Source organism: Shewanella sp. HL-SH5 (assembly GCF_051163755.1).
GTDB lineage: Bacteria > Pseudomonadota > Gammaproteobacteria > Enterobacterales > Shewanellaceae > Shewanella > Shewanella glacialimarina.
This window is the reverse complement of record NZ_CP195038.1, coordinates 3,221,764-3,279,434: the sequence shown is the minus strand read 5'-3', so window position 1 is coordinate 3,279,434 and position 57,671 is coordinate 3,221,764. Positions and strand designations below refer to the sequence as shown.

At 41.4% G+C, this 57,671-nt stretch carries 42 protein-coding genes, 2 tRNA genes and 3 rRNA genes (2 of these 47 only partly in view); 32 read left to right on the top strand and 15 right to left on the bottom strand.

Annotated elements, in window-relative coordinates:
* Nucleotides 1–97 carry the 3' portion of an ABCB family ABC transporter ATP-binding protein/permease gene (locus tag ACRWQM_RS14305; RefSeq protein ID WP_434930417.1) on the top strand. The gene continues 1,688 nt to the left of window position 1, outside the view, so only the last 97 of its 1,785 coding nucleotides appear in the window; the start codon falls outside the window, past its left edge; the stop codon is at nt 95–97.
* 399 nt (nt 98–496) lie between these two features.
* Complete coding sequence (locus tag ACRWQM_RS14300) at nt 497–742, top strand: hypothetical protein (protein ID WP_226410952.1); 246 nt, start codon at nt 497–499, stop codon at nt 740–742.
* A 96-nt stretch (nt 743–838) separates the two neighbouring features.
* Here the strand turns inward: ACRWQM_RS14300 and ACRWQM_RS14295 are convergent, their stop codons facing one another.
* Both ACRWQM_RS14295 and ACRWQM_RS14290 read right to left on the bottom strand, forming a co-directional pair.
* Nucleotides 839–1,030: a hypothetical protein gene (locus tag ACRWQM_RS14295; protein WP_434930416.1), complete on the bottom strand. Its 192-nt coding sequence runs from the start codon at nt 1,028–1,030 to the stop codon at nt 839–841.
* A 168-nt stretch (nt 1,031–1,198) separates the two neighbouring features.
* A complete protein-coding gene (locus tag ACRWQM_RS14290) occupies nt 1,199–2,689 on the bottom strand; it encodes an FMN-binding glutamate synthase family protein (RefSeq protein ID WP_434930415.1) in 1,491 nt (496 codons plus the stop codon).
* A gap of 336 nt (nt 2,690–3,025) precedes the next feature.
* Here ACRWQM_RS14290 and ACRWQM_RS14285 point away from each other — a divergent pair, with 336 nt between their 5' ends.
* The 6 genes from ACRWQM_RS14285 to ACRWQM_RS14260 all read left to right on the top strand — a co-directional run bounded on the left by ACRWQM_RS14285 (nt 3,026) and on the right by ACRWQM_RS14260 (nt 9,388).
* On the top strand, nt 3,026–3,637 hold the full coding sequence (locus tag ACRWQM_RS14285) for a DUF5610 domain-containing protein (RefSeq protein ID WP_434930414.1): 612 nt from the start codon (nt 3,026–3,028) through the stop codon (nt 3,635–3,637).
* A 9-nt stretch (nt 3,638–3,646) separates the two neighbouring features.
* Nucleotides 3,647–4,396, top strand: a complete 750-nt coding sequence (locus ACRWQM_RS14280) for a ferredoxin--NADP reductase (RefSeq protein WP_434930413.1) — start codon at nt 3,647–3,649, stop codon at nt 4,394–4,396.
* A gap of 175 nt (nt 4,397–4,571) precedes the next feature.
* On the top strand, nt 4,572–5,579 hold the full coding sequence (locus ACRWQM_RS14275; RefSeq protein ID WP_434930412.1) for a Fe(3+) ABC transporter substrate-binding protein: 1,008 nt from the start codon (nt 4,572–4,574) through the stop codon (nt 5,577–5,579).
* 88 nt (nt 5,580–5,667) lie between these two features.
* A complete protein-coding gene (locus tag ACRWQM_RS14270) occupies nt 5,668–7,299 on the top strand; it encodes an ABC transporter permease (protein ID WP_434930411.1) in 1,632 nt (543 codons plus the stop codon).
* Between the two features lies 1 nt (nt 7,300).
* A complete protein-coding gene (locus tag ACRWQM_RS14265) occupies nt 7,301–8,329 on the top strand; it encodes an ABC transporter ATP-binding protein (protein ID WP_434930410.1) in 1,029 nt (342 codons plus the stop codon).
* A gap of 120 nt (nt 8,330–8,449) precedes the next feature.
* Nucleotides 8,450–9,388: a Dyp-type peroxidase gene (locus ACRWQM_RS14260; protein WP_434930409.1), complete on the top strand. Its 939-nt coding sequence runs from the start codon at nt 8,450–8,452 to the stop codon at nt 9,386–9,388.
* Between the two features lie 181 nt (nt 9,389–9,569).
* Here the strand turns inward: ACRWQM_RS14260 and argR are convergent, their stop codons facing one another.
* Together argR and ACRWQM_RS14250 are read right to left on the bottom strand one after the other, a co-directional pair.
* Nucleotides 9,570–10,040 (bottom strand): transcriptional regulator ArgR, encoded by a 471-nt coding sequence (gene argR / locus ACRWQM_RS14255; RefSeq protein ID WP_226410943.1) that lies wholly within the window; start codon nt 10,038–10,040, stop codon nt 9,570–9,572.
* Nucleotides 10,041–10,204: 164 nt separating this feature from the next.
* Nucleotides 10,205–10,621, bottom strand: coding sequence for an META domain-containing protein (locus ACRWQM_RS14250; protein WP_434928385.1), 417 nt, complete (start codon nt 10,619–10,621; stop codon nt 10,205–10,207).
* Nucleotides 10,622–10,719: 98 nt separating this feature from the next.
* Here ACRWQM_RS14250 and ACRWQM_RS14245 point away from each other — a divergent pair, with 98 nt between their 5' ends.
* From ACRWQM_RS14245 to ACRWQM_RS14235, 3 genes are read left to right on the top strand one after another with little or no spacing between them, the layout of a single operon-like run.
* Nucleotides 10,720–11,010 (top strand): hypothetical protein, encoded by a 291-nt coding sequence (locus tag ACRWQM_RS14245; RefSeq protein ID WP_434930408.1) that lies wholly within the window; start codon nt 10,720–10,722, stop codon nt 11,008–11,010.
* Complete coding sequence (locus tag ACRWQM_RS14240; protein ID WP_434928387.1) at nt 11,007–11,561, top strand: GNAT family N-acetyltransferase; 555 nt, start codon at nt 11,007–11,009, stop codon at nt 11,559–11,561. The genes ACRWQM_RS14245 and ACRWQM_RS14240 overlap by 4 nt, the downstream gene beginning before the upstream one ends.
* A gap of 7 nt (nt 11,562–11,568) precedes the next feature.
* Nucleotides 11,569–11,994: a hypothetical protein gene (locus tag ACRWQM_RS14235; protein WP_434930407.1), complete on the top strand. Its 426-nt coding sequence runs from the start codon at nt 11,569–11,571 to the stop codon at nt 11,992–11,994.
* Nucleotides 11,995–12,111: 117 nt separating this feature from the next.
* On the opposite strand, the gene metK is transcribed toward ACRWQM_RS14235, so the two are convergent.
* The gene (gene metK / locus ACRWQM_RS14230) at nt 12,112–13,263 is read right to left on the bottom strand and encodes a methionine adenosyltransferase (protein ID WP_434930406.1); all 1,152 of its coding nucleotides are present in this window, start codon (nt 13,261–13,263) and stop codon (nt 12,112–12,114) included.
* A gap of 486 nt (nt 13,264–13,749) precedes the next feature.
* On the opposite strand from metK, the gene tkt reads away from it, so the two are divergent.
* From tkt to ACRWQM_RS14195, 7 genes are all read left to right on the top strand, one after another.
* Nucleotides 13,750–15,744, top strand: coding sequence for a transketolase (gene tkt, locus ACRWQM_RS14225; protein WP_434930405.1), 1,995 nt, complete (start codon nt 13,750–13,752; stop codon nt 15,742–15,744).
* Nucleotides 15,745–15,884: 140 nt separating this feature from the next.
* Nucleotides 15,885–16,907 (top strand): erythrose-4-phosphate dehydrogenase, encoded by a 1,023-nt coding sequence (gene epd / locus ACRWQM_RS14220; RefSeq protein ID WP_434928391.1) that lies wholly within the window; start codon nt 15,885–15,887, stop codon nt 16,905–16,907.
* A 135-nt stretch (nt 16,908–17,042) separates the two neighbouring features.
* Nucleotides 17,043–18,221 carry a phosphoglycerate kinase gene (locus ACRWQM_RS14215; protein WP_434928392.1) on the top strand — a complete coding sequence of 393 codons (1,179 nt, stop codon included), beginning with the start codon at nt 17,043–17,045 and terminating at the stop codon, nt 18,219–18,221.
* 144 nt (nt 18,222–18,365) lie between these two features.
* Nucleotides 18,366–19,430, top strand: a complete 1,065-nt coding sequence (gene fba / locus ACRWQM_RS14210; protein ID WP_226410935.1) for a class II fructose-bisphosphate aldolase — start codon at nt 18,366–18,368, stop codon at nt 19,428–19,430.
* 189 nt (nt 19,431–19,619) lie between these two features.
* Nucleotides 19,620–20,969, top strand: a complete 1,350-nt coding sequence (locus tag ACRWQM_RS14205; RefSeq protein ID WP_434930404.1) for an MATE family efflux transporter — start codon at nt 19,620–19,622, stop codon at nt 20,967–20,969.
* A 109-nt stretch (nt 20,970–21,078) separates the two neighbouring features.
* Nucleotides 21,079–21,819: a DUF481 domain-containing protein gene (locus tag ACRWQM_RS14200; protein WP_434928394.1), complete on the top strand. Its 741-nt coding sequence runs from the start codon at nt 21,079–21,081 to the stop codon at nt 21,817–21,819.
* Between the two features lie 958 nt (nt 21,820–22,777).
* Entirely contained in the window at nt 22,778–24,178 is a 1,401-nt protein-coding gene (locus ACRWQM_RS14195; RefSeq protein ID WP_434930403.1) for a hypothetical protein, read from the top strand.
* A gap of 5 nt (nt 24,179–24,183) precedes the next feature.
* Here the strand turns inward: ACRWQM_RS14195 and ACRWQM_RS14190 are convergent, their stop codons facing one another.
* From ACRWQM_RS14190 to ACRWQM_RS14165, 6 genes are all read right to left on the bottom strand, one after another.
* Nucleotides 24,184–26,433, bottom strand: a complete 2,250-nt coding sequence (locus tag ACRWQM_RS14190) for a PAS domain-containing protein (protein WP_434930402.1) — start codon at nt 26,431–26,433, stop codon at nt 24,184–24,186.
* A gap of 87 nt (nt 26,434–26,520) precedes the next feature.
* Entirely contained in the window at nt 26,521–27,153 is a 633-nt protein-coding gene (locus ACRWQM_RS14185) for a TatD family nuclease-associated radical SAM protein (RefSeq protein ID WP_434932039.1), read from the bottom strand.
* A gap of 154 nt (nt 27,154–27,307) precedes the next feature.
* Nucleotides 27,308–30,439 (bottom strand): efflux RND transporter permease subunit, encoded by a 3,132-nt coding sequence (locus tag ACRWQM_RS14180; RefSeq protein WP_434930401.1) that lies wholly within the window; start codon nt 30,437–30,439, stop codon nt 27,308–27,310.
* On the bottom strand, nt 30,439–31,641 hold the full coding sequence (locus tag ACRWQM_RS14175) for an efflux RND transporter periplasmic adaptor subunit (RefSeq protein ID WP_434930400.1): 1,203 nt from the start codon (nt 31,639–31,641) through the stop codon (nt 30,439–30,441). Before ACRWQM_RS14175 ends, ACRWQM_RS14180 begins: the two co-directional genes overlap by 1 nt.
* A gap of 341 nt (nt 31,642–31,982) precedes the next feature.
* Nucleotides 31,983–33,206: an ATP-dependent RNA helicase SrmB gene (gene srmB, locus ACRWQM_RS14170; RefSeq protein WP_226410928.1), complete on the bottom strand. Its 1,224-nt coding sequence runs from the start codon at nt 33,204–33,206 to the stop codon at nt 31,983–31,985.
* Nucleotides 33,207–33,261: 55 nt separating this feature from the next.
* Nucleotides 33,262–33,996, bottom strand: a complete 735-nt coding sequence (locus ACRWQM_RS14165; protein ID WP_434930399.1) for a tRNA1(Val) (adenine(37)-N6)-methyltransferase — start codon at nt 33,994–33,996, stop codon at nt 33,262–33,264.
* Between the two features lie 545 nt (nt 33,997–34,541).
* Here ACRWQM_RS14165 and brnQ point away from each other — a divergent pair.
* From brnQ to recJ, 4 genes are all read left to right on the top strand, one after another.
* Complete coding sequence (brnQ, locus tag ACRWQM_RS14160; RefSeq protein ID WP_226410926.1) at nt 34,542–35,873, top strand: branched-chain amino acid transport system II carrier protein; 1,332 nt, start codon at nt 34,542–34,544, stop codon at nt 35,871–35,873.
* A gap of 102 nt (nt 35,874–35,975) precedes the next feature.
* The gene (gene xerD, locus ACRWQM_RS14155) at nt 35,976–36,881 is read left to right on the top strand and encodes a site-specific tyrosine recombinase XerD (protein ID WP_434930398.1); all 906 of its coding nucleotides are present in this window, start codon (nt 35,976–35,978) and stop codon (nt 36,879–36,881) included.
* Between the two features lie 126 nt (nt 36,882–37,007).
* Nucleotides 37,008–37,730 (top strand): bifunctional protein-disulfide isomerase/oxidoreductase DsbC, encoded by a 723-nt coding sequence (gene dsbC / locus ACRWQM_RS14150; RefSeq protein ID WP_226410924.1) that lies wholly within the window; start codon nt 37,008–37,010, stop codon nt 37,728–37,730.
* A 76-nt stretch (nt 37,731–37,806) separates the two neighbouring features.
* On the top strand, nt 37,807–39,531 hold the full coding sequence (gene recJ / locus ACRWQM_RS14145) for a single-stranded-DNA-specific exonuclease RecJ (RefSeq protein WP_434930397.1): 1,725 nt from the start codon (nt 37,807–37,809) through the stop codon (nt 39,529–39,531).
* Between the two features lie 148 nt (nt 39,532–39,679).
* Here the strand turns inward: recJ and ACRWQM_RS14140 are convergent.
* Nucleotides 39,680–39,755, bottom strand: a tRNA-Phe gene (locus tag ACRWQM_RS14140).
* A gap of 256 nt (nt 39,756–40,011) precedes the next feature.
* Nucleotides 40,012–40,770 (bottom strand): outer membrane protein assembly factor BamD, encoded by a 759-nt coding sequence (locus tag ACRWQM_RS14135; protein WP_434928403.1) that lies wholly within the window; start codon nt 40,768–40,770, stop codon nt 40,012–40,014.
* Between the two features lie 124 nt (nt 40,771–40,894).
* On the opposite strand from ACRWQM_RS14135, the gene rluD reads away from it, so the two are divergent.
* The 3 genes from rluD to clpB all read left to right on the top strand — a co-directional run bounded on the left by rluD (nt 40,895) and on the right by clpB (nt 45,381).
* Nucleotides 40,895–41,869, top strand: a complete 975-nt coding sequence (rluD, locus tag ACRWQM_RS14130) for a 23S rRNA pseudouridine(1911/1915/1917) synthase RluD (protein WP_226410921.1) — start codon at nt 40,895–40,897, stop codon at nt 41,867–41,869.
* Between the two features lie 14 nt (nt 41,870–41,883).
* Nucleotides 41,884–42,651: a peptidoglycan editing factor PgeF gene (gene pgeF, locus ACRWQM_RS14125; protein ID WP_434930396.1), complete on the top strand. Its 768-nt coding sequence runs from the start codon at nt 41,884–41,886 to the stop codon at nt 42,649–42,651.
* A 156-nt stretch (nt 42,652–42,807) separates the two neighbouring features.
* Nucleotides 42,808–45,381, top strand: a complete 2,574-nt coding sequence (gene clpB, locus ACRWQM_RS14120) for an ATP-dependent chaperone ClpB (RefSeq protein ID WP_434928405.1) — start codon at nt 42,808–42,810, stop codon at nt 45,379–45,381.
* An 84-nt stretch (nt 45,382–45,465) separates the two neighbouring features.
* Here clpB and ACRWQM_RS14115 read toward each other — a convergent pair whose 3' ends face one another.
* A complete protein-coding gene (locus tag ACRWQM_RS14115; RefSeq protein ID WP_434930395.1) occupies nt 45,466–45,900 on the bottom strand; it encodes a DUF4124 domain-containing protein in 435 nt (144 codons plus the stop codon).
* Between the two features lie 900 nt (nt 45,901–46,800).
* Here ACRWQM_RS14115 and ACRWQM_RS14110 point away from each other — a divergent pair.
* The 5 genes from ACRWQM_RS14110 to ACRWQM_RS14090 all read left to right on the top strand — a co-directional run bounded on the left by ACRWQM_RS14110 (nt 46,801) and on the right by ACRWQM_RS14090 (nt 53,618).
* Nucleotides 46,801–48,345, top strand: a 16S ribosomal RNA gene (locus ACRWQM_RS14110).
* Nucleotides 48,346–48,742: 397 nt separating this feature from the next.
* Nucleotides 48,743–51,645 (top strand): 23S ribosomal RNA (locus tag ACRWQM_RS14105).
* Nucleotides 51,646–51,793: 148 nt separating this feature from the next.
* A 5S ribosomal RNA gene (gene rrf / locus ACRWQM_RS14100) occupies nt 51,794–51,909 on the top strand.
* The 16S, 23S and 5S rRNA genes sit together here, the layout of an rRNA operon.
* Nucleotides 51,910–52,481: 572 nt before the next feature.
* On the top strand, nt 52,482–53,423 hold the full coding sequence (dmeF, locus tag ACRWQM_RS14095; protein WP_434930394.1) for a CDF family Co(II)/Ni(II) efflux transporter DmeF: 942 nt from the start codon (nt 52,482–52,484) through the stop codon (nt 53,421–53,423).
* Nucleotides 53,424–53,541: 118 nt separating this feature from the next.
* A tRNA-Trp gene (locus tag ACRWQM_RS14090) sits at nt 53,542–53,618 on the top strand.
* Between the two features lie 148 nt (nt 53,619–53,766).
* Here ACRWQM_RS14090 and ACRWQM_RS14085 read toward each other — a convergent pair.
* A complete protein-coding gene (locus ACRWQM_RS14085; RefSeq protein WP_434930393.1) occupies nt 53,767–54,003 on the bottom strand; it encodes a hypothetical protein in 237 nt (78 codons plus the stop codon).
* 459 nt (nt 54,004–54,462) lie between these two features.
* Here ACRWQM_RS14085 and ACRWQM_RS14080 point away from each other — a divergent pair, with 459 nt between their 5' ends.
* Together ACRWQM_RS14080 and ACRWQM_RS14075 are read left to right on the top strand one after the other, a co-directional pair.
* Nucleotides 54,463–55,386: a CLCA_X family protein gene (locus ACRWQM_RS14080; RefSeq protein ID WP_434930392.1), complete on the top strand. Its 924-nt coding sequence runs from the start codon at nt 54,463–54,465 to the stop codon at nt 55,384–55,386.
* Nucleotides 55,387–55,852: 466 nt separating this feature from the next.
* On the top strand, nt 55,853–57,671 hold the 5' portion of the coding sequence (locus ACRWQM_RS14075) for a sensor domain-containing protein (RefSeq protein WP_434930391.1). 269 nt of this gene lie beyond the right edge of the window; the window shows 1,819 of its 2,088 coding nt (coding positions 1–1,819); its start codon is at nt 55,853–55,855; its stop codon lies off the right edge, out of view.

Here is a 57,671-nt window from a genome sequence, read left to right as displayed (position 1 = left end):
CAAAGGGCAAATAGTTGAAACAGGCACCCACGCGGAATTGATCAATAACAAAGGCTTGTATGCACACTTATGGACTATTCAGAATGAACAAACTTAAACAACCTCTTTCCGTGATGTAAACCTTATTAAACATTGGCTTATATTTGTTTTGTGTTGCATTAACTTACGGCAGACCAGCTATTTAGGTGATAATGTGCTTTGTGTTCAAAACAATTAACAAGTTTGCTATGAAATAGGTTAAACGTGTTAGATTTAGCAAATTGAACGTATTTCATAACTCGAGTGAGGTTAAGTTGAATTGTTAACCTGTTGCAAGAAACAAGGTATAACTAGTGTTTATTAATAGTGTTTGAGTATAATTTACTCAACTATTTAACAGGATTATGGGTTGTTTATTAAAAAGCCGCACACTAGATTTGGATGGTTTGACAGCATGTCTCAAGTGCTAATTTTTAAATGCTAGTGTTAAAATGCTTATAACATATGGAGGTGGCTGATGCAGAATATTCTTTTAATCGCAGCCCTAGAAGGTACTCAACACCAGGTGAGTACAGATTGGTTTGCTATTGTTGCTATGTTAAAAGCGCGTGAATTATCAGATGATGAAATTAACCGTGTTTATAATGAATTGTGTGCAGGATTAAGAGTGACAACACGTGGGGTAACATTAGCGAAGCAGTCTATTAATGAAATGGACAAGAAAATTATTAAGCAATCTGAAAATAAGGATTTGCTGATATAGGTTTGTAGGTGAGAAGCTCGATTTATGGCTTCGGTTGGACAATAGGTGCATAACTATTCAGGGGTTATCAATAGTGCTTAGAAGTTACCAATAGAGCTATTTTTTTTGCCAACCAATACAAACCAGCTTTATTAATGTATCGGGTTCTGTTAATGGAACAAGCCTAATAATTTTACCTTGTTCAAAACACACCATCTCGCCTTCAATTTCAGTCAGACGATCGCAATTTTTACAGCTGTAACTTGCTGTTTTTCCTTTCGTTGCAGTTTGAACGTTCTTTAAATTCAAGATTGTATCCTTTAAAGCATTTTTATCGACTTTTAGTCGCTATCAGCTAATCACTATAGGTGATACATCTTACACTTTACCTCTGTAATGTGATCTATGCATCACCTTCTAGTCTAACTGATAATCAAAAAGCTTTAAAGTAATACTTTGGGACTGTATTCGAATAGCTTAATTAATCAGATGCTTATAATGTTTATCTAGAGAAACGGAAACACCACTAGAAATTACAATGTGTGCATGTTTTCGCGTCAATTGTCTCGCATCGTTAACACCGCAGGAGTGAGCTATCATTGTTAAATCATAATGTAAGAAATGATTGTAGTTGGCTACACGAGTCGATTTATCTTTGGGGTCGAGTCCTCGCTGTAATCGCTTATCGTGGGTGGTGATACCTGTCGGACAAGTATCTTTATTGCATTGTAGTGATTGAATACAGCCCAACGCAAACATGTTACCTCTGGCTGATGCGATAAAATCTGCACCTGTAGCGAGTGCCCATGCAGCATAAGATGGCATGACTAACTTTCCAGTCGCAATAATTTTTATCCGCTGACGTAGCCCTTTTTGAATAAGTAAGTCGACTAACCTTGGCAGGCTTTCTCGCAGTGGTAAGCCAACATTGTCCATTAGAGCTTGAGGCGCGGCACCTGTTCCACCATCTGCGCTGTCTAAGGTGAAAAAGTCTGGTGCATGCTCAAATCCCCTTAGAGCAATTTCTTCACACATATCTTCAATCCAGGTGATATCGCCTATAACCGCTTTTATACCAGTTGGTTTTCCTGTTGCATTTCTCACTTGGGCAACCATGTCTAAAATATCTGCTACACAGGTAATTTCAATATGACCGTTAGGGCTGATAGAGTCCTCTCCAATGGGAATCCCCCTAATATTAGCTATTTCTTCAGTGACTTTTAGGCCTGGAAGTATACCGCCTTTACCTGGTTTAGCACCTTGGCTGAGTTTAATTTCAAACATTTTAACTTGTGGGTTAGCTGCTACTTGTTTCAATTTTTCGTTATCAAGGTGACCTTCTGCATTACGTACGCCATATTTTGCGGTGCCAATTTGAAATACTAAGTCACAATTACCTTTAAGATGATGTGGGCTTAATCCCCCTTCACCAGTATTTAACCAGCAGCCTGCTTTTGCTGCACCGTGGGATAATGCGGTTATTGCAGGTCTTGATAATGCACCAAAGCTCATGGCTGAAATGTGGCAAATTTTGTCTGTGGTATAGGGCAAATCACATTGCTCGCCAACCGTTACTGTGGCTGGTGCAACATGAATGTGATCACTGATAGGAAATGCTGAGTTGAGAAATAAAATACTGCCCTGCTTGTCTAAGGGCTGAGTTGAGCCAAAAGCAATGGTGCGCTCTACGTTTTTTGCTGCTCGATATACCCAGCTGCGTTCAGCGCGATTAAAAGGTAACTCTTCGCGGTCGTTAGCAAAAAAGTATTGTCTAAAAAACTCACCTTGTTTCTCAAATAAATAACGAAATCGACCAATAACCGGATAATTATGCCTAATAGCTTGTTTTGTCTGAAGCTTATCAGCGATGTACATATACATTACACCAATGATAACGGCCCAAAATAGCATTAGAAACAGGCCTGCAAACAGATCTATCCCCCATAAAATCCACGGTTGCAATTGCATGTATTATCCTTAAATTAAGCGAGTTAAATTTATCTCAACAGATTGATTAGTCAATATAGTTGAAGATTACCTACTACCGTTGAAACTTATACTGAGTATCAAGAATAAGATCAATCTAGCTGAAATAACGAGTTTATGACTAGTCAAAACAACTAAATGAATAGTTTAAAGCTTAACAATATTCATTCGATGCAGTAATCGAAACGTTAATCTATGCCGTTCAATAAAGTATCTGATGCTGATGTTGAGTGTAAGGGTGTTTTTTAAAAATATCACTTTAGGTTAATTTTTATTCGTCGATAAAGAGATATAGATTTCAAAAATGGAGCAGGCTTCATGGAAATTAAACCCAATAGAAATATGACCCAGTTTACATCATTGTCAAAAAATACAGAGAAAGATAAACAGGCTGTTGATAACGTCAGTAATCAGGGTGTGCAGTCAGAGGTTAAGCAAGCCAATATGTCTGTTAGTCAAATTACTAAGCGATTAATGAATGGACAAATTCTGGCGGCACAGGAGAAAGTGACGTTATCTTCCGGAGATCAATCACTGGCATTGTTATATCGCAGTGCCATTGATGCCATAGATGCTGAGCTTGATTTAGTCTTGGGTGAAAATAAACCCTCCAAATCAATGGAGGTTGAAGTTGATTACTCGCCTACAGCCACAGCAGATCGGATAGTACAATTTGCCACAGGTTTTTTTGGCTTATATCAGCAACAAAACCCCGAAGATGATTTCGAGACTCAGCTTAATAGCTTTATGGATAAGATATCTAAGGCGATAGATGAAGGCTTTGGACAAGCCAAAGCCATATTGTCAGGTTTGAAAGTGCTTCAAGGCGATATTGTCGCTGGTGTGGATAGCACCTATGAGCATATTCAAAGTGGATTAGCTAAGTTTAAGTTAGACATGTTACCTTCTACTAAAGACGCAAAAGAATAAGGGTGTGTTATGTGGGTAACTGGTGAAGTAATTGAGCGAATTGATTGGAATGAAAAGCTTTTTTCCTTAAAGATTAAAGCGCCTGTTGAACCTTATATCGCAGGGCAGTTTATTAAGTTAAGCCAAATCCGAGATGAAAAACGTATTGCTCGGGCTTATTCAGTGGTTAACCCACCAGGCAGCGATTATGTCGAAATATTAGCTGTAGCTGTTGAAAATGGTCAATTGTCACCCGATCTGCAATCACTTAACCCCGGTGACACAATTGAAGTGACACCCAAGGCGACCGGATTCATGATCCTAGATGAAATTCCCCATGGCGCACTGCAAGGTAAGCATTTGTGGTTGATTTCTACTGGCACCGCTGTTGGCCCCTTTATTTCAATGTTGTTAACTGACGAGCCTTGGCAGCGATTTGAAAAAGTTGTTTTGGTCTATGGTGTCCGCTTAGCCTCGGACTTAGCGTATTTAGAATCTATTAAGCAGCTACAGGCAAAATATTCCCAACAATTTCACTTTATTCCTATTGTTACCCGTGAATCCTACGAAGATGCGTTAATGTGCCGCATTCCCGATGCGATTAATAATGGTCTGTTACAACAAAAAGCGTCATTAACGATTAATGCAGAAGACTCTCAAGTGATGATTTGTGGTAATCCTGGGATGATTTCTGATGCACAAACCGCACTATTAGAATTAGGGTTAACTAAAAACCTAAGAAGGGCTCCTGGGCAAATAACAGTAGAGAAGTACTGGTAATAAGCCACAGTGTTATATGCTTGCAGTACTGAGCGAGATCTAAGTCAACATCAATACAAATTTAATAAAATGCGCTTGCTCCTTTTGTGCTGATCATTTACCCTTGTCGCGATTGATAACTATTATCATTGTTAGTTGCTTTTGGCAGTTTAAGTCAACCAAGGAGAATGTGGAAATGAAAATGGTACAAGGCACTGCGATTTTAGGGTTAGCATGTTTAGCCAGTTCTGTAATGGCGGATGAGGCGTTAACTGTATATTCATATCGACAAGCCTTTTTGGTTGAACCTATCCTAGAGCAGTTTACTCAAAGTACTGGTATTCAGGTCAATGTTGTATTTGCTAAAGATGGTATTGCAGAACGGATTGAACGTGAAGGCCGTTTGTCTCCAGTTGATGTTGTATTAACCTCTGACTTTTCTCGTTTAATGGAATTAGTTGAAAAAGATCTTGTCTCTCCAGTTAATAATGATGTGATTAATAGCAATATTCCTGAGGTTTATCGTTCACCTAAGAATGATTGGTATGCACTAACTATGCGCGTACGTAATGTGTACTCTTCAAAAGAGCGCACAGGCAAGATTGATATCGATTATGAAGACCTAGCTAAACCGGAATACAAAGGTAAAATTTGTACTCGTAGTGGTAAGCACCCATACAATGTAGCTTTGGTTGCCTCTATGATCGCACATCATGGCGAAGCAGAAACTAAAACCTGGCTTACAGGCGTTAAAGCTAACTTAGCCCGCAAACCCCAGGGTAATGATCGCGACCAAGTGTTAGCGGTTAAAGAGGGGATGTGTGATGTTGCTATTGGTAATAGTTATTACTATGGCAATATGATGATGGACGAGAATCAAAAAAGCTGGGCTGAAGCCGTTGAGATAAACTTCCCTAACCAGGCTAACAGAGGTGCACACATCAACGTATCTGGTATGGCGCTAGCTAAGTTTGCGCCAAGCAAAGGTAATGCAATAAAATTAATGGAGTTTTTAACCTCTAATGTTGCTCAGCAAGCCTATGCAGAGGTTAACATGGAATATCCGGTTAAAGCTGATGTAAAGCCATCAAAACTTGTGGCATCATGGGGCGACTTTAAAGCAGATTCACTTCCTATTTATAAATTGGCTGAAAATCATCAAGCGGCAGTGAAGCTACTAGATGAAGTAAAATTCGACCTTTAATATCAATATTGATATTACGCCAGTTTTTGCATTGTCACTCAATACGGTGTCGAGGATTGCACCGTATTGATTTAACTGGATAGTTGTTATGATTTTAGGTTTATCCAGAAGCTGGTCGCTTACTGGTTACTTAATAGCGGCGGTGATCACACTGCCGCTTATTGCATTAATAGTGCAAGCCACATTTCCCGATGAAGCCGTTTTTAAGCACCTGTTTGATACCGTACTTCCAACCTATATTGCTAATAGCTTATTGCTTATGCTGCTGGTGGGTATTGGCTCGTTAGTCATTGCCGTACCTGCAGCATGGTTTGTCGCCCGTTGTGAGTTTCCTGGGCGTCGATATTTTCAATGGTTATTGCTATTACCATTGGCTATGCCAGCCTATATAGTCGCCTATGTTTATACTGATATGCTGGACTATGCAGGTCCTGTACAACGTGTCTTAAGAGATTTGTTTCAGTGGAGTTCTCCACACGATTATTATTTTCCTGCTATTCGTAGTCTAGGTGGTGCAGCGATCATGTTATCGTTAGTGCTGTTCCCTTATATCTATTTATTGGCTCGTACTGCTTTTATGGAGCAGTCTTCTAGTTTATTACATGCATCGCGCATTATGGGGTCTAGCCCTTGGCGTAGCTTTTGGCGGGTAGCTTTACCTATGTCACGTCCAGCGTTGGCGGTAGGTGTGGCACTGGTTGCAATGGAAACCGCTGCCGACTACGCCACCGTAAGCTATTTTGCTGTGCCAACATTAACCACGGCGGTATATGACACTTGGCTGGGCTATGGCAGTTTAACTGCGGCAGCCAAATTGTCAGCGATTATGCTGTTAGTGATTTTTACTATGGTCGGTGTTGAGCGGTTTGCCCGGCGCAAGCAAGAATTATTTCAAAAGCAATCAGCACTTAGCGATAGTGATAGGTATCAACTAAAAGGAATTAAATCTTTTGCAGCTTGGGCGTACTGCAGTGGATTATTACTGTTTGCATTTTTATTACCCTTTATAATTTTGAGCGCTTATGCCATCGATTATTTTGACCAAAGTTGGGATGCTCGTTTTTGGCAATATAGCTGGAATAGTTTGTATATAGCGGTACTCGTTAGCTTAATATGTTTATTATTAGCTTTAATATTGATGTTCGTACGTCGAGTGAGTCCTAGGCAATCAGACTCTCTACCATCACGCTTAAGTAGCACTGGTTACGCCTTACCTGGCACAGTTTTAGCTATTGGTGTGCTAGTACCTTTGACCTATTTAGATTTTGCGGTTAATGATATTTATGACTGGTTTGGCGCTCGCGGCCCTGGTTTGTTTTTTACGGGTAGTGTTTTTGCGATTGTATTTGCATTCACGGTGCGTTTTTTAGCGATAGCAATTGGTAGCCTTGAGAGCAGTTATAAGCGCATATCACCATCGTTAGATATGGCCAGTATTACTATGGGCCAAAAGCCTATACAGCTACTAATGCGTGTTCATTTGCCATTATTGCGCAAGGGCTTATTGGCTGGTGCGCTACTGGTGTTCATTGAAAGTATGAAAGAGTTGCCTGCAGCGCTATTATTAAGGCCAATTGGCTTTGAAAATCTAGCGACCTATGTATTCCAATTTGTGTCTGATGAAAAGCTCGAGCATGGCGCTCTGGCAGCTATTGTAATTGTATTTGTTGGACTTATCCCGTTGATTTATCTTAACCGTTCATTGGAGCATACTCGCTAATATGTCGACTCTCACCATCGAAAATGTCTTCAGTGATTACCAAGGACAAGTGATTTTAAACGGGCTTAATCTTACCCTACAACAAGGTGAAATAGTCGCCTTGCTGGGTCCCAGTGGCTGTGGGAAAACCACCTTACTTCGCGCTATTGCAGGTTTGCAGCCGATTAGTCAGGGCACAATTCAAATCAATGGCAATACCCTTACCGGTGATGGAATATTTATACCTAGTGAGCTGCGCGGGGTAGGAATGATTTTTCAAGATTATGCTTTGTTTCCTCACCTCAATGTGGCCGATAACATTCTTTTCGGCGTCAAAGGTTTGAATAAAATTGAGCGTCAAGCGCGTTTAGATGAAATGCTAGAACTAGTTAAGCTAAACGGCTTAGGCCAACGTTACCCCCATGAGTTGTCTGGTGGGCAGCAACAACGTGTATCTATTGCACGCGCACTGGCCTATGAACCCCAGTTACTCTTGCTTGATGAACCTTTTTCTAACATTGATGCTCAAGTGCGTAATGAGATGATGCTTGAAATAAGAAGCATTTTGAAACTGCGTAATGTTAGCGCTGTATTTGTCACCCATAGCAAAGATGAAGCATTTGTATTTGCTGATAAATTAGCCTTATTTAAGCAGGGTGCTATTATTCAACACGGCTTGGCTGAAGATCTTTATGCGTACCCTACTGACCGTTACGTTGCTGAGTTTTTAGGTGCTGGTAATTATTTACCAATAACGGTGACAAATAGTCAGCAAGTATCATCACCCATTGGTTTACTGCAAAGTAGTGCCGCTATAAATTATCCTGTAGATTATCAAGGGCACTTATTACTTAGACCGCAACAAGTTGAACTGGTTGCTGATGATAATGGCGTCGCCACTATCATAGATAGAAGGTTTTTAGGAACGGTTTGTCATTATTGGGTCAAAGTTGAAGAGCATTGTTTGGAAGTAAAAAGCCAAATGTTACAGTTATCGCCAGGGCAAAAAGTTAATTTATTTGCACCAACGCACCCCTTGGTTATTTTTTGATTTGTGTTATTGAAAAATTATTTTATGATGATTATAAGAGTTTCAATTGATTGAACACTGAATTAAATCGTTCAGTTTAAGTCTTTCTTTCCGATAACAATCTAGGTGGTTTGTTTCAATATGGATAATCAGGTTATGCCGCGCGAGCAATTAGGGATATGTGCTGAAGGTAATTTACATAGTATTTATTTGATGTTTAATGCCAACGACGGCGTTGAAGATAAACTGCGTCCTTCGATTGCTAGTGTAGCGCAATATATCTATGAGCTAACAGATCAATATGCTGATAGTGCCTTTAATGGCTTTGTTGGTATTGGGGCTAATTTTTGGGATACATATTATCCGCAGGCCCGCCCCGCACTGTTAAAACCTTTCCCAGCAATGAATGAGGGGAATCGTGATGCACCGGCTATCGAATATGATTTATTTGTTCATATTCGCTGTGATCGTTTCGATATTTTGCACCTGGTAGCCAATGAAATTAACCAAATGTTTGAAGATTTGGTTGAGCTGGTTGATGAGGAGCGCGGTTTCCGTTTTATGGATAGCCGAGATTTAACTGGCTTTGTTGATGGTACTGAAAATCCTAAAGGTCGTCATCGTCAACAGGTTGCTTTGGTGGCAGAGGAAGATCCTGAATTTAAGTCAGGTAGCTATATCCATGTTCAGAAATTTGCTCACAATTTAAGAAAGTGGCAACGTTTGCCTGTTAAGAAGCAAGAAGATATTTTCGGCCGGACTAAACAAGATGATATTGAATATGAATCAGCCGATAAGCCGTTAACCAGCCATACCAAACGGGTTAATTTAAAAGATGCTGATGGCAATACTATGGAAATTTTACGTCAAAGTATGCCTTATGGCTCAGTTAAAGAGCAGGGACTTATGTTTATCTCTAGCTGTAAGACACCTGATAACTTTGAGCAAATGCTACGTAGCATGATTTATGGTGATGGACATGGCAACCATGACCATTTAATGCTGTTTACTAAAGCATTAACCGGGTCATCTTTTTTTGCACCTTCACTGGATTTCCTCACCCAGTGGGAAGAAGAGTAATGTCTACGGTAGATGAGTAGCAGCTGTCATTAATAGTGATTATTAGCCGTCACTGTTAACAAAAATACCCAATAAAAAAGCAATGCCAAAGCATTGCTTTTTTATTGGGTATTTAGTGGCAAGCATCGATATTTCGGGATTCAGTGATCGCCAATAGCTGCTTCTTAGTGTAACTAAGCAGTTACTCAGTGAAGTTAAACAGAGACTTAACCGTTTCAAGCGTATCATCAATTGTTTTGATGCTTGAAGGGCTAATAAAGATAGTATCGTCACCGGCAATAGTGCCTAGAATACCCTCAGGCTTGCCTATCGAGTCTAATAATCGGGCAATTAGCTGAGCAGCACCAGGGCTGGTACGTACCACTATCATTGCTTGGTTATGGTCAACATCAAGTACCAAATTCTTCAGCGGGCTGCCTGCTGTTGGCACGCCTAATTCAGCAGGTAAGCAATAAACCATTTCTTGTTTGGCATTACGGGTTCTTACTGCGCCAAATTTGCTCAGCATTCGCGATACTTTAGATTGGTTAATATTGCCAAATCCTTCAGCCTGAAGCGCATTAACGATTTCACTTTGGCTGCCAAAGCGTTCTTCTTTTAAGATTGCTTTAAATGTTCTGACCAGATCATCCTGATTTTTATTGGTTGGCATATTGTATTTTCTTCTTATAGTTGTTATTCAAAAAAACGCTACATTTTGAATAGAAATGAATCTTGAGTCAAGAAAAATCCATTTTTTGTGAATATAAATTCAATTTAAAGCACTGTGTGAAGTGTAGTAAATAGTTTACTTAGTCACAAGTTGGGAAGGTTAAGCTATTTGTTTAATTTGCTTAGCACCATAATGGTTTGGCCGCTTTTATTGACTAAACGTAACTTATTTTGATTAAGCTTGGCGCTATAAACTAAAGGTAGTGCTTGCATCACTCTTTGTTCTTGTACCATAAGTGCTTCGATACAAGCTTTGCGGGTTGAGCCCGCGGGTGAAAGCGTCAGCAAATCATTTTTAAGTGAATATTGGCCCATAAATGGATTACAACTAGTGTTGCCTGTTAACTGACCGTTGTCAGAAAAAACTAATTTTGCAGGACTGTAATCAATAGTTGGTTCTGACAGCACGGATTCAATATGCCACTGGCCAACAAGTGTTGTGGTGTTATCAATATCTGAATAACTTTGGCATGCGCTTAATGAAAAAATAACTGCTGCGGCGCCTAAAAAATGCTTTATCATGTTTACTGTATTTGCCTGGATTGCTTCAATTGAAGCTATTCTACTTGATACTGTGTCAAAGTGATAACACGTCATCGGCCTATTAGTGAGAAATCGATATGATTAAATGGTTAAAAGGGCTTCATTACTTAGGGTCATTACTGTTATTTGCGGGCAGCTATTTACTGATTTTTACCGAATCTAGCCAGCGTGCTCAGGGAATGTTGATGGTGGCGAGCCTTATTGGCCTAGGTTTAACAATGATGACGCCCTATCCTGTAGCATTAGTCATCGAATGGGCTAAAAAACAAGATACTGCTTTAGCTAAGCCTCCGTCAGTTGAAAGTGATAAAGCTGAAGCACCTAAATCTGAAAGTTCCCCATCTGACAAGCCGCAGGAAAAAGAGTGATTCTATATCGCAAAGCCAATCTCGCGGATGTCTCGCAGTTAGTCGAGCTAGAACGCACCCATGTTAATGCTGAGCTAGGCCAGTTTGATCCCAGTCTTCAAGGGCAGGCTTTAACGGCTGCGCAAGTGACTTTATTAATCAATCAACATTGGATCATGCTGGCGCTAGATAACCAGCAGATTGTCGGTTACGTTATTGCTGCTAAATGGGACTTCTTTGCTAAACAAGCACTGTACCAAAAAATAATTCAAAAGCTGCCGCAATTAGATATTGAACGTGATGGTGTTAAATTAGCGCTTACTCAAACCAATAGTTGTCAATATGGACCAATATGGATAGCTGAACAGTATCGTGGCCAAGGCATTTTTGCTCACTTAGTTAATCATATTGCCGAGGCGGTGAGCAGCAAGGTTAGATATTTAGTTGCCTATATTGCTGAAGATAATAGCCGTTCCTTCAGTGCCCATACTCAATATGCCGATATGCAAGTTGTCGATTTCTTTAGTTTTCAACAGCGTGATTTTTACTTGTTAGTTCGAGTGATTTATTGAGATAAAAATGCTGAATATACCGCCTAAATTTGATGAGTTGTTTGCGCCTTATCTTGGATTGCGTTTGAGTGCATTCGATAACGCCAAATTAGTTGTCGCTGTGCTAGCGCAACATCAATATAAATATCATGCCGCTGAGATAATATTAATCACCAATAACACGGTTCACTCGACACCGCGTTATGCCATTAAGTGGTTAGGGTTAAGTGATAATCAAGAAAGTGATGGCTGTGATAATGAATGTCATGAGATAGATTATTGCTGGATAGATTGTGGCAAGATAAATCAATATGAAGTGGGATTTAGCCTAATTGATCCCATAGATGTACAAAGCAGCAATATTCAAGTCGTGAACACAATCACTGTACCGATTATGACCATGCAGCAAATCGGGTTTATGTGCGTCGAAAGCGCTCATTTTGATCACTGCTGATTGCCGATTACATTAGCGCTCCATTTTTGCGACGTTTAGATTTAACGGCTCTTGGAATGCAGACAATAAAAAACCGCCTGAATGGCGGTTTTTTAATTCACACTAGTCAGTCTTTAGTTAGAAGCCTGCATCAGCACGTAAAATATCTGCTTTATCAGTTGCTTCCCACGGGAACTCACTGCGGCCAAAGTGGCCATAAGCCGCAGTCTTTTGGTAGATAGGGCGAGCCAAATCTAACATTGCAGTTAAGCCATATGGACGTAACTCGAAATGTTGACGCACTAACTTGATCAGTAGCTCTTCTGATACTTTACCTGTGCCAAATGTTTCAATGCTAATTGAAGTCGGCTCTGCAACACCAATTGCATAAGACACTTGTAACTCACAGCGATCAGCTAACCCAGCAGCGACGATGTTTTTAGCCACATAACGCGCAGCATAAGCCGCACTACGGTCAACTTTTGAAGGATCTTTACCCGAAAAAGCGCCGCCACCATGACGAGCCATACCGCCATAGGTATCTACGATGATTTTACGACCGGTTAAACCACAATCGCCAACAGGGCCACCAATAACAAAACGGCCAGTAGGGTTAATAAAGTATTTAGTATCTTTAGTTAACCAGTGTGAAGGCAATACTGGTTTGATGATGGTTTCCATCACAGCTTCAATTAAATCAGCCTGTTTCACTTCTTCTTTATGTTGGGTTGATAACACAACTGCATCAATACCGACAATTTTGCCATCGTTATAAGCAAAGGTAATTTGACTTTTTGCATCAGGACGTAACCAAGGTAAGGTGCCATCTTTACGCACTTCTGATTGACGTTTAACTAATTTGTGCGCGTAAGTAATAGGTGCAGGCATTAACACATCAGTTTCGTTACTCGCATAACCAAACATTAATCCTTGGTCGCCAGCACCTTGCTCAGCAGGATCGCTTCGGTCAACACCTTGGTTAATATCAGGAGATTGCTTACCAATTGCATTCAAAACTGCACAGGAATCAGCGTCAAAACCCATATCAGAATGAGTATAACCAATGTCACGCACGGTTTTACGAGCAATTTCTTCGATATCAACCCAAGCAGAAGTGGTCACTTCGCCACCCACTAATACCATGCCTGTTTTGACATAGGTTTCACACGCAACACGAGCTTTTGGGTCTTGCTCAAGTATTGCGTCTAATACCGCATCAGAAATCTGATCGGCGATTTTATCTGGATGACCTTCTGAAACTGATTCAGAAGTGAACAAGTGCTTTGCCATAGTCGGAAATCTCATCGTTTGCTGATAAAAAATATAAATTTATATACGTCTAGACGTCTATTCTAGTCGAAATTGATTTTGATAACACCCCACTATACGAATTAAAGCGTAGAATTGTGCAATGTTTCATGAAAATGTTAAACAGCAAGATAAGCTGTTTGCTATTCTGTGTAATTAACGTGATGAAATTTAAGGTTTAAGTGACATTTTAATCGTGAGGTTTTAACGTAACTGTATACATAATTAGACAATATAAACCCAATAAATAAATTACCTGAACCAATAATGTCCGCTTTGATGGAAGCTTAATGCCACTATTTAAGCTGCTATATTAAGCCAATTTATGGCAATTATTGCGCTTTATTAGCCAATCTGATGTTTGAATTGATACACACGAAAAATATTAATTTGCGTCGCGCCGCCTAGTAGGGGAAAATATGTCTCCACAATTGCCCGCTAGACCTCATTAAACAAGCAGGAGAGAGCATGTCATCTCGTAAAGAACTCGCAAACGCAATTCGTGCGTTAAGTATGGATGCCGTTCAAAAAGCCAATTCTGGACACCCAGGCGCACCAATGGGTATGGCAGATATTGCTGAAGTATTATGGAATGATTTCCTAAAGCATAATCCAACCAACCCTAACTGGGCTGACCGGGACCGCTTTATTTTATCTAATGGCCATGGCTCAATGCTTATTTACTCTCTATTACATCTTTCGGGTTATGAGCTTCCAATTGAAGAGCTTAAAAATTTCCGTCAGTTGCACTCTAAAACGCCTGGTCACCCTGAATATGGTTATACCCCTGGTGTTGAAACCACCACGGGTCCATTAGGTGCAGGTATCAGTAATGCCGTTGGTATGGCGATTGCTGAAAAAACCTTAGCAGCACAGTTTAACCGTGATGGCCACGATATCGTTGATCACTTCACTTACTGTTTCTTAGGCGACGGTTGTTTAATGGAAGGCATTTCACATGAAGCCTGTTCATTAGCTGGCACATTAGGTTTAGGTAAACTAATTACATTCTGGGATGACAACGGTATTTCTATCGATGGTCACGTTGAAGGTTGGTTTACTGACGATACGCCTAAGCGTTTTGAAGCATACGGTTGGCATGTTATTGCTGATGTTGACGGTCATAATCCTGATGCAATCCGCGCCGCAATTGAACAAGCTAAGTCTGTAACAGATAAGCCTACAATGATCTGTTGTAAAACAATTATTGGTTTTGGTTCACCGAATAAATCGGGTAGCCATGATTGTCACGGCGCACCATTAGGTGATGCAGAAATTGCAGCGGCTCGCGAATTCTTAAACTGGCCACATGCTCCTTTTGACATTCCATCAGATGTTTATGCTGGTTGGGATGCTAAGCATAAAGGTGTGGCTAATGAGTCATTATGGAATGACAAATTTGCTGAATACAAAGTGGCTCACCCAGCATTAGCGGCAGAGTTTGAACGTCGTGTCTTAAACGGTGATTTACCGGCAGACTTTGAAGCAAAAGCACAAGCATTTATTCAAGAATGCCAAGATAAAGCTGAAGGCATTGCAAGTCGTAAAGCATCACAAAATGCTATTGGTTTCTTTGGTGCTATGTTACCTGAGTTACTTGGTGGTAGCGCAGACTTAGCTGGTTCAAACCTTACGCTATGGTCAGGTTCAAAAGGTATTCAAGACGATGCAGCCGGTAACTACATTTATTACGGTGTACGTGAGTTTGGTATGAGTGGCATTATGAATGGCGCCTCATTACACGGCGGTTTCATCAATTACGGCGCAACATTCATGATGTTTATGGAATACGCACGTAATGCGGTACGTATGTCTGCATTAATGGGTATCCAGAACATTTTCGTTTATACCCATGACTCAATCGGTCAGGGTGAAGATGGTCCTACACACCAACCTGTTGAGCAATTAGCTAACTTACGTATGACACCTAACATGACTGTATGGCGTCCATGTGATGCTGCTGAAACAGCAGTATCTTGGAAGTCTGCAATTGAAACTCGCAAATCGCCAACGTCTTTAATCTTTAGCCGTCAAGGTCTTAAGGCTCAAGCGCGTAGCGCTGAGCAATTAGCCAATGTCGCTAAAGGTGGTTATGTGCTGCTTGATTGTGAAGGCGCTGCGGACGTTATCTTAATTGCTACCGGTTCAGAAGTGCAGTTAGCGGTTGATTCTGCTGCAGCATTAACTGTCGATGGCATCAAAGTACGCGTAGTGTCTATGCCGTCGACCAATGTGTTTGACAAGCAAGATGCAGCTTACAAAGAGTCTGTATTACCTCGATCTGTGACTAAACGCGTAGCAATTGAAGCGGCTCATGTTGATTTCTGGCATAAGTATGTTGGCTTTGATGGCGATGTTGTCGGCATGACAACCTTCGGCGAGTCAGCACCGGGTGGCGACTTATTGAAGCACTTTGGCTTCACCGTTGATAATGTGGTTAGCAAAGTCAAAGCACTGGCTTAAAAACATGATCCACGATTGACTCAAATTAGCGCTTATATGTTAAGTGCTTAATTGTGTATAATATGGCGGCCGACACTTTATGTGTTGGCCGTTTTTTATTTTTCTGCCTTAATAATCTCTCTCTTTATGCTGGGAATGGAATGATTCGAGTTGCAATAAATGGTTATGGTCGTATTGGTCGCTCCATTCTGAGGGCGTTATATGAATCAGGGAAGCGTGACCAAATTCAAATAGTTGCGATTAACGAACTCGCAAAACCCGACGCTATTCGTCATCTTACCCAATACGATACAACCCATGGTCGTTTTAAACATCAGGTCAGCTTAAAAGACAATCATCTTATTATTGGTGATGATGCCATTCTATTGCTTAATCAGTCTGACCCAAGTCAACTACCTTGGGCTGAACTGGATATCGATATTGTTTATGAAGCGACGGGTAGCTTAAATGATCGTCAAGAATGTGAAGTGCATATTCAAGCAGGTGCTAAACAAGTCCTTATTTCTCATCCTTCTTCTCCCGATGTTGATGGCACTATAGTCTATGGGGTGAATCATGATTTACTGCGCCCTGAGCATACAGTCGTGTCCAATGCATCCTGTACAACCAATTGTATTGTGCCGGTTATCGATGTGTTAGATAGGCATTTTACGGTTAAAAGTGGCGCAATTACCACGATCCATTCGGCGATGAATGACCAGCAAGTGATTGATGCATATCATGATGATTTACGTCGCACCCGCGCCGCCAGTCAGTCAATTATTCCAGTGGATACCAAGTTAGCACGCGGTATTGAGCGTATATTGCCCCACATGAAAGATATGTTTGAGGCCATTTCAGTGCGCGTGCCAACAATCAATGTTACAGCGATTGATTTGTCCGTTACCCTTGAGAAAAAAGTCGATATAGCCCAAATTAATCAGGTGTTAGCCTTGGCCTCAAATGGCAGTTTTAATGGTATTTTGGGATATACAGAAGAGCCATTAGTGTCATGTGATTTTAACCATGACCCGCGGTCGAGTATTGTTGATGGCACCCAAACCCGTGTCAGCGCCGGGCATTTGGTAAAATTACTCTTATGGTGTGACAACGAGTGGGGTTTTGCTAATCGCATGCTCGACACAAGCTTGGCGATGATCCAAGCTAGGCAGTCAAAAAAATAATCCTGATGATTTATGTTAAAAATAACTAAATAACTAAATCAAAGTACTTAAATGATTTTTTAACCGTGGATCATGCATCGGCGGTGAACAACAGATTTGTTTTTTAATTTTTACATTTATAAGGAAAGGCTAATTATGGCTATTATCAATATGGTTGATTTAGATCTGCAAAATAAGCGCGTGCTTATTCGTGAAGATTTAAACGTACCCGTTAAAGACGGTGTTGTAACAAGTGACGCACGCTTGCGTGCTGCATTACCAACAATCAAACTGGCACTTGAAAAAGGCGCTGCTGTGATGGTGATGTCTCACCTTGGTCGTCCAACTGAAGGCGAATTCAATGCTGAGTTTTCGATGCAACCTGTTGTCGATTATTTAGTTAACGCACTGGATTGCCCAGTTCGTTTAGCTGATGACTACCTTAACGGTGTTGACGCTAAAGCGGGTGAAGTGGTTGTGTTTGAAAACGTGCGTTTTAACGTTGGCGAAGGCAAAAACGATCAAGCACTCGCGAAGCAAATGGCAGCATTATGTGATGTGTACGTTATGGATGCTTTTGGCACCGCACATCGCGCCCAGGCATCAACCCATGGTGTTGGTCTGTTTGCTCCTATCGCTTGTGCTGGCCCATTATTGGCCCAAGAGTTAGATGCTTTAGCTAAAGCAATGGATAACCCAGCACGTCCGTTAGTGGCCATTGTAGGTGGCTCTAAAGTCTCTACTAAGTTAACTGTGCTAGAAAGCTTGTCCGGTATTGTTGATCAGCTCGTAGTGGGTGGCGGTATTGCCAATACCTTTATTGCTGCAGCGGGTCACAATGTAGGCAAATCATTATATGAGGCAGACTTACTTGATGAAGCTAAGCGTTTAGTCGCTAATGCCAAGAGTCGCGGTGCTGACATTCCTGTCCCTACAGATGTTGTTGTTGCCAGCCAATTCAGCCCAACGGCTGAAGCGACACTAAAGTCTGTGAGCGATGTGAGTGACACCGACATGATTTTTGATATCGGCCCAGATAGTGCAGAAGCTTTGGCAAAGATTATTGAACAAGCTGGCACGATTGTGTGGAATGGTCCTGTTGGCGTATTTGAGTTTGACCAATTTGGTAAAGGCACTGAGCGTATCGCCCAGGCCATTGCAAATTCAAAAGCCTTCTCTATTGCTGGCGGTGGTGACACCTTAGCGGCAGTGGATAAATACAATATTGCAGATAAAGTTTCATACATTTCGACCGGCGGCGGTGCTTTTTTAGAGTTTTTAGAAGGCAAAAAGCTTCCTGCTGTAGAAATGCTTGAACAACGCGGCGCAGAATAAGCGTTAAGCGATAAAAATAATAATTATTATAAAAAACCGTTCCTTAAGTTAACAGACCTAACAATTGTTAGCTTAAGGAATATAAAAATCCATCCAAAAAATAGCGACCTAGGTGAGTAATCACCCTATAATTGGAGAACAAAAATGGCTCTTATCTCTCTACGACAAATGCTAGACCATGCGGCTGAACATGGTTATGGCGTACCTGCTTTTAACGTAAACAACCTTGAGCAAATGCGTGCAATTATGCAAGCGGCTGAAGCAACAGACAGCCCTGTTATTGTGCAAGCCTCTGCGGGTGCGCGTAAATATGCTCGTCCACAGTTTTTAAAGTATCTAATGGCTGCAGCGCTTGAGCAATATCCAGATATTCCAGTGTGTATTCACCAAGATCACGGTACCGATCCTGATATTTGTCAGCGTTCTATTCAATTAGGTATGTCGTCAGTTATGATGGACGGCTCGTTAATGGCCGATGGTAAAACACCAGCTTCATATGAATATAACGTGGATGTGACTCGTCGCACTGTTGCTTTCGCACACGCATGTGGTGTGTCTGTTGAAGGCGAAATTGGTTGTTTAGGCAGTTTAGAAACAGGCGAAGCTGGCGAAGAAGATGGTATCGGCGCTGCAGGTATTCTGACTATGGACCAAATGCTAACAACCCCAGAAGAAGCTGCGCGTTTTGTTGCAGATACTCACGTTGATGCATTGGCTATTGCAATTGGTACTAGCCATGGTGCTTACAAGTTTAGTCGTAAGCCTACAGGTGATGTTTTACGAATAGATCGCATTAAAGAAATCCATGCCCGTATTCCTAATACTCACCTAGTAATGCATGGTTCATCTTCAGTACCACAAGAGTGGTTAAAGATTATCAATCAGTATGGCGGTCAGATCCCTGAAACTTACGGTGTTCCTTTAGAGGAAATCGTTGAAGGGATTAAGCATGGCGTACGTAAAGTGAATATTGATACCGATTTGCGTTTAGCTTCTACTGGTGCAGTTCGTAAATTCTTAGCTGAAAATCCAGCAGAATTTGATCCACGTAAATTCTTAAAAGCATCAATGGAAGCTATGGCAGACATTTGTACTACGCGCTATGAAGCGTTTGGTTGTGCTGGTATGGCATCTAAAATTAAGCCTAAGTCGTTACAAGCTATGTATAAAGCTTATCAATCTGGCGAGTTAGACCCAAAAATAGTCTAATTTATAGCCGCGTTAAAGCCCGTCAGACTTAGGTTTCGGCGGGCTTTTTGTTTGATAGCATTTATAGTTTTTTGTTAGTTGGTGCATTTTCGTCATACTGTAATTGTAATCTGTTAATCCGAGTCGAATTTAAATATCGACCTACTCTCTTGTTCATTATTAATCACAAACATTAGTGAAACCGCAATTATGCAAACCGCGACAGATAAACCGTTATCATTATTTAGCTTAACCTGGCCATTATTTATTGATTTTGCACTGCACTTTTTAACCGCAGCGTTAAACACATTTATGATAAGTCATGTTTCATATCAAGGTGTTGCAGCCTTGTCTGTTGGCAATATGGTGTTTCAACTAGCCATTACCTTATTTAGCTTTGTCAGTATTGGTGCAAGTGTGGTGATAACCCAATATCTTGGTGCTAGAAATAAAGCTGCTGCCCGTGATGTTGTTTACTCGGCTATCGGTTTTAACCTAGGTGTGGGAGTAGTTGCGGCGTTTGGCGTTGTTGCAGGTGCTAGCTCTATTCTTTATTTAATGAATTTACCCGAGCACTTACTTGCAGACGGTAAGTTATATTTACAAATTGTCGGCTTATGTTTAATTCCTGAAGCTATGGCGATGTGTATTGCTGGAGCAATGCGCGCCCATGGTCATACTTTGCAAGCTATGTGGGTAACATTAGCGATTAATATCATCACATTTATCGGTAATTTACTCTTACTCTATGGCTGGTTTGGCTTACCTGAAATGGGCGTGGCCGGTGTGGCAATTAGCACTGTCACGGGGCGTATTATCGGTGTATGCATCATGTTGGTTCTTTTTGTACGTTATACCGGAATTAGCCTGCATGTCCCTTCAATTATTAAACCAAAATGGACAATGCTTAAAAAAGTGTTTCACATTGGTTTGCCGGCAGCGGGAGAGAATTTGTCCTGGATGTTGCAGTTTTTAGTAGTGACCTCATTTGTTGGTTTGATGGGCGATAAAGCATTAGCCGCACAGTCGTTATACTTTCAAATCTGTATGTTTATTTTGTTGTTTGGATTATCCATAGGTATTGGTAATGAAATCATTATCGGTCACTTAGTGGGAGCTAAAGCTATTAAGGCTGCTGAAAAACAAATGTATCGTGCTTTGAAGTTGGGGTTAATAGTCACCACTTCAGTGGCCGCATTAGCCGCTATTTGGGGCCAAGATCTTGTGGCATTGTTTACCGATGAAACCGATGTGCTGCAATTAGTGGCACCGTTATTTATTCTCACCCTGTTTATGGAGCCTGGACGCACATTTAATTTAGTGGTGATTAATGCATTACGCGCCAGTGGTGATGCCAAATTTCCGTTTTTTGTTGGTGTTTTCTCTATGTGGTGTATTGCGGTTCCTGGGGCATATTGGCTCGGTATTCATTTAGAGTATGGCTTAGTTGGTATATGGGCCGCTTTGGCGGTTGATGAGTGGGTGCGTGGATTAGCCATGTTATGGCGCTGGCGCAGTGGACGCTGGCAATCAAAAAGTCTAGTACTAGAGCATGATTAATCAATATTTAGTAAGGCATACCGTTCAGTCAGTTTTTCAATTTTATTATCAAAGTGTTAATATGCGTCCGATTTTGAGAGGATTAACGTACAGAAAAGGATCTAATAATATGAGAAAAATGCTTTTAGCTGCTGCAATAACATTTGCAATACCATTCACAGCTCAAGCTGGTGCTGATTTTGTTGAAGGTGATGACACATTTGGTGGAGAAGCTGAATTAGGGGCAACCTTAACGACAGGCAACACAGATACATCTTCTTTTAAAGCACGTTTAGATTTGAAGCATGAGCTAGATAATTGGGAAAACCAATACTTATTCGAGGGGCTTTATAAAGAAGATACCGGTGATGTCACTGCAAAACGTTATTTTGTCGGTGCTCAAGGTAACTATCAAATTAATGAGCGTAGCTATATTTTCGCCAACACCAATTATGAAGTCGATCCTTTTACTGGTTATGATTTTACCTCAACAACCTCTTCAGGTTATGGTCATCGCCTTATTGATACTGCAGATACATCTCTACAAGCTGAAATTGGTCCCGGTTATATTTATCAAGGTTTAGATGAAGAAACTGCACTGGCTGAAGGCTATGATTCTGAAGACAGCGTTGTTGCTCACGCCGTGTTAAATTATCAAACTAAAATCAGTGATTCATCTAAATTCCAACAACGTTTTGTTGCCGACTGGGGTGAAAAATTAGATGCGCGCTCAGAAACATCATTAACCGCAAACATTGTTGGCGCACTAGCAATGAAGTTCGCCGTTATTGTGCGTTATAATAGCGATCCGCTTGAAGGTAAAGAAAGCACTGATACAGAAACTAATATGACCTTGTTATATGCCTTTTAATCTTTCTGTTTGAGTGTTTTTACCTCAATATAGCTGGTATTTACCAGCTATATTTTTGCACTCTAGCTTGAATTTAAAGTATTTCTCTTGATTTCACTGCTATCCCCGTTTTATAAAATCGATATTATTACTTTAATATGTTCGATTCGCGCTCAGGTTCACGATTTTAATCGCTAGTTAGGTGCACAATATGGCAAATAATGTTGAATGACTTCGACGTTGTAAAGGCATTTACATGCTAGGTAAGCACTTAACATGTGAGGCTAGATAACCCTTTAGAACCTAGCGAGAGTAAGGCATGCAAATCGGGAGTTGTTGGTTTGATCGGCCCAATAAATTATTCGTTGATCCCTCAAGAGACCTCAGCTGGCCTTTAAATGATCAAGAATTTTGGGTGCTTGAACAGCTAGTTCTGCATCGAGGCCAGGTCGTTCCAATAAGTCAGCTCGCATCATCGTCTATGACCCACGTAAGTGTCTCAAAAACGATTGAATCATTAGTCCATTTTTTAGGTAAAGAGCAAGCTTGCTTACTCGAATACATTCCAGGACAAGGAGCCGTACTGTATAAAAGGAATTTAGTTCGTGCATCTAGTTTATTAGGTTTGCCCTATAAAACCATGCCCTATAGGTTATATTTTTTGATGCTAATATTGATCATCATTGTGTGTGCTTATCTATATTTCAGTTTTTCACCTCCTGTCAGTATCATGGCGAAGATTTGAGCTTTATAGCTAATTTATACCCCAAATATCTTTTAAAAGATGGTTTATTGTATGTAAACTATGCAACTTAAACGGTGGAATTTAAATTATTGTATCTAACAAATTAGTGACTTAATTTTCAGACTGTTACACTTTAATCTTGGTTGTAACTGATTAAATTAAATTAAGATTGTAAGAGATTTAACTAATCTATAGTAAGATTATTAGCATCGAATATGCGAGTAGAGTGGATCAGTGGCAAAGGTAAAAGTTAAACAAGAAGAAGCGCTTTCGGTTAAATTTAGCCATCAAATGGGCACAGGCGTTCAACGAACTTTTGATTTGTACTTTTTTTTGCCTAATGAAATGTCGATCGGTAGTAATACCTTAAATGAGGAGGAATATTATCATAGCGGTATAGTTGGCCGACGCTCATATTACTCCAAAGGGCTGCATTTACCGCTAGTTCAATCTCGTTTTGCCAGTTTGAATAAACGTACTTTGGAAGAGTTTCGTTTATATCTTAATCTATTTGCTTATCAATTTGCTGTTGCGATTGAAACCGATGCTAAAGAGTTACGTCAAAAGTCAGAGGCAAATGAATTTTATCCCGTTTTAAATGATTTGTGCGAACTCGTCGCGCAGTTACTAAAAAAATTCCGCCGTAATGAACCCAGTGAAGAAAAATGGAAGTCATACTTTGAGCACGCCGATAATTATTTGTCCTGGTTTTGTGAGCAACAATTACTCAAAACTTTAGCGTCTCGACCTCGTAGTGCTGAATATAATGACATTACAGAGAAAGTTATTTTACTGTGTCGCAGCGAAAATCAATATCGTGAAGTAGAAAAGCGTTATAACTCGACTCAAACTAAGCAAGATGCAAATCGTATTTCTAATAAAATGTTACTGCTTCGTCGGCTTATTCAGCAAGGGGTAGTATTAAAAGAAGAATTAAAGCCTTTAGGGATCGGGTTAAAGAAGTTTGTGACTGGATTAGCCACAGGGTTAGTTATGCTTGTTGTGTCAGCGCTTATTTTTAAGGCTCAAGGATTCTTCAATGGTCTAACGATGACCTTATTACTGACTTTGGCAGTGATATATGGTTTTCGTGAGATATTTAAAGAAGATATTCGCAATGCCATGTGGCGCCTTATTCAGCGCGGACGACCGCGTTGGAGTCGAATATTGCGTGATACCACTACGCAAGCAATCGTTGCTAAGCAGTTAGTTTGGTTGGAGTTTATTCGCCCGCAAGATATTCCAAAACATGTCGCCGAAATTATGAAACAACGTCATAGCCAAAATAAGGTCGACACGACAACATTGCACTACCGTATTGCGACTAAAGTCACCAATAAACCCTTTGAGGCAGGATATTCGCAAATTCAAGAGCAAGTAAATTTCAGCTTAATTCCCTTTGCTAGATACCTTGAGCGCGGTAACGCAAAAATTTACCATGAATCAGAGGGGAAGGTGAGTCATGAATCTGTAGAGCGCCGTTATCAACTCAATTTAGTTGCGGTGCTCAAAGATGGCAAAGAAGCGCCTGAGTACGCTCGCTTTAAAGTGACCATGAACCGCTCAAGTATTATTGAAATAACTGAAAGCAAATTACCTGACAATGTGAATCCATTTAGTATTGAACAGGAATAGTGTGCTTATTCCAGAGGTGAATTGCTTTCATAATCAAAGGTCCGGGTAAAGGCTTGGCAAATATTTTGGTCACCTGATTGCTTAGCGCGCTTTAATGCCACATCTGCATTGATGAGGTATTGCTCAAGGCTTTGAGGAGCACAATAGCCTGCGATACCAATATTTATACCTTCATCTAAGTGTTTTGTTGCGAGCTTTTTAAGCATCTCAATAGCAAATAAATGGGTTCGGGTGGCATCAGTGTGCGGTAAAAATAGCACTAACTTACCCAATTGCCAGTGAGCTAATTGATAGTTTGCCGGTAAGTCTATCAACATTTGAACCTCAATATCTTGCTGGCGCTTTTCAAGCTGACTGATGTCGCCCATGTTACTAAAAATACCTTCTGGATTGATATCCATGACCAGTAAGCTTGAGCTGGCTTTAATGTTTTCACTGGTATTGTTGAAGTAGTTTTCTAAATCAACTAACCGCATCACCATACTGCTTTTTGGGGTGATCATATTTTGATTTATGACAGGACCCGTGGCATTGGTTTCGACAGTAAAGATAAGGTATTCAATATCCCCTTCAAGAGACATATGGCCCATGACGGTAATTTTTAAGTTTTCAATAAAACGGCTTTGATCAAATGGCGTAACATGACCTTGCCACTCACCTTGCAGGGTCACCTGGGTAAGAATATTACTCCAAATATCACTAATTTCGCTGCCCAGCAGTGTCTTAATATCAACCTGGTGTTCGCCGCGCAGCTGCATTAAATTATCAAAGCTATGGTTGCAGTTAATTACTTTTCCCTCAGCGTTAGTTAATGTGGTTGCTATTGCGTTTTCGCTGAGCAATTGATTGAGGAAAGCCTGTTGACGACTAGCAACTAATTCACTGATGTCATTAAATACCACAATCCAGTAATGTTCCTTTTGCGATAGTGCTTGGCGGTGTATGTGGATATTAACCTGATGGTTATCATCTTCTAAACTGACACAGCCAGACCAATACTGGTCGGTACGTAAAATTGTTTTCAGCGCTTCAAATTTGTCGTCAGAAAGATTGATCACTCGCTGTAAACTGCGATCGGTTAAGGTATTTAGTTGATAATTTAATGAGTTTGCAGCACTGTTGTTAATCCCCAGAATTCGGCCACTATCATTGACGATAGCGTAACTTAACTCGGTATTAAATAATCCATTCGACAAGCGAATACTATTATTTCTGGCCTTATTTTCCATTAAATAACGCTGGCGAAAAACAATTACTCCTACGCCCAATAACCCGATCACAATGCTGGCAACGATAAGTACCATTTTCCAGGGATCAAAACGTGCAGCGATATCCTGGTGACGAATATAAGATAAAAAGAAATATTCTTTTTTTGATTCACTTTGCCCGGTAAGCTCCACCTTCAAGTAAACAAATGTAGAGTCTTTACTATGAAATTGGCCGAAATTGTTCATCGCCATAGATTGCCACAGCTCAGGGTTGGTTTGTTTTAAACTTGCTCCTAAGGTATCAGGCATATTATTTAATGGACTAGGCTGATTTGCGCCAGCATATAAAAAACTCTGACTATCTAATAACAATAACGGCGAGTTAGGATTAAAAAAAGCCGGTTTTATGGTATCTAATAATCGGGTAACAGAGTTAAATGTGACTAGATAACCATTGATAGATTGATCAAGGTTTTCTAACCATGCTAGTTGATATATATAGGGTTCGAGTTTGCCATCAATCGGGGTAAATGCCATATCAGAGGAGTATATTTCAGCACCTCCCATGGTGCTCTTCCCTTTCAATAATTTGGGGGGTAGGGTTAGGTTTTCTAAATTACTTGATGTGGAAAATTTAAGTTTTCCTTGTGGGTCATACAATGCCAGGCCAAGTAATTCAGGAATATTTTGTGTTAGAGAGTTCCAGCTTTGAAAAAGTTTTTGTTTTTGTTCTTCATTCGGGCTAGAAAGGTATTGACGAAGCAACTCCCCATTAGCAAATGTTTGGGTTCTAAATTGTAAAAATCCCATTTTGTCAGTGGCGAGTGAGGCTACTGTTTGTAATTCGCTATATCGTTGGCCAGCCCAGTCTTCCTGTAGTCTGCGCTCACCCATATCAATGATGGTACTACTGATAATAATCAGCCCAATCAGCAATAAAATAACCTGACTAAAAAGTGATAAAATTTGGGTGCGAGACCAATGAATATCTTGGACTGAAGCAATGAGGGATGTAATACCTGAAATTGTTGTTTTTCTTTTAAACATTGCGCCAACTTTGTCTGTATAAGTAGCCAAACTACACTAAAGTGAAGTGGACGCTAATATTAGCATGAATTAGTTAATTAAATCATGCTAACCCACGATATCAAGTTGGCGTTCGGTAAAGTGACAATTAGCATCAAACGCAATTGTTCGGCACTTATCAATATCAACACCAGCTAGCCCATTTATTGCGCTGACCGATACTGATTGGATATATTGTGGGGCTAAGGTGATGAACTCACGCACAGCACTATAAGCGTGTGTTAATTTGGGTTGGCAATGTTCAACATAGGCCTGCTCTGTGTCTGCATTGAGTGATATCGACATCGCATCAATACACGTGGCCAGTTCAGGTAAAATATTGCGACGATGAAATAGGTTACCTAATCCGTCGGTATTAAGCCTGACTTGGGCGCCACGACTTTGCAATTCTTTCGCTATTGTCAGCAGGGCGTCTAAATTCAGTGTCGGTTCTCCATATCCGCAGAACACATACTCTTCAAACTTATCTACCTGTCCCAATAATGGCAATATATCGTCAGCAGTGACGGTTTTGCTTAAGGTTAAATCATATTGAGCAACTTGCTTGCTACCATTATGTTTCGGGCAAAATTTGCAACGTAAGGTGCAACGACTGGTTAAATTGATATAGCGACTTTGGCGAATATCATAAACCAAGGTGTTGTGAGTCGTCGTATGGTCTGTAGGTTGAGTTTGCGACATTGCATGCTGAAGTTGTGAATGTTGCTTTATGTTAACCCATGCATTAATAAATGAATGCTGGACAGATCTCAGATCTGGCAAACAAAAACAGCGCTAAATAAGCGCTGTTTTTGTTTGAAAACTATAACGATTCATAATCGATACTGGCTACAGATTAATAATAATCCGCATCTGTAGTTTTAGGTCGCCACCACCATAAATAAAAGCGTTTTAGCCCACGTTTAATGTCATCCAAAATAATATACAGAACGGGCACTAAAATTAGCGTCACCACGGTGGAAAACAAAATACCAAAAGCTAATGAGGTTGCCATAGGGATAACAATTTTAGCTTGTAAGCTTTTTTCCATGATAATTGGAACAAGGCCAACAAAGGTGGTTAACGAGGTAAGAATAATTGCTCTGAATCGATAACAGCCTGAGTCGATTGCTGATTGCATAATCGACTTGCCTTCTTCGCGGGATTTATTCACAAAATCCACTAGGATTAACGAATCATTGACTACCACACCAGCCAACGCCACGATGCCACATAAACTCAATACACTCATTGATAATCCCAGCATGTAATGGCCGACTAACGCGCCAATCATCCCAAAGGGGATGACTGACATGATGATTAAAGGTTGAGTATATGATTTAAGTGGAATAGCCATTAAGGCATAAATAGTGAACATGGCGAAGAAAAAGCCCTGTATTAAGCCTAACATGGCATTTTGCTCATCCAGACTGCTGCCATCTAATGAGGCCGATACATGGGGGTATTTTGCTGATAAGTAGGGAATAAATTCAGACTGTACCTCATCAACAACTTTACTAGGCTCTACTTTGTTGGTATTTGCATTAGCGCTAATGGTAATTGCACGGCGACCATCTACACGAGTAATAGATGCATAAGAGTCGCCTAACTCTATTGCGGCTACACTTGAAAATGGCACCGTTTGGCCGTTACTGGTGCGGATCATCATATTTTCAAGATGCCCCACGGTGCGTCGCTGCTCCAGTGGGTAGCGGATCATCACTTTAACTTCTTCTTTATTACGCAAAATACGTTGTGCTTCGTAACCATAAAAGCCGTAACGCACTTGGCGCGCTAAGTCAGACAGAGTTAACCCCTGTGCCTGTGCTTCTGGCAGAATATTAAGACGAATTTCCTGGCTGCCCGACGAAAAGTTGTCTGAAATATCATATACACCTTCATAGGTTGCCAGCTTATCTTTAATTTCTTTAGAGGCTAGGGCCAGTTGATCTAAATCGGTTGAGGTTAATCTAAAGGATAAATCTCCGCCTGTCTCATTAGTGCTGGCATTAATATTGAGTTTTTTAACGGACAGTAATTCAGGTAACTGTTTGCGCCACTCTTCGGCAATAGATACGCCATCAACGTCCCGGTCTTCACCTTTAGTTAACTCAGTAAAAATAAACGCTGAAGTACGTGAGCTTAATGACACAAAACTGTGTTTAACTACACCTGTGCCATATTCCTGCTCCATAACATCATTCATTCGATATAAAGCATCTTCTACCTGCTGGACCGTGGCTAAGGTATTGAGTTCAGAGCTACCTTCATCCATTTCTAGTTGAACTTGAATAAAGTCAGATGGAATATCAGGAAAAAATACCCAACGCACTTTCCCGCTAGCAACCAAAGCGATAGAGAGAATTAATACCCCAACAAAGACTGCAACAACATTATAGCGTTGCCTAATGCAGGCTTCTAAAAAGTGTCGGTATTTATGGTGAATAAAGAATTGTAGTTTGTCATTTAAGCCAACTTTAAAACGCGAAAATACATTAGTCGGTGCGGTTTTCTTTTTGACTTTCATGTGTGCCAAATGTGCTGGCAAGATGAATTTTGATTCAATGAGTGAGAAGGCTAAACACAAAATAACAATCATGCCGATAGACTTCCAAATAATCCCCATCGGACCTGATACCAAAATCATTGGCGTGAAAGCGGCAATGGTGGTCAGTACCCCAAAGGTGGCAGGCATAGCAACTTTGTGCACACCTGTTATCACGTTGTGTAAAGAATGACCGTTTTCTTCAACTTCACTGTAGGCACTTTCACCTATCACAATGGCATCATCGACGACAATCCCCAGTACCAAGATAAAAGCAAATAAGGTCAACATGTTAATCGACATGCCAACCGCTGGCATTAACAACATTGCCCCTAAAAAGCACACTGGTAACCCCATCATCACCCAAAAAGCTAATTTAAGGTCAAGAAACAGGGCAAGAATAATAAATACCAACAGTGCACCGTAAAACATGTTAGATAACATCATGTTTAAGCGGCCTTGAAGATAGTGAGTTAAGTCCCCCCAAGTATCTACTTGTATATTAGCGGGCAGGGTGCTTTGACGCTCGGCTATGTAGGCTTTTACCTGTGTAGATATCGCTAACGCGTCTTGATCATCAATACTGGTGACTTCAATAATTGCCGCTGGCTTGCCATTAAAACGGGTGTATTCTAATCTTTCTTCAAAGCCATCTTTAATATTCGCCACTTGAGGCAGCATAATACGGCTGCCGTCGGTGCGGGTTAATACCACAATTTTAGCAAAGTCTTCGCCAGTATAGGCTTGGCCTTTGGTGCGCAATAATATGTCACCATCTTGAGCACGAATAGAGCCGCCGGGTAGATCAATAGAGGCATTTTGGACCGCCTGCGCCACTTGGCTAAAACTTAAACCATATTCGCGTAGCTTATCTTCAGACACTTCAATGCCAATTTCGTAATCTCTTACACCAGTTAGCTTAGCCCGTGTTACGCCGGGTAAATCGGTGAGGTCTTCACGAATTGATTTAGCCATCTCCTTCATGTCATGGGTTGACATATCGCCATAAACCGACACCCAAATCACATTGTTTTCAGGCTTTATTTGAAAAATATTTGGCTTTTCAATGTTATCAGGAAAGGTAGCTATAGCATCAATGCGCAATTTTGCTTCATCAAGCACTTGCTGAACATCGAAACCATCCTCAACTTCAATGGTGACAGACCCTATACTATCGCTAGCCACAGAGGTGGTTTTTTTAATCCCAGAAATATCTTGAATGGCTTCCTCAATTTTGATGTTGATCCCTTCTTCAATTTCTTGCGGGGCAGCACCTGGGTAGGCCACAGTGATATTGATAAGATTAAGTGAAAAGCTGGGGAAAATTTCTTTATTAATTATTACGGCACTGAATAATCCACCGATAATCAGTACTAGCATGAGTAAGTTTGCTGCAACGTTATTGCGAGCAAACCAAGATATGATTCCTGAATGGCTCTGCATCACAGCTCTCCTGCAGGGGTTAGCTCATCATCAGATACATCATCTGTGGGGGTTAACTTATCGTCCTCACCTAATATTTTTACTTTTTGACCATTAGATAGGTTGGCGACATTGGTCATTGAGATGCGCTCTCCATCGGTAAAGCTGTCTTTAATATAGACACTGTCAATGTCGGTTCTGACTAGGTTAACACTGCGCATCTCAATGATATTATCATCACTGACAATGGCGACTTGGTCATTACGTAATACATGACGTGGAAGCTGCACAATACCGCTTACGCTGCGGCCTTTAATGACTGCGGTGACAAAGCTGCCGTATTTCAATGGTAACTGTTTATTATTTTTTGACTTTATAAGATAAGGGTCAATCACTTCAGCAACGAGATAAACCATACGATTTTGTTCATCGATGACATTTTCGCTGCGGATAATATTGCCATTCCAGGTCATGTTTTGACCCGCTAGAGAAGCGCTTAAAGTGACTTCGGTGTCTGGGTTGTCAATTGACTCTAAGTAAGCCAAGTCATTATTGGTCAGCGGTAAACGAATCTCTGCGGTACTGGTATCGTATAGCTCGCCTAAATTAGTGCCTAACGTGACGTATTGGCCTAGGTCAACATGACGTGCTTTAATAATGCCGTCAAACGGTGCGCGAATAATGGTACGTTCAAGATTACGTTGCGCACGGGCCAGTGCAGCTTTGGACGACTTTACATTTGCTTGTTCTTTTTTAAGCTGCGGAATACGTAAGCCTAATTCTGGGGCAACGCCGTTATCGAAATCTTTAAATTCTATTTTAGCCACTTGGCCACGGGCCATTTCTTCGTTTAGCATTGCAGTAGCCTGTGCCACATTGGCTTCTGCTTGCATCAAGTCAGCTTCATAATCAGAAGGTTCAATTAACGCTAATTGATCGCCTTTTTTAACTATGCCGCCCGCAACAAACTCGGCAGATATATTTTGTAGTCGCCCTTGTACTTCTGTTACGAGCTGAGTTTTATATTTGGGATTAACCACACCATAGGAAGGTAGGTTTAATGAAACCGTTTGTTGCTTTACTGTCATCACATCAATAATAGTGAGAATTTCTGCTTCGTCTTTTTGTTCAGGAGCTTCCTGGGTTTGCATTAGTAGCTGTGCAAAGCCAATTGCCACGATCAAGATAAAAAGGGGGGTCAGTCTTCTTAAAATAGTTTTCATTCTTTTTGCGTATCCATGCTGAAATGATGCTGATGAATGTATTTTGTACAATGTGCGGTGTTTTTAGGCAATATTTGTACATTTTTTTATTCTTATCAGTAATCTGTCTAAATTAGCAGATTTTATGATTCAGCTAAACTGGTTTATGTAAATTAGCTGTAGCAGGATGTTGCGGTTGTTAACATCTTAGGGCGATTTGATAAATAAATTAGCATGTGCGGACGATGAATTTTTCAAATATCAACCTAAATATAATACAGGCAATAAAAAAACGAACCTGTTTAGGTTCGTTTTTATTTATATTTAAATATTACAGTAAGCAGATTACCTACCAATATTAATTATTTTTTCTTTTTTGACTTCTTAGAGAATTTTTTAGGGTCCTTGGCATTAGCTTTTTTCTTACCCGGCACTTTAGCTTCTTTATGTTTAGGACGAAGCTCTTCAATGACACGGCGTTTTAACGTTTGCTCAATGTAGCGCTCAATTTTACCGACAATTCGTACATCATGTGCTTCCATTAATGAAATAGCAGTACCTTTAGCGCCAGCGCGCCCTGTGCGACCAATACGGTGCACATAAGTGTCAGCTGAACGTGGCATGTCAAAGTTAATTACATGAGTAATATCATCAACGTCAATACCACGGGCTGCCACATCGGTAGCCAATAGCACATTGACTTCTCCTTTTGTAAAACGTCCTAGGGCTTGAAAACGTTTCTTTTGTTCCATGTCGCCACGCATAAACGCACAAGGTATATTGGCCTTTAATAATAATCCTTCAAGGCTAGCCACCGCTTCACGGGTTTTAACAAATACGATTGTTCGCTTAACTTGCTCTTGTCTTAAGATGTTACACAGTAGGGCAAATTTATGATCTTTATCGTCGGCTAAATGCGCCCACTGATGAATTTTAGCTTTTTCGCTGCGAGGTGCTTCTACATCTATGGTGACAGGATCTTTCAATAGATCACGTGCGAAACGCTCAACCCCGCTGCCTTCTAAAGTGGCAGAGAACAACATGTTTTGTTTACGACCTTGTGCTTCAATCGCAATGGCTTGCACCACTGAAGAGAATCCCATGTCTAACATGCGGTCGGCTTCATCAATCACTAGAATATCGACTTCAGTAGCATCGAATTTTCTTTTATCTAGGTATTCCATCAATCGGCCTGGTGTGGCGATTAATATATCGATATTACCTGCAAGGGCTTCTTCTTGCGGCCCATAAGGAACGCCACCAGTAATAATGGCAATATCTAAATCTAAGTCAGTTGCGAGATGACATGCATAACGATGAATTTGACTGGCTAGCTCACGGGTAGGAGTTAACACCATGATGCGGGCTTGTCCTTCGAAACGACGAGGGAAATCGATCAGGTGCTGTAAGGCTGGCAATAAGAAACTTGCTGTTTTACCTGTCCCTGTTGGCGCACGCGCAAGAATATCCCGTTGCTCCATCGCCATAGGAATAGCTTGTTGTTGAACTGTCGTGGGGCTTTTGTGGCCCATGGCTTTCAGTGAATCTAATAACCTTGGGTCTAAATCGAAATCTTCAAATAACATGCACGTGGGTCTCGCTTAAAAGTAGCCGTCTATTATAGCTGACGAATCACACAGGCTAAAGTTTTAAGTAAAAATCCTTGCATAAATCTGTCATTGCTACCGAATACTGACCTTGTTTATCACGTATATCGATCGAGCCGGTAACATATTGTTGTTCGGAAGCAGGATGTTTAATCGCCAGCAATAGCCGATTAGGTGGTTTTCCTGTAACGCTGCTGACTTCAATACGTTGAGTTATTTCTAAGCCAGTGCCAGATAATGCTGGTTTGAACATCGCTTCACTCTGAACCGGAATAATGATACTGGCCACGCCATCTTTGGCTAATAAAGCGTAAATGGATTGTCCTAAGTCTGTAAAATCCAGTTGATTAGTGTGTCTTGCCGTTGCGCGGGCACGATCCTGAGTTTGCGGGCCATTGGTAAAGTAGGGAGGGTTGCAAATAATATGATCAAAGTATTGGCGACTGCTTGCGGCTATATTTTGCTGATGTAAGCAAAAATCTTGAATGCTGGATTGTATCAATTCAATTTTTTTAGCCCATTGGCTTTGGGCGATATTATTGAAGCAATCTTGAGCTGCAGATGTATCTAACTCTATTGCAGTAATGTGAGTTTTTGTCGATGTTCTTTGTGCAGCCATTAAGCTCAATAAGCCACTTCCTGCGCCAATATCAATAATACGTGTTGCGTTAGTTAAGCCCGCCCAAGCACCTAACAGCACCCCGTCAGTGCTTACACTCATGCCGCAATGGCTATCATCGATATGAAATTGTTTAAATGTGAATGGCATTAAGGGCTACAGTGCGAGCGAATTAAAGTTTGATTATAACAAATTACACCAGCGTGTTAATTGATTGATGATGGCTTATTTTAAACATGCAGTATTACTTCTACTGGTGTTTAACCCTCAGTCAATGTAGTAGCTGCCATAATATAAATATAAGGTCTTAATTATCGGTTTGTTAATTTATGTTATCGCTTATTAAAGGCTGTGCTAGTTATGTTTAGGGCTTTTGGTAATTGTTTCAGGCTTGAAATCTAAATAACTGAATATACTCAGTCTCTATTGCGTATTATTAGCATCTTTGCTATTAGTTCAGGCTGCTCTTTCAAGGTAAAACCGCTTGTAATGGCTTGATTCATTCAAACACTAACTAAGGGTTATATAAACAGATCAATAATGATTATTTTTCGCACTAAATTTAATGTATTTAGATAGCTTAGGGTGTAAATATACTATTACGATCTGTGACGTGTTCATTATTAGCAGTAGCTAAAATGAATTTGATCACTTAAGTTGGTTAAAGAACAAATACAACAAAAAGAGATGTTAACGTGCAAACAACTAAATTATCGATCATCGATACCTTTGGCCTAGGGTTTATGGCTTTCGCATTCTTCTTGGGTGCAGGTAATCTTATATTCCCGCCTTTTGCGGGCTTTTTAGCGGGTGAGAACATGTCACTGGCTATGGTTGGCTTTTTATTAACCGCGGTGGGAATGCCACTGATTGGATTGATTGCTGTAGCTAAATCCAATGGTAAAATTATGGCCTATTTGCCACCATTTGCTGCTACAGCTCTGGCCATTGCTATTTATATTATTATAGGGCCTGCATTTGCGGCGCCTCGAACCAGTTTGGTCGCCTTTGAAATAGGCGCTCGTCCGTTTATAGCAGACCCTGATGCGGTGGTGATGATAGCGGGTCAAGCAATCAATATAGCCCAGCTGATATTTACCTTAGTGTTTTTCACGATTGTGATGTTTATGTCACTTTATCCTGGCAAACTTTTGGATAACGTCGGCAAAGTACTTACGCCTATTTTACTGACATTGCTGGTTGCTTTAGCAATGAGCGTGATGTTTATCTCAGGCTCAACGGTAGGCTCTCCTTCAGCGGAATATCTGGCAAGTCCTTTATCAAAGGGGATTATTGAAGGTTATAACACTATGGATACCTTGGCATCACTGATGTTTGGTATGCTTATTATCGATTTACTGCGTAAAAAAGGCGTTAATAATGTTGCAGATCAAACCAAGTATCTGATCCGCGCCGCCATTATTGCCGCATCTGGATTGGCATTTGTGTATATATCACTATTCTTTCTAGGTGCTTCAGCAGGTGATTTAGCTAAGGGAGCATCAAACGGTGGTGTCATTTTAACTAACTATGTTGACCATAATTTCGGCATGTTAGGTATTGTTATGCTGTCTACTGTCGTTGGTTTGGCGTGTTTGACTACCGCGATCGGTCTGGTAACTGCGTGTTCTGAGTTTTTCAATGAGCTTCTACCGTCAGTGTCATACCAACGTTTTGTGATTATTTTCAGTGTGGTGTGTGCCACTGTTGCTAACGTGGGTTTATCACAATTAATTATAATTAGTATTCCTGTATTGATGACGATTTATCCAGTGGCCATTGCATTGGTATTAGTGACTTTTATTACGCCACAATTTGCTCGTCCTGAATTGTCACAACGATTAATTCTAAGCGTTGCGCTAGCTTTTGGCGTATTAGATGGATTAAAAACCGGTGGCTTTGATATGTCGATGTTTAATTTCTTACCGTTACATGCAGAAGGCATGGCTTGGGTACTGCCAACCGCCATCGTTTCTGCGGTATGTTTGTTTTTACCTAAAAGTGATCAAACAACCTCTGCGGCATAAATGCTTATTAGCTAATTGCTTATCAGTAAGGATTGCTAATATTTGACCGCTAGATATGCTAACCTATAGCCAGCATATCTAGCGTGTTAAATAGAGTCTTAAGTGAAATCAAATCAATACTCTCCGCACCCCCTAATCGAACAATTCATTGACCATATATGGTCAACAAAAGGCTTAAGCGATAATACGTTAGCATCGTATCGAACTGATGTAGCGCATTTCGAACGTTTTGTATTAAGTCAAAAGTCTTGCCTTGTTCATGCCGATTCATTGCTATTAAAAGCGTATCTCGCATATCGATTTGAGCAACAATATGCTAAAACCAGTACCGCAAGATTGATGAGTAGCTTACGACGCTTTTACGGTTATTTAATTGTGAATAAGTTGATTGATGTCGATCCTACAGCGTTAATTGAGTCACCTAAACTGCCACGCAAATTGCCTGATGCATTATCTGAAGCACAAGTAGATGCTTTACTATCCGAGCCCGATATAGATGATCCAATCGAATGCCGTGACAAAGCGATGCTTGAATTATTATATGCAACAGGGCTGAGGGTGACCGAATTAGTGAGTTTAACCATGGAGCAAATAAGTTTGCGCCAAGGAGTCGTTAGGGTGATGGGTAAGGGCGGTAAAGAACGTTTAGTTCCGCTAGGTGAATTAGCTATTAGTGAAGTCGAATTATATTTAAAAACTGCTAGGCCAACACTTTTACATATGAAGCAATCTGATGTGTTATTTCCGTCGAGGCGTGCGCAGATGATGACTCGACAAACTTTCTGGCATCGCATTAAGTTATACAGTGCACGAGCAGGGATAAGGGTACACTTATCACCACATACTTTACGCCATGCCTTTGCGACTCATTTACTGAATCACGGCGCTGATTTACGAGTTGTACAATTACTCTTAGGCCACAGTGATTTATCCACGACTCAAATTTACACTCATGTTGCTAAAGCCCGTCTGCAGCAGCTTCATCAACAGCATCATCCGCGAGGTTAACCTATTGGGTAGCCTTTCGTTACATTAAAAAGCTTTTAGCATAGTTGCGTTAATCGTACTAAATCTGTAAGTTTTGCAATCAAAGTCGGGTCTAGTCATTTAATCCCGTGTAAATTAGGAATAATTATGAAGTTATCTAAAGCCTTAATTCTTGTCGCCAGTTTAGTTGTTCCTGTAATGAGCTATGCAGCAGCCACAACTGATACTGAAAATAGTGAGTTAAAACAAAAAATATCAGACATGTTAGGTGTTGAGGTGATGAGTCTTCAAGCATCGCCGATAAAGGGTATTGTGCAAGCGTTAACCGATCGTGGTGTGCTCTATATTACTGAAGATGGATCTAAATTGATCCATGGCAATATGTATGACCTAAATAACCGCATGAACAACTTAACTGAGGCTGCTTTAGCCGGGCCTCGCATAGATATGCTTAAACCACTTGAGAAAGACATGTTGGTTTATAAAGCTAAAAATGAAAAGCATGTGGTCACGGTATTCACTGATGTAGACTGCGGCTATTGCCGTAAACTGCATAATCAAATGAGTGAATATAATGACTTAGGCATTACGATCCGTTACTTAGCTTATCCTCGCGCAGGGATCCCTTCAGCTAACGCCGATGAAATGCAAGCTGTATGGTGTGCTAAAGATCCATTGCAAGCAATGACAGATGCTAAAGAAGGTAAGAATATTAAAGCGGCATCGTGTGATATTGATATTAGCAAACAATTTGATCTTGGACGTTCATTTGGCGTTAACGGTACGCCAGCGATGATACTTGCAGACGGTAGTATGGTGCCAGGTTATCAGCCTCCAAATGACTTATTGAAAACCTTAGAATCTCGATAGTCAACTGACTAAGGTGAGCAATAGCTCACCTTTTTATTTATCGCCTTTTTCACATATCACTGCATTAGGGTTTGTTTTGTCTCATAAAATCACTCGTCGTCTTCAAGTTGATGATTCACATCTTCCCGCTACTTTACCTCCCTTATTGAGACAGTTATATGCTCGACGCGGTGTGGGGCAAGATGATTGTGAGCTAGTGTTAGCTAAATTACTGCGTCCTAATACCATGAAAGGGTTAGATGTTGCCGCTAAATTAGTAGCCGATGCGATGCATGCTCAGCAGCAAATATTAATCGTGGGTGACTTTGATGCCGATGGCGCCACGTCTACTTGTGTTTGCTTACTCGCTTTGAGAATGATGGGCGCGACTCAAGTGGATTATTTAATCCCTAATCGTTTTGACTACGGTTATGGTTTGAGTCCTGAAATTGTCGCTGTTGCCCACAGTAAAAAGGCGCAACTACTTATCACGGTTGATAATGGTATCTCGTCTATAGACGGCGTAAAAGCTGCCAAAGCTTACGGCATGCAAGTGGTCGTGACCGATCATCATCTTGCGGGCAAAATCTTACCCGAAGCTGATGCCATTGTTAATCCGAATCAACCTGATTGCCAATTCGCCAGTAAATCCATTGCAGGAGTTGGGGTCGCTTTTTATTTAATGACAGCAATTCGTGCAGAGCTTCGCAGTCGCAACTGGTATGCGGTGCAAGGTATTATAGAACCTAATTTAGCTGAACTACTTGATATAGTCGCACTAGGCACTGTCGCTGATGTGGTGTCGCTAGACCCCAACAATCGTATTTTAGTTCAAGCCGGCTTACAACGTGTACGCGCAGGGCGTTGCCGCCCAGGTATTACTGCATTGCTAGAAGTTGCTAAGCGTGATCCAAGTAAAATTGTTGCTGCCGATTTTGGTTTTGCGGTTGGCCCAAGGCTAAATGCTGCCGGTCGCCTTGATGAAATGGCGTTAGGTGTCGAAACCTTATTATGTGACGATATCATGCTTGCCCGGAGAATGGCGGCTGAGCTAGATGGCTTGAATCAAGATAGACGTGATATTGAAGCCGGTATGCAGCAAGAAGCCTTGAAAAGCTTACAAGTTATAGCACTGGATGAAGCGACGCTGCCTTGGGGGTTAGCTTTGTTTCAACCAGACTGGCATCAAGGCGTTATCGGCATTTTAGCTTCACGTATAAAAGATAGATACCACAGGCCAGTGGTCGCTTTTGCGCAGGCGGGTAACGGTGAAATTAAAGGCTCTGCTCGCTCAATAAAAGGCCTGCACATGCGGGACTTACTAGAGCGGATTAATTCATTACATCCAGGTATTATTATCAAGTTTGGTGGCCATGCAATGGCAGCAGGCTTATCTTTAAGAGCTGACGCGCTAGAGACATTTAAACAAGCTTTTGATGATGTCGTTAGAGATATTTTAGATTATGAGCAGCTAACTGGAGAGTTAATGTCAGATGGCGAATTAGCTGCCGCTAACATGACCTTAGATACTGCCTTTATGCTGCGTAATGCTGGCCCTTGGGGCCAATCATTTGAAGAGCCGCTATTTGATGGTTGCTTCAATGTTGTGCAGCAACGTATTGTGGGTGAAAAACATCTTAAGTTATTACTTGAAACAGAGTGCGGTCAATTAATGTTAGATGGCATTGCGTTTAATGTTGATATGCAAACCTGGCCCGACGCGACGATTAAACAGGCTCGAGTAGTTTATAAGTTAGATGTGAATGAGTTTAGAGGTAATCAAACGGTTCAGCTTATGGTTGAGTATATTGAACCTATGTAAGTATTTTAGATCATATGCTTTGCTGGCAATAGCCAATCAAAGCAATTTGATTCAGTAAGTTATAAATTTCACATACAAAAAAAGCCTCGCATTGCGAGGCTTTTTTGTTAATCACTTTATTAGTCGCTTGATGCCACCAATTTAAATATGGTGCCCGAACCCGGAATCGAACCAGGGACACGAGGATTTTCAATCCTCTGCTCTACCGACTGAGCTATTCGGGCGACGGGGTGCAATTTAAGGTTTTCTAGTGTTTGAGTCAACCGTTTTTTATAAAAAAAGTTATTTTTCAACTTCAATGCTGAATTAAGCAGCGTTTAGACTAATCAATCAGCGGTCAGTGCTGTAAAAATATTCATTAATCATGAGTCATTTTACTGATATCTTTATGGCGTATTTATTTATCAACTTATCAACATGGTTAAAAAAACAGCCTCATAAAGAGGCCGTTTTAAATGATTTGACTTAATTGAGTAATAATTAATTAACTAATTCGTTATTAGGAAAATTGGCTTTCATCACAGTTAACGTGTTTTGTTTTAACTTATCTTGACCAAGTTCGTCATAGGCGGTAGCCATAATTTCAAGCGCAGACTCAGCCTCTGGTGTACCAGGGAATTTTTCTAACACGGTTTGAGCGCGAACTGCAGCAGCACTCCAAGCATTCATTTTTATGTAATATCTTGCAACGTTGATAGAATAGCGCGCTAAACGGTTTTTCAAGTATTGCATACGCTTTTGAGCGTCAGCTGCATACTTGCTTTCAGGGTAACTTTTTATCAAGCGATCGAAGTCTTTAAAGGCATCTTGAGCGTTTTGAGGATCACGATCAGTACGGTCAATATTCATCATATCGTGAAATAAATAACTATCTGCCTGCATATTTGTTAAACCACGCATATAATACACGTAATCAATATTAGGATGAGTCGGATTCAGGCGTAAAAAACGGTCGATATTGGCGACACCTGAAGCAACATCATCCATTTTGTAATAAGCAAAGATCAGATCTAATTGAACTTGAGTTTTATGTGGGCCAAAAGGATAACGCGAGTCTAAAGCTTCTAGCGTTCGAACTGCTTTAGAATAGTTTCCTAATTCCATTGAGGTTCTAGCTTGAGAATAAAGTACGTCAGGAGAGGCTTTATTGGCAAACTCGTCATCTTCGGGACTGCTACTACAAGCGGTAATAGCGACTGAAAGTAATACTAGGGCGGCGCCTTTGGCTAATTTATACATACTTTAATTTAATTCTTTTATAAGTTGTGGTTAAGAATTTTTCCATTTCACGGTAAAATAGAAAACATCCGATTGTAACAGATACTACATTCACTTTGGACCCCAGAAAAGGGTTACGGTTCCTATGACACAAGAGATTAATCTAAAAAGCGAGATAACAGCAACACAAACAGGACAAAGAATTGACCAAGCATTGGCGATTATTTTTCCTGATTACTCGCGCACACGCATCAAAGAATGGATTTTATCCGGTGCAGTTACCGTAGACGGTATCATAGTCGACAAGCCGCGGGAAAAGATTTTTGAATCACAACTGATCGAAATCAACGCCAAGCTTGAAGAAGAAGTTCGCGCTCAAGCGCAGAACATCGCTTTAAACATTGTTTATGAAGATGATCACATCATAGTGGTCAATAAACCTGCTGGTCTTGTCGTGCACCCAGGTGCTGGTAATGCCGATGGTACTTTGATGAATGCATTATTGCATCATTGTCCTGATATTGAGCATGTACCACGTGCAGGTATTATTCATCGCCTCGATAAAGATACGACTGGCTTGATGGTGGTTGCTAAAACAGTTGAAGCGCAAACGCATTTAGTTGCCGCGCTACAAGCCCGTGAAATTGTGCGTGAATACGAAGCCATTGTAATTGGTACTATGACAGCGGGTGGCACTGTAGATGAGCCTATCGATCGTCATCCTACTAAACGCGTACAAATGGCGGTAGTTAATGGTGGTCGTCCTTCAGTAACGCATTATCGTGTTGCGGAAAAATTCCGTGCCCACACTCGGTTACGTTTACGTCTTGAATCAGGCCGTACTCATCAAATTCGAGTTCACATGGATTATATTGGTCATGTGTTGGTTGGCGATCCTGTTTATGGTGGTCGTCCTCGTCCGCCTAAAGCCGCTAGCCCAGAGTTTTTTGATATATTGAAAAACTTTAAACGCCAAGCATTACATGCAATTCGTTTAGAGCTTGCGCACCCTATCACCTGTGAAATCATGAGTTGGAAAGCGCCAATACCTGAAGATATGTTGCTTTTGACTCAAGCAATGCGCATTGATACCGAATTAAACCCAATAGTGTATTTATAATTGTGTATTTATAAATGCTAAGACCCAATTGGCCTTTGCCTGAAAATGTAGCTATAGCGTTTACTGACCGACATGGTGGGAGTAGTTGTGCCCCCTATGACAGTTTAAACTTAGGATTGCATGTAGGAGATAATCCTCAAACGGTATTGGCTAATCGGCGTCTACTTTTATCTTCACTTGCGTTACCTTGCGAACCTTTGTGGTTAGAACAAGTGCATGGTGTTGAAGTGGTGTGTATATCTCAAGTGGCTAATAGCACGAGTGTTCCTTTAGCGGATGGTAGTTATAGTGACCAATATGGCCAAGTTTGTGCGGTAATGACGGCAGATTGTTTACCCGTATTATTGTGTGATAAACAAGGTCGACAGGTTGCAGCTGTGCATGCCGGCTGGCGCGGTTTATGTGCTGGGGTTATTGAACAGGCTGTAAAGCATTTTTCAGTACCTGCATGTGAGTTAATTGCCTGTCTAGGCCCCTGTATTGGACCCAGTCAGTTTGAAGTAGGAGCAGAAGTGCGCAGCGCATTTATGGCTATCGCAGCTATTGATACTACTGATGTTGAACTTGAAAATGCCATAGCAGACTGTTTCATCCCTAGAGTGAATACAACTGATAAATATTTGGCTGATATGGTTGGTTTAGCAAAAGTGCGTTTACTTCAGCTAGGTATCGAAACCGTCTATAGTGCTGATGAATGTACCGTATTAAACAACGACTACTTTTCTTATCGTCGAGATAAGGACACTGGCCGTATGGCCTCATTGATTTGGCTAAAATCTTAATCTCACCGTTTTTTGTTATTTTGTATAAAAAATAATCCACTTTTTTACACATCATCATACTTTGTTAGCTTGAAATCTCACTACTATGCCCCCATATTTTAGATAACAGCATATCCCAGCGGATATCTACTTTTTGTATTAGATGTAGGAGGTTATATGAGACTCGACCGTATGACGAATAAGTTTCAAATTGCTATTTCTGATGCGCAATCATTAGCATTAGGACGGGATCATCAATTTATTGAACCTATCCATTTAATGATGGCTCTACTTAATCAAGATTCTGGCTCAATTCATCCATTACTGACTCAAGCGGGCATGCGTGTCAGTGCATTACGTTCAACCTTAAGTCAAGAATTAGAGCGCTTACCACAAGTTGATGGAACAGGCGGTGATGTACAGTTGTCGCAAGGCCTTATTCGCCTGCTTAATTTGTGTGACAAGCTGGCTCAGAAACGCAAAGACAAATATATCTCATCTGAATTATTCATTCTTGCAGCACTTGAAGGTAATGACGCGTTAGCTAAAGCGCTTAAAGATGCTGGCGCCACCAAAGAGTTAATGGAAAATACCATCCAGCAAATTCGCGGCGGTCAAAAAGTGGATGATCCTAATGCAGAAGATCAACGCCAAGCGTTGAAAAAGTACACCGTCGACTTAACCGAGCGGGCAGAACAAGGCAAGTTAGACCCTGTTATTGGTCGTGACGATGAAATTCGCCGCACGATTCAGGTATTACAGCGCCGTAGTAAAAACAACCCAGTATTAATTGGTGAGCCTGGTGTCGGTAAAACTGCCATCGTTGAAGGGCTTGCTCAACGAATTGTTAACGGTGAAGTCCCAGAAGGGATTAAAAACAAACGGGTATTGTCTTTAGATATGGGGTCACTGATTGCAGGGGCTAAATATCGAGGCGAATTTGAAGAGCGCTTAAAAGCAGTTCTGAATGAATTATCCCAAGAAGAAGGCCAAGTTATTCTGTTTATAGATGAATTACATACTATGGTCGGCGCGGGTAAAGGTGAAGGCGCAATGGATGCTGGCAACATGTTGAAGCCCGCATTAGCCCGTGGTGATTTACATTGTGTGGGTGCCACAACCTTAGATGAGTATCGTCAATACATAGAGAAAGATGCCGCACTTGAGCGTCGTTTTCAAAAAGTGCTGGTGGACGAGCCTAGCGTAGAAGACACAATTGCCATTTTACGTGGTTTGAAAGAGCGCTATGAACTTCACCACCATGTTGAAATTACCGATCCCGCCATTGTTGCCGCTGCAACTATGTCTCATCGGTATATTTCGGATCGTAAATTACCTGATAAAGCCATCGATTTAATTGATGAAGCTGCTTCAAGCATTCGGATGCAGATTGATTCTAAACCCGAATCTTTAGATAGATTAGAGCGCCGAGCTATCCAGTTAAAGCTAGAAGAGCAAGCGTTAGCCAAAGAAACCGATGATGCAAGTCGAAAACGCTTAGATCATTTGCAGGTTGAACTAAAAGATGTTGAATTGAAAGCATCAGAGCTTAATGAGATTTGGCATACCGAAAAAGCCGCATTGGCCGGTACTCAGCATATCAAAGCCGATTTAGAACAGGCCAGAATGGATATGGATGTTGCTCGAAGGGCTGGGGATTTAACCCGTATGTCTGAGTTACAATATGGTCGTATTCCAGAGCTAGAGAAGCAATTAGATTTAGCCTCTCAAGCAGAGATGCAAGACATGACATTGCTTAGGAATAAAGTCACCGATGTTGAAATTGCTGAAGTGTTATCAAAATCAACCGGTATTCCTGTGTCAAAAATGCTTGAAGGGGAGCGCGAGAAGTTATTGCATATGGAAGATGCACTGCATGAGCGAGTGATTGGGCAGAATGAAGCCGTTGATGCTGTGTCCAATGCTATTCGTCGAAGCCGAGCGGGACTTGCCGATCCCCAACGTCCCATAGGCTCATTCTTGTTTCTAGGCCCGACAGGTGTTGGTAAAACAGAGTTGTGTAAATCGTTAGCTAAGTTTTTATTTGATACCGAGTCGGCTTTAGTGCGCATAGATATGTCAGAGTTTATGGAAAAGCACACGGTTTCTCGCTTAGTCGGTGCCCCTCCAGGATATGTAGGCTATGAAGAAGGTGGCTACTTAACTGAAGCTGTGCGTCGAAAACCTTATTCGGTCATTTTATTAGATGAAGTTGAGAAAGCCCATCCAGACGTATTTAACATTTTACTGCAAGTGTTAGATGACGGTCGCTTAACCGATGGGCAAGGTCGTACAGTTGATTTTAAAAATACTGTGATTATTATGACCTCGAATCTAGGATCCGATCGTATTCAAGAAAGTTTCGGTCGTGTGACTTATGAGGAAATGAAACAAAGCGTAATGGATGTAGTGATACAGAATTTCAGACCTGAGTTTTTAAATCGGGTAGATGAATCGGTAGTGTTTCATCCACTTGATGCTAGCAATATTAAACACATTGCCAGTATTCAGCTTGAACTGCTACGCAAACGTTTAGCTGAAAAAGAGTTTGATCTGCAAGTATCTGATGAAGCGCTATCGTTAATTGCTGAAGTCGGTTTCGATCCAGTTTATGGTGCAAGGCCATTAAAGCGAGCTTTACAGCAAGAAGTGGAAAACCCTTTAGCGCAAAAGCTACTCCGTGGGGATTTAATTCCGGGTAAAGTCATTCAAGCTAATGTTGAGCAGGGGAAGTTGGTGTTTGTGCAGTAACTTCATCTTTTACTAGGCACATAAAGAAAGGGAGCATTTAGCTCCCTTTTTTAAATTTAGATTAAATTTCACTGCTGTGAGTCGTTAATTGCAAAAAAGCTTCACTCTTTGTTCATTCTCAGTTCTAGCCGCTTGCTTATCTTCTTCTGTCATAGCAACAACTTCACCGGTTTTAGGATCTTTTTTAGTGAGTCGATTATATGAGCCAAGTAAATCCATGCTGTGTTTAGCACTCTCACAGATTGATTCGGCTTGCTTAGCGTCTTTCTCTTTAATTAATTTTGCAGATTGAGCTAAATCAGACTCAGGCTCTACTTCAACTGCTTTTCGTTTTGGAGTGGCAGTGCCAATTTTCTGAGGTTCAAGTTCATCTGTGGTTATACGTTGGGCATCTACTCCCTTTGGTGGTTGCTGACTGTAATGGACAACACCACTACTATCTGTCCAGGTATAAATAGTCGCGGCAATACTTGATGAGAACATAAGCAGGCAGGTAACTAATAAAAGTAATTGTTTCATGTAAGCATCCAAAGGTTAAAGCTGAAATATAAAAGTATCTTTGATAGAACAAAAATATGTTATCTAAAAGTAAAAACCAACTTATATTTACTATTTATGATGAGTGTATAAGAGTGCATTAGATTAAGACGCAAAAGATAAGGGGATTTACTCACTGCTAATCCTTTTATTCCAGCTGGGTTAATAACCCGTAACTAAAGTATCTACTGCAAATAAACCAACTAATGACAAAATCACTTAGTACAAACTAAAAAATCACATTATTCAGAGTAAACTATACCTTCTTAATCATATATAAGAAGGTATTTTCATTTTTAGAGGCGTATTCGCTTGCCGCTAACATTGCTTTATCGAACTTTATTGATGCAAAATAAGATGTAATAGTCCCTTTTTTGCGCGTTTCGTCCAAAAAATGCCCCATTAATGCTATTTTAATAAAAAACTTATTAAAAGCCCTTGCACTGCCTCAGAATCTCCCTATAATGCGCATCCACTGACACGGCACAGCGCGAAAGCAAAGTAGCGAGTTAGGTTGATTTGAAAGGATAAAAATTTCGGTTTCATCATCAAATCAACAGCGAAAAGAAAGTTTGAAAAAACACTTGACGCTGACAACAGGGTCTGTAAAATACGCAGCCCAAGCCAACGACCTAGCGTCCAACGGCGATGTTTGAAAAATCAACATCAACGCTCTTTAACAACTTAAACAAGAAATCTGTGTGGACATTCACAGGTATTGAGTTATTCGAAATTGCTTCTTCTTAGGAAGAGCAATCAAAAAATTTAAACTCAATGCAACGATGAATGTTCATAGCAATATGTACAAAAAGACTTTGTTAACTTCGGTTGATAAAGCAATCAGAATTCATTGAGCCGAAACCTTCGGGTTTCAAAAAACTTTAATTGAAGAGTTTGATCATGGCTCAGATTGAACGCTGGCGGCAGGCCTAACACATGCAAGTCGAGCGGCAGCGGGAAGATAGTTTACTATCTTTGCCGGCGAGCGGCGGACGGGTGAGTAATGCCTAGGGATCTGCCCAGTCGAGGGGGATAACAGTTGGAAACGACTGCTAATACCGCATACGCCCTACGGGGGAAAGGAGGGGACCTTCGGGCCTTTCGCGATTGGATGAACCTAGGTGGGATTAGCTAGTTGGTGAGGTAATGGCTCACCAAGGCGACGATCCCTAGCTGTTCTGAGAGGATGATCAGCCACACTGGGACTGAGACACGGCCCAGACTCCTACGGGAGGCAGCAGTGGGGAATATTGCACAATGGGCGAAAGCCTGATGCAGCCATGCCGCGTGTGTGAAGAAGGCCTTCGGGTTGTAAAGCACTTTCAGTAGGGAGGAAAGGCAGTAGTTTAATAAACTATTGCTGTGACGTTACCTACAGAAGAAGGACCGGCTAACTCCGTGCCAGCAGCCGCGGTAATACGGAGGGTCCGAGCGTTAATCGGAATTACTGGGCGTAAAGCGTGCGCAGGCGGTTTTTTAAGCCAGATGTGAAAGCCCTGGGCTCAACCTAGGAATTGCATTTGGAACTGGGGAACTAGAGTCTTGTAGAGGGAGGTAGAATTTCAGGTGTAGCGGTGAAATGCGTAGATATCTGAAGGAATACCGGTGGCGAAGGCGGCCTCCTGGACAAAGACTGACGCTCATGCACGAAAGCGTGGGGAGCAAACAGGATTAGATACCCTGGTAGTCCACGCCGTAAACGATGTCTACTCGGAGTTTGGTGACTTAGTCACTGGGCTCCCAAGCTAACGCATTAAGTAGACCGCCTGGGGAGTACGGCCGCAAGGTTAAAACTCAAATGAATTGACGGGGGCCCGCACAAGCGGTGGAGCATGTGGTTTAATTCGATGCAACGCGAAGAACCTTACCTACTCTTGACATCCAGAGAATTCGCTAGAGATAGCTTAGTGCCTTCGGGAACTCTGAGACAGGTGCTGCATGGCTGTCGTCAGCTCGTGTTGTGAAATGTTGGGTTAAGTCCCGCAACGAGCGCAACCCCTATCCTTATTTGCCAGCGAGTTATGTCGGGAACTTTAGGGAGACTGCCGGTGATAAACCGGAGGAAGGTGGGGACGACGTCAAGTCATCATGGCCCTTACGAGTAGGGCTACACACGTGCTACAATGGCGTATACAGAGGGTTGCAAAGCCGCGAGGTGGAGCTAATCTCACAAAGTACGTCGTAGTCCGGATTGGAGTCTGCAACTCGACTCCATGAAGTCGGAATCGCTAGTAATCGTGAATCAGAATGTCACGGTGAATACGTTCCCGGGCCTTGTACACACCGCCCGTCACACCATGGGAGTGGGCTGCAAAAGAAGTGGGTAGTTTAACCTTCGGGAGAACGCTCACCACTTTGTGGTTCATGACTGGGGTGAAGTCGTAACAAGGTAGCCCTAGGGGAACCTGGGGCTGGATCACCTCCTTACCTATACGACTAACTCAATACCTAAAAGTGCAGAGATGCATGTGAGTGTTCACACAGATTACTTGTTAACTTCTTCGGAAGTAGAGTGAAACACACCGCTTGCCGGTTAAGTGTTGTTCTTTAACAATTTGGAAAGCTGATAGTACTAACTAAAGGCGCATGGATGATGATTCGTTGTCGTTTGTGTGATTACGTTAGTGCGAAAATAATATTGATGCGAAAGCATCAGTATCTTGAGTTCTCAAAACACTGTTTAAGTGTCTTGAATATTCTAAAAACTAAGGCGAGTCACACTTCCTGGTCGGGAGTGAGACAAGTAAAAACCAGCTAGTTGCGATACAGTCTAATTAGTTCATTCTCTTGTTTACAAGAGTTGTGAAACTCATTTGGGTTGTATGGTTAAGTGACTAAGCGTATACGGTGGATGCCTTGGCAGTCAGAGGCGATGAAGGACGTAATAACTTGCGAAAAGCGTTGGCGAGCTAGTAATAAGCATTTGAGCTAACGATATCCGAATGGGGAAACCCGGCCACATAAGTGGTCATCATACAGTGAATACATAGCTGTATGAGGCGAACCTGGGGAACTGAAACATCTAAGTACCCAGAGGAAAAGAAATCAACCGAGATTCCCCTAGTAGCGGCGAGCGAACGGGGATTAGCCCTTAAGTCTATGGGGTGTTAGTGGAATGAGTTGGAAAGCTCAGCGGCACAGGGTGATAGCCCCGTACATGAAAACTAACCATAGATGAAAACGAGTAAGGCGGGACACGTGACATCCTGTTTGAATATGGGGGGACCATCCTCCAAGGCTAAATACTCCTGACTGACCGATAGTGAACCAGTACCGTGAGGGAAAGGCGAAAAGAACCCCTGTGAGGGGAGTGAAATAGAACCTGAAACCGTATACGTACAAGCAGTGGGAGCGGTTCTTGAGACCGTGACTGCGTACCTTTTGTATAATGGGTCAGCGACTTACGTTTTGTAGCGAGGTTAAGCGAATAGCGGAGCCGTAGGGAAACCGAGTGTTAACTGCGCGTTTAGTTGCAAGGCGTAGACCCGAAACCGAGTGATCTAGCCATGGGCAGGTTGAAGGTTGAGTAACATCAACTGGAGGACCGAACCGACTTATGTTGAAAAATGAGCGGATGACTTGTGGCTGGGGGTGAAAGGCCAATCAAACTCGGAGATATCTGGTTCTCCTCGAAAGCTATTTAGGTAGCGCCTCGAGCGAATACCATTGGGGGTAGAGCACTGTTAAGGCTAGGGGGTCATCCCGACTTACCAACCCTTTGCAAACTCCGAATACCAATGAGTACTACTCGGGAGACAGACAGCGGGTGCTAACGTCCGTTGTCAAAAGGGAAACAACCCAGACCGTCAGCTAAGGTCCCAAAGTGTATGTTAAGTGGGAAACGATGTGGGAAGGCTTAGACAGCTAGGATGTTGGCTTAGAAGCAGCCATCATTTAAAGAAAGCGTAATAGCTCACTAGTCGAGTCGGCCTGCGCGGAAGATTTAACGGGGCTAAACATACCACCGAAGCTACGGGTTTGCAGTTTACTGCAAGCGGTAGAGGAGCGTTCTGTAAGCGGTTGAAGGTGAAGGGGTAACCCACACTGGACGTATCAGAAGTGCGAATGCTGACATGAGTAACGATAAAGGGAGTGAAAAACTCCCTCGCCGAAAGACCAAGGGTTCCTGTCCAACGTTAATCGGGGCAGGGTGAGTCGACCCCTAAGGTGAGGCCGAAAGGCGTAATCGATGGAAAACAGATTAATATTTCTGTACCTCTGCTAACTGCGATGGAGAGACGGAGAAGGCTAGGCTAGCGCGGCGTTGGTAGTCCGCGTTTAAGGTAGTAGGCGGTGTTCTTAGGCAAATCCGGGAACACGTACTTAAATGTACACGTTGAGAGCTGATGACGAGTCACTAAGGTGATGAAGTAGTTGATGCCATGCTTCCAGGAAAATCTTCTAAGCTTCAGGTTAGTAGGGATCGTACCCCAAACCGACACAGGTGGTCGGGTAGAGAATACCAAGGCGCTTGAGAGAACTCGGCTGAAGGAACTAGGCAAAATGGTACCGTAACTTCGGGAGAAGGTACGCTGCTGTTGGTGATGGGACTTGCTCCCTAAGCTGACGGCAGTCGCAGATACCAGGTGGCTGCAACTGTTTATCAAAAACACAGCACTGTGCAAAATCGCAAGATGACGTATACGGTGTGACGCCTGCCCGGTGCCGGAAGGTTAATTGATTGGGTTATCGCAAGAGAAGCTCATGATCGAAGCCCCGGTAAACGGCGGCCGTAACTATAACGGTCCTAAGGTAGCGAAATTCCTTGTCGGGTAAGTTCCGACCTGCACGAATGGCGTAATGATGGCCACGCTGTCTCCAGCCGAGACTCAGTGAAGTTGAAATTGCGGTGAAGATGCCGTATACCCGCGGCTAGACGGAAAGACCCCGTGAACCTTTACTATAGCTTGGCACTGAACATTGAACCTACATGTGTAGGATAGGTGGGAGACTTTGAAGCTTCGTCGCTAGATGGAGTGGAGTCAATCTTGAAATACCACCCTTGTAGTTTTGATGTTCTAACTCTGGCCCCTTATCGGGGTTGAGGACAGTGCCTGGTGGGTAGTTTGACTGGGGCGGTCTCCTCCCAAAGAGTAACGGAGGAGCACGAAGGTTGGCTAAGTACGGTCGGACATCGTACGGTTAGTGCAATGGCATAAGCCAGCTTAACTGCGAGACATACACGTCGAGCAGGTACGAAAGTAGGTCATAGTGATCCGGTGGTTCTGAATGGAAGGGCCATCGCTCAACGGATAAAAGGTACTCCGGGGATAACAGGCTGATACCGCCCAAGAGTTCATATCGACGGCGGTGTTTGGCACCTCGATGTCGGCTCATCACATCCTGGGGCTGAAGTCGGTCCCAAGGGTATGGCTGTTCGCCATTTAAAGTGGTACGCGAGCTGGGTTCAGAACGTCGTGAGACAGTTCGGTCCCTATCTGCCGTGGGCGTTGGATGATTGAGGGGAGCTGCTCCTAGTACGAGAGGACCGGAGTGGACGAACCGCTGGTGTTCGGGTTGTCATGCCAATGGCATTGCCCGGTAGCTACGTTCGGAATCGATAACCGCTGAAAGCATCTAAGCGGGAAGCGAGCCCCAAGATGAGTCATCCCTAGAGCTTTAAGCTCTCTAAAGGGCCGTAGGAGACTACTACGTTGATAGGCAAGGTGTGTAAGCGTTGTGAGGCGTTGAGCTAACTTGTACTAATGACCCGTGAGGCTTAACCATACAACCCAGATGGGTTTTACTGATACGACTTAGTATTAGAATGGGACGCTTAAATAGTGTGACGAGACTCAAACTCAGATAAAGTAATCAGCTTTCCGAATTATTATTATTTAATGCTAAGAAAATAGCGTTAGATAAACCAAATTTGTCTGGAAACCATAGAGCTGTGGCACCACCTGATCCCATTCCGAACTCAGAAGTGAAACACAGTATCGCCGATGGTAGTGTGGGGTCTCCCCATGTGAGAGTAGGTCATTTCCAGGCGCCAAATAAAACAGCAAGGCCACTCTAATTGAGTGGCCTTTTTGTTTTGTGTCGAAAAATTATTCTTGAGCATAAGTCATACATAGTGTGGCCGATATGCCCATGTGAGAATAGGTCATTTCCAGGCGCCTAATTTACTCGCAAGAGTAGTGATAAGCCCGTTACTAACGTAACGGGCTTTTTTACGTCTGAGATTTGAGCATGAAAGTAGTGTGGCCGATATGCCCATGTGAGAGTAGGTCATTTCCAGGCGCCTAATTTACTCGCAAGAGTAGTAATAAGTCCGATACTTACGTAACTGGTTTATTTATGCCTGTAATTTGCTAAGTTAAATAATACTGGTAAGGATTGAATAGTAATCTTGTGTCAGGCCAACCATAAATTAATATCTTCACATATCTACCTACAAATTTTAATTTTTGGCTTATGAGATTATCAATACTGTATCTTTTAATTGATCTGCTGAGATTATTTATAGTAAAACCCATATATTTGAATCTTACTACTTGTTGAATAAGGGAAAGCTGGTTATAACAGAGTTACATTCCAATTATCGTTATAGCATTTTATTTATGTCATCACATTCAGTTACTAAATGGACTCAAGCCAATAATTTTCAGCAACATAACTTCGATGGTGAGAGGAATACTCGCTATGTTCTGTATTTAACTCTTATTACAATGCTTGTGGAGATTGTTGCTGGCACCGTATACGGTTCAATGGCTTTACTTGCTGATGGCTGGCACATGGGAACCCATGCCGCGGCTTTTATGATTACATTGTTTGCTTATCGTTATGCTCGTAAGCACGCTAATTCACCACAGTTTACTTTTGGCACTGGTAAAGTTGGCGTGTTAGGAGGATTTACCAGTGCAATAGCATTAGGTCTTGTAGCAGTTGTGATGTTCATCGAATCTGTTTCTCGACTATTTAATCCACATGCTATTCAGTTTGAACAAGCTATTCTTGTGGCAATAATTGGATTAACAGTCAATGTAATTAGTGTTTTCTTATTAAAAGATCATCATACTCACGACCATCACGACCATCACGACCATCATGACCATCATGAACACAAAGATCACAATCTGACTGCAGCGTACATGCATGTGCTTGCCGATGCGCTGACCTCCGTATTGGCTATCGTAGCATTGCTATTTGGTAAATATATGGGGTGGAGTTGGTTAGACCCTATTATGGGAATAGTAGGTGCTCTGATTATTTCTAAGTGGGCGTGGGGATTGATAAAGCATACCAGTCCATTACTGTTAGATGATAATCAAGCAAACCCTTTACAAGCGGATATAAAGGATTTTCTACAACAAGATAACAAACATATTGTAGATTTGCGTTTAATGCGTGTTAACTCTGCTGACTTTGCGCTAATTGCATCAATTGTTGTTCACGAGGATATTGAAAGCTTAAGCTTAAAGTCACAGCTAAGTGAGCGTTTTAGCCAATTAAAACACATCACCCTTGAAGTACATCGCTGTGATTTAACCGAGTGTGGATAAATTTTCAAATAATTTAGCTAATACAAGCTAACTTGTTTGAAAATGCTCCAGTTAGGCGTTTTTGTTGAAAAAGTGCTTTACCTTTTACAGTGGTTTTAGCATAATGCCACTCGTCAACAGGGGTGTAGTTCCAATTGGTAGAACAGCGGTCTCCAAAACCGATGGTTGCGAGTTCGAGTCTTGCCACCCCTGCCAAATAAAACAACGGCTTGCATAGAAATATGCGAGCCGTTTTATTTTATGTAGAAAAAATGTAGAAAAAGCAAGTTTCAAACCTGTATTTTTATTCACTTCGCTTTACTTCCAATCGTCGGCACCACACCCACTTTACGTTCATATGTTTTCACTTGGCCATTGTCATGTGACCTGAATATTGTTGTTCTTCTGCTAGCGTCCTATCAAAGTCAGAGATCCCTTTTGCTTTAATATCATGAAAAGTAAATATGTGTTCAATGCTTACGTATTCTTGTTCCATTTTTAACATTGGACGTTTCCACGCGCTGCGTAACCCTTCTTGTGAGAATTTCCCGCCCTTATTCTTGTTGATTACATAAATGCTTGCAACACCTTTGTGTTGCAACTTAGATTCATTAATAACTTCAGCCAGTCTTTTCGACCACGCTTTGAATTGTCTTTCGCCTGTTTTCCCTTGCTGAATATAAATACCGTCATCAGTGATTTGTGACCTGGTAAGCTGAACGACGTCACCTTGCCTTGCTGAATATAGATAGCTTATCTTTCAGGCAATCGCTAGGCGAGTTTCAGCACATGCCAATAGGGCATTGTATTCTGTGTCGGTTATGTATCTGTTACGAGTTTTAAGCTTAAACTTTTTAACTCCTTTTACCCTGGTAAGCGTAGCTTGTCTTTATTCAAGGTATTACTGGAGCTTGGTATCGATTAACCATTACAATGAAAGTCCTTAAAAACTCCCCAAAGCGCTGTGTTGAGTTTATCTTATTATGAGCACATAAAGCGTTACTTCTGAGCCTATATTTTACATGCTATGCTTGAGCGGTATCTTTCTTGGCTTACAAGCATGGTTAAACTTCCTAAGAGGGCTCATTTGGCTTCACATCATTCACTATTAAATCACCACCGAAATTTTGAACGTGTTGGTCCTGACTACCGTAATGGTGATTCGGTGAGTTTTTTAGACATTAAGCATACCTTTGGTTTAAACCATATTAGGGTAGGCAAGTGGGTTAACCGCGCAGAGTCTGCATTAGCGGCTAATTTGATATTTGATTCTTTAGCTGATTTAGCCAATATACTACGAGTACCACCAGAACTTATTGGTTTACGCGGCAGTTTACGTTTTGCCTTTGGTCATGGTGGCCAAAAGGGAGTTCAGGCACATTATTCGCCCGCCTATCGTGAACTGGCTTTAGCTAAAAATGCAGGCGCTGGTGCGCTTGCTCATGAGTTTTGGCATGCGTTTGATCACTACATAGCAGAAAAAATGTTTATCGATGAGCGGCTATTAGACCCATACCTTTCAGGCGCCTCTTTATCTAAGGCACGCTCTGGTAGCAGTATAATTAATCCATTCTCGTGTGCCAGTGACCTTTGGCTAGCCGATAAACCTTTAGTCGTGCATCCGCTTAATCAGCAACTTTCTAAGTTGTTTGAAATCACTTTTTTAACCAATATCAGCCCTGATCCCCAAACCACTTTACCCCATGATTATGTTCGACGATCAATTACATTAGACAAACTGCAAAATAGCCAATATTTTTCCAAGCCAACAGAAATGATGGCGCGGGCATTTGAGGCAAGCATTGAAATGTATTCCCAAACCCATGCTGAAATTTCCAATCCATACTTGGTGAATAGCACGATTAACTCACCATTAGCTAAGCATGGCGCTTATCCGGATCCACAGCATTGTGCTGATATTTATCAAGCATTAATGGCTTACTTTGAACCACTTGGAATCGCGTTCGATAAACAGAGTGGTTAATCAACAAGGATTGCTTGTAGACACTTGGGGTGAGTCTAAGACTTTGATGTGGAGCTAATAACACTGTGTTTAGGTAACAAGAATAATATTTGGTTAATCATCGTACAAAGGCATCATTGTTTTCCCAGATTTACTTGCTTAATTTCCCTCCCAAGACTGATTTAATTACCCATGAATGACTAACGGCGGCTTATCTGTGTGTATGAACGTCAAGTCATGACATGCTCATTTTTAGCGGTTTAAGCTGATGAATACGGTTTATCAATTTTTTTACCTAAATTTGATATTGGTCTAACTGGATATTCAGCTGTGAGTTTAGGTGATATTTTGATCTGAGAAGGCAGCAAAGTGATTATGGCAACGGCGTGCTCAAAAGTGATACGGTAAACTTTATTAGGGCTTATAGATGTTAAAATGATTATAGGGGTCTATTATAAAACAAAGGACTTCTCGGATTTATTTTAGTATGAAATCAACCAAGCTTGGCACTGTGCCGTCTCACCAATATGTTCTCAATGATTCGCTGCACCAATTGTTTGACGCCGTAAACATTGTTTCGGTGCAAGGATACGATGAAGAGCGGCGGGTGATCTATTGGAATGTAGGCAGCGAGTTACTTTATGGTTACAGCAAAGAGGAAGCATTAGGACAAAAGCTAGAAGATCTCATTATTCCTATCTCTATGCGTGAGTTAGTGATTACTGCGCATCATAATTGGATAACACAAGGAACAAAAATTCCTGCATCAGAAATTACCCTATGCCATAAAAATGGCAGTGATGTCAGTGTGTTTTCAAGCCATGTACTGTTTATTAACCAATATAATAAAAAACAAATGTACTGTCTTGATGTTAATTTAGCCGATGTTAAGCATGCTCAATCCCAAGCTGAATTTAAAGATCATATGCTGAAGACGATCATTGAGGCCTTACCTGATTTATTTTTCTTGATGGAAATGGACGGGACTATTATTGATTATCATGGGGCTGATCAAAAAAATCTCTTCGTTGCACCCAGTCAGTTTATCGGCAAACGTATGACTGATCTTTTACCTGATGAGGCTGTGAGTAAGTTTCAAGCTCATATAGATAAAGTATTACATCAACACGGAATGACTACCTTTGAATATGAGCTAAATATGCCCCATGGATTAGTTTATTTTGAGGCAAGATTGAGCTATCTAGCATCATATAATCAAATTGTGGCAATTATTCGAGATATTAGCGAACAATATAAATCAGCTGACATAATCCGTAAACAGGCATATTTTGATAGCTTAACCTCATTACCTAACCGTTTCTTAGCACTGGACCGTTTATCACAAATGCTGCTTGAGTCTGAGAGAAATGAGGAGCAAACAGCGGTACTTTTTCTTGATTTAGATGATTTCAAAAAAGTGAATGACTCATTAGGACATGAAGTCGGTGATAAAGTGTTAATAGAGTCAGCAAATAGATTAAAGCACACCCTGCGCGAAGTCGATATTGTCGGTCGTTTGGGCGGTGATGAGTTTATCGTGTTATTGCGTGGTATCAAAGAGCAGCATGATGCGTTAGTTATTACTGACAATTTGCTCAAAGCCTTTAGATCACCCTTTATCATAGATGGTAGGGAGTTAATGCTGACGGTAAGTATTGGTGTGGCCATTTACCCTGAAAATGGCCTATGTGCCTCTGATTTACTGCGTAATGCCGATACAGCCATGTATCGAGCCAAAGATTTAGGACGTAATACTAGTTCGTTTTTCTCTAAAGAAATGAATGCCATGATGATCCGCCGCTTTAAAATTGAAGAACAAATGCATGGCGCATTGGAGCGTAAAGAATTTGAATTATATTACCAACCCCAATTTGATGTTAAAAAAAGACAGATTACCGGTGCAGAAGCACTGTTGCGTTGGCACAATTCAACACTGGGTAATGTCACTCCTGATGAATTTATCCCTATTGCAGAACATACTGGCTTGATTGTACCAATTGGGCGATTTGTACTAAAACAAGCGCTGTACTTTTTACATCAATGGCAAAATATTTATCAACAAAAATATACTATGGCAGTTAATTTGTCTCCGCGTCAATTTAGGGATGCAGAGCTGCTGAGTGTAATCAAAAATGCGATTATTGATGCTAATGTAAGCGCCGAAGATTTGGAACTTGAAATTACTGAAGGTGTGTTAATGATTGGCCAATCACAAATTCATGATGCTTTGGTTAAAATTAATGCGTTGGGCATAAAATTATCAATGGATGATTTTGGTACAGGTTATTCATCTTTAAGTTATTTAA

Bases quoted from the DNA above. Each gene is read 5' to 3' on its own strand.
- ACRWQM_RS14265 (WP_434930410.1), top strand. From the start codon at position 7,301: ATGTCGACTCTCACCATCGAAAATGTCTTCAGTGATTACCAAGGACAA.
- pgeF (WP_434930396.1), top strand. From the start codon at position 41,884: ATGCTAAGACCCAATTGGCCTTTGCCTGAAAATGTAGCTATAGCGTTT.
- ACRWQM_RS14280 (WP_434930413.1), top strand. From the start codon at position 3,647: ATGTGGGTAACTGGTGAAGTAATTGAGCGAATTGATTGGAATGAAAAG.
- ACRWQM_RS14165 (WP_434930399.1), bottom strand. From the start codon at position 33,996: ATGCCATTCACATTTAAACAATTTCATATCGATGATAGCCATTGCGGC.
- epd (WP_434928391.1), top strand. From the start codon at position 15,885: ATGATTCGAGTTGCAATAAATGGTTATGGTCGTATTGGTCGCTCCATT.
- ACRWQM_RS14245 (WP_434930408.1), top strand. From the start codon at position 10,720: ATGATTAAATGGTTAAAAGGGCTTCATTACTTAGGGTCATTACTGTTA.
- rluD (WP_226410921.1), top strand. From the start codon at position 40,895: ATGACACAAGAGATTAATCTAAAAAGCGAGATAACAGCAACACAAACA.
- ACRWQM_RS14275 (WP_434930412.1), top strand. From the start codon at position 4,572: ATGAAAATGGTACAAGGCACTGCGATTTTAGGGTTAGCATGTTTAGCC.
- ACRWQM_RS14215 (WP_434928392.1), top strand. From the start codon at position 17,043: ATGGCTATTATCAATATGGTTGATTTAGATCTGCAAAATAAGCGCGTG.
- ACRWQM_RS14235 (WP_434930407.1), top strand. From the start codon at position 11,569: ATGCTGAATATACCGCCTAAATTTGATGAGTTGTTTGCGCCTTATCTT.
- fba (WP_226410935.1), top strand. From the start codon at position 18,366: ATGGCTCTTATCTCTCTACGACAAATGCTAGACCATGCGGCTGAACAT.
- ACRWQM_RS14175 (WP_434930400.1), bottom strand. From the start codon at position 31,641: ATGAAAACTATTTTAAGAAGACTGACCCCCCTTTTTATCTTGATCGTG.
- metK (WP_434930406.1), bottom strand. From the start codon at position 13,263: ATGGCAAAGCACTTGTTCACTTCTGAATCAGTTTCAGAAGGTCATCCA.
- srmB (WP_226410928.1), bottom strand. From the start codon at position 33,206: ATGTTATTTGAAGATTTCGATTTAGACCCAAGGTTATTAGATTCACTG.
- ACRWQM_RS14290 (WP_434930415.1), bottom strand. From the start codon at position 2,689: ATGCAATTGCAACCGTGGATTTTATGGGGGATAGATCTGTTTGCAGGC.
- ACRWQM_RS14185 (WP_434932039.1), bottom strand. From the start codon at position 27,153: ATGTCGCAAACTCAACCTACAGACCATACGACGACTCACAACACCTTG.
- tkt (WP_434930405.1), top strand. From the start codon at position 13,750: ATGTCATCTCGTAAAGAACTCGCAAACGCAATTCGTGCGTTAAGTATG.
- ACRWQM_RS14180 (WP_434930401.1), bottom strand. From the start codon at position 30,439: ATGCAGAGCCATTCAGGAATCATATCTTGGTTTGCTCGCAATAACGTT.
- ACRWQM_RS14260 (WP_434930409.1), top strand. From the start codon at position 8,450: ATGGATAATCAGGTTATGCCGCGCGAGCAATTAGGGATATGTGCTGAA.
- ACRWQM_RS14200 (WP_434928394.1), top strand. From the start codon at position 21,079: ATGAGAAAAATGCTTTTAGCTGCTGCAATAACATTTGCAATACCATTC.
- ACRWQM_RS14300 (WP_226410952.1), top strand. From the start codon at position 497: ATGCAGAATATTCTTTTAATCGCAGCCCTAGAAGGTACTCAACACCAG.
- dmeF (WP_434930394.1), top strand. From the start codon at position 52,482: ATGTCATCACATTCAGTTACTAAATGGACTCAAGCCAATAATTTTCAG.
- dsbC (WP_226410924.1), top strand. From the start codon at position 37,008: ATGAAGTTATCTAAAGCCTTAATTCTTGTCGCCAGTTTAGTTGTTCCT.
- ACRWQM_RS14205 (WP_434930404.1), top strand. From the start codon at position 19,620: ATGCAAACCGCGACAGATAAACCGTTATCATTATTTAGCTTAACCTGG.
- ACRWQM_RS14250 (WP_434928385.1), bottom strand. From the start codon at position 10,621: ATGATAAAGCATTTTTTAGGCGCCGCAGCAGTTATTTTTTCATTAAGC.
- ACRWQM_RS14190 (WP_434930402.1), bottom strand. From the start codon at position 26,433: ATGTTTAAAAGAAAAACAACAATTTCAGGTATTACATCCCTCATTGCT.
- clpB (WP_434928405.1), top strand. From the start codon at position 42,808: ATGAGACTCGACCGTATGACGAATAAGTTTCAAATTGCTATTTCTGAT.
- ACRWQM_RS14285 (WP_434930414.1), top strand. From the start codon at position 3,026: ATGGAAATTAAACCCAATAGAAATATGACCCAGTTTACATCATTGTCA.
- argR (WP_226410943.1), bottom strand. From the start codon at position 10,040: ATGCCAACCAATAAAAATCAGGATGATCTGGTCAGAACATTTAAAGCA.
- ACRWQM_RS14270 (WP_434930411.1), top strand. From the start codon at position 5,668: ATGATTTTAGGTTTATCCAGAAGCTGGTCGCTTACTGGTTACTTAATA.
- ACRWQM_RS14080 (WP_434930392.1), top strand. From the start codon at position 54,463: ATGGTTAAACTTCCTAAGAGGGCTCATTTGGCTTCACATCATTCACTA.
- ACRWQM_RS14135 (WP_434928403.1), bottom strand. From the start codon at position 40,770: ATGTATAAATTAGCCAAAGGCGCCGCCCTAGTATTACTTTCAGTCGCT.
- ACRWQM_RS14115 (WP_434930395.1), bottom strand. From the start codon at position 45,900: ATGAAACAATTACTTTTATTAGTTACCTGCCTGCTTATGTTCTCATCA.